General features: G+C 66.4%; 43 protein-coding genes and 4 pseudogenes (1 of these 47 running past the window's edge). 33 read left to right on the top strand and 14 right to left on the bottom strand.

Annotation, left to right across the window (positions count from 1 at the left end):
• Positions 1–149: 149 nt before the first annotated feature.
• The 17 genes and pseudogenes from IPP91_00005 to IPP91_00085 all read left to right on the top strand — a co-directional run bounded on the left by IPP91_00005 (position 150) and on the right by IPP91_00085 (position 17,207).
• The gene (locus tag IPP91_00005; GenBank protein MBL0140486.1) at positions 150–470 is read left to right on the top strand and encodes a hypothetical protein; all 321 of its coding nucleotides are present in this window, start codon (positions 150–152) and stop codon (positions 468–470) included.
• Positions 449–670, top strand: coding sequence for a GNAT family N-acetyltransferase (locus IPP91_00010; GenBank protein ID MBL0140487.1), 222 nt, complete (start codon positions 449–451; stop codon positions 668–670). Before IPP91_00005 ends, IPP91_00010 begins: the two co-directional genes overlap by 22 nt.
• Positions 667–1,236: pseudogene (locus tag IPP91_00015) on the top strand (CinA family protein). Before IPP91_00010 ends, IPP91_00015 begins: the two are co-directional and overlap by 4 nt.
• 87 nt (positions 1,237–1,323) lie before the next feature.
• Positions 1,324–2,265 carry an IS1595 family transposase gene (locus IPP91_00020; protein ID MBL0140488.1) on the top strand — a complete coding sequence of 314 codons (942 nt, stop codon included), beginning with the start codon at positions 1,324–1,326 and terminating at the stop codon, positions 2,263–2,265.
• A gap of 24 nt (positions 2,266–2,289) precedes the next feature.
• Positions 2,290–4,585: pseudogene (locus IPP91_00025) on the top strand (restriction endonuclease).
• 274 nt (positions 4,586–4,859) lie between these two features.
• Entirely contained in the window at positions 4,860–5,456 is a 597-nt protein-coding gene (locus IPP91_00030; GenBank protein MBL0140489.1) for a LexA family transcriptional regulator, read from the top strand.
• Between the two features lie 84 nt (positions 5,457–5,540).
• The gene (gene recA / locus IPP91_00035) at positions 5,541–6,581 is read left to right on the top strand and encodes a recombinase RecA (protein ID MBL0140490.1); all 1,041 of its coding nucleotides are present in this window, start codon (positions 5,541–5,543) and stop codon (positions 6,579–6,581) included.
• Positions 6,582–6,646: 65 nt separating this feature from the next.
• Positions 6,647–7,087: a recombination regulator RecX gene (gene recX / locus IPP91_00040; GenBank protein ID MBL0140491.1), complete on the top strand. Its 441-nt coding sequence runs from the start codon at positions 6,647–6,649 to the stop codon at positions 7,085–7,087.
• 96 nt (positions 7,088–7,183) lie between these two features.
• The gene (locus IPP91_00045) at positions 7,184–7,537 is read left to right on the top strand and encodes a type II toxin-antitoxin system RelE/ParE family toxin (GenBank protein MBL0140492.1); all 354 of its coding nucleotides are present in this window, start codon (positions 7,184–7,186) and stop codon (positions 7,535–7,537) included.
• Positions 7,538–7,541: 4 nt separating this feature from the next.
• Entirely contained in the window at positions 7,542–7,856 is a 315-nt protein-coding gene (locus tag IPP91_00050) for an XRE family transcriptional regulator (protein MBL0140493.1), read from the top strand.
• Between the two features lie 609 nt (positions 7,857–8,465).
• Positions 8,466–8,831 (top strand): VOC family protein, encoded by a 366-nt coding sequence (locus IPP91_00055; GenBank protein ID MBL0140494.1) that lies wholly within the window; start codon positions 8,466–8,468, stop codon positions 8,829–8,831.
• A gap of 126 nt (positions 8,832–8,957) precedes the next feature.
• On the top strand, positions 8,958–11,582 hold the full coding sequence (gene alaS / locus IPP91_00060) for an alanine--tRNA ligase (protein ID MBL0140495.1): 2,625 nt from the start codon (positions 8,958–8,960) through the stop codon (positions 11,580–11,582).
• A 39-nt stretch (positions 11,583–11,621) separates the two neighbouring features.
• Entirely contained in the window at positions 11,622–12,398 is a 777-nt protein-coding gene (locus IPP91_00065; GenBank protein ID MBL0140496.1) for a hypothetical protein, read from the top strand.
• Positions 12,398–14,644 (top strand): glycosyltransferase, encoded by a 2,247-nt coding sequence (locus IPP91_00070; GenBank protein MBL0140497.1) that lies wholly within the window; start codon positions 12,398–12,400, stop codon positions 14,642–14,644. The genes IPP91_00065 and IPP91_00070 overlap by 1 nt, the downstream gene beginning before the upstream one ends.
• Positions 14,616–15,914: a DUF3422 domain-containing protein gene (locus tag IPP91_00075; GenBank protein MBL0140498.1), complete on the top strand. Its 1,299-nt coding sequence runs from the start codon at positions 14,616–14,618 to the stop codon at positions 15,912–15,914. The genes IPP91_00070 and IPP91_00075 overlap by 29 nt, the downstream gene beginning before the upstream one ends.
• Entirely contained in the window at positions 15,911–16,465 is a 555-nt protein-coding gene (locus IPP91_00080) for an NUDIX domain-containing protein (protein MBL0140499.1), read from the top strand. The genes IPP91_00075 and IPP91_00080 overlap by 4 nt, the downstream gene beginning before the upstream one ends.
• Before the next feature lie 46 nt (positions 16,466–16,511).
• Positions 16,512–17,207, top strand: a complete 696-nt coding sequence (locus tag IPP91_00085; protein ID MBL0140500.1) for a GAF domain-containing protein — start codon at positions 16,512–16,514, stop codon at positions 17,205–17,207.
• Positions 17,208–17,214: 7 nt separating this feature from the next.
• On the opposite strand, the gene lpdA is transcribed toward IPP91_00085, so the two are convergent.
• The 3 genes from lpdA to aceE are packed head-to-tail and all read right to left on the bottom strand — an operon-like array spanning position 17,215 to position 23,040.
• The gene (gene lpdA / locus IPP91_00090; protein ID MBL0140501.1) at positions 17,215–19,014 is read right to left on the bottom strand and encodes a dihydrolipoyl dehydrogenase; all 1,800 of its coding nucleotides are present in this window, start codon (positions 19,012–19,014) and stop codon (positions 17,215–17,217) included.
• Positions 19,015–19,027: 13 nt separating this feature from the next.
• A complete protein-coding gene (gene aceF / locus IPP91_00095; protein ID MBL0140502.1) occupies positions 19,028–20,392 on the bottom strand; it encodes a dihydrolipoyllysine-residue acetyltransferase in 1,365 nt (454 codons plus the stop codon).
• Positions 20,380–23,040: a pyruvate dehydrogenase (acetyl-transferring), homodimeric type gene (gene aceE, locus IPP91_00100; GenBank protein MBL0140503.1), complete on the bottom strand. Its 2,661-nt coding sequence runs from the start codon at positions 23,038–23,040 to the stop codon at positions 20,380–20,382. The genes aceF and aceE overlap by 13 nt, the downstream gene beginning before the upstream one ends.
• A 465-nt stretch (positions 23,041–23,505) precedes the next feature.
• Between aceE and IPP91_00105 the strand changes: the two genes are divergently transcribed.
• From IPP91_00105 to IPP91_00140, 8 genes are all read left to right on the top strand, one after another.
• Positions 23,506–24,330, top strand: coding sequence for a Stp1/IreP family PP2C-type Ser/Thr phosphatase (locus IPP91_00105; protein ID MBL0140504.1), 825 nt, complete (start codon positions 23,506–23,508; stop codon positions 24,328–24,330).
• Positions 24,331–24,348: 18 nt separating this feature from the next.
• Positions 24,349–25,143, top strand: a complete 795-nt coding sequence (locus IPP91_00110; protein MBL0140505.1) for an FHA domain-containing protein — start codon at positions 24,349–24,351, stop codon at positions 25,141–25,143.
• Positions 25,144–25,323: 180 nt separating this feature from the next.
• Entirely contained in the window at positions 25,324–26,088 is a 765-nt protein-coding gene (locus IPP91_00115) for a 3',5'-cyclic-nucleotide phosphodiesterase (protein MBL0140506.1), read from the top strand.
• Between the two features lie 58 nt (positions 26,089–26,146).
• Positions 26,147–28,537 (top strand): GspE/PulE family protein, encoded by a 2,391-nt coding sequence (locus tag IPP91_00120; GenBank protein ID MBL0140507.1) that lies wholly within the window; start codon positions 26,147–26,149, stop codon positions 28,535–28,537.
• Complete coding sequence (locus tag IPP91_00125) at positions 28,534–30,219, top strand: GAF domain-containing protein (protein ID MBL0140508.1); 1,686 nt, start codon at positions 28,534–28,536, stop codon at positions 30,217–30,219. The genes IPP91_00120 and IPP91_00125 overlap by 4 nt, the downstream gene beginning before the upstream one ends.
• A gap of 56 nt (positions 30,220–30,275) precedes the next feature.
• Positions 30,276–33,293 (top strand): hypothetical protein, encoded by a 3,018-nt coding sequence (locus tag IPP91_00130; GenBank protein MBL0140509.1) that lies wholly within the window; start codon positions 30,276–30,278, stop codon positions 33,291–33,293.
• Between the two features lie 253 nt (positions 33,294–33,546).
• A complete protein-coding gene (locus IPP91_00135) occupies positions 33,547–34,002 on the top strand; it encodes a pilin (protein ID MBL0140510.1) in 456 nt (151 codons plus the stop codon).
• A gap of 129 nt (positions 34,003–34,131) precedes the next feature.
• Entirely contained in the window at positions 34,132–34,881 is a 750-nt protein-coding gene (locus IPP91_00140; protein ID MBL0140511.1) for a hypothetical protein, read from the top strand.
• 13 nt (positions 34,882–34,894) lie between these two features.
• Here IPP91_00140 and IPP91_00145 read toward each other — a convergent pair whose 3' ends face one another.
• The 6 genes from IPP91_00145 to IPP91_00170 form a co-directional block, all read right to left on the bottom strand.
• A complete protein-coding gene (locus tag IPP91_00145; GenBank protein ID MBL0140512.1) occupies positions 34,895–36,118 on the bottom strand; it encodes an ABC transporter permease in 1,224 nt (407 codons plus the stop codon).
• The gene (locus IPP91_00150) at positions 36,118–36,828 is read right to left on the bottom strand and encodes an ABC transporter ATP-binding protein (GenBank protein ID MBL0140513.1); all 711 of its coding nucleotides are present in this window, start codon (positions 36,826–36,828) and stop codon (positions 36,118–36,120) included. Before IPP91_00150 ends, IPP91_00145 begins: the two co-directional genes overlap by 1 nt.
• Positions 36,829–36,833: 5 nt before the next feature.
• Positions 36,834–38,075 (bottom strand): efflux RND transporter periplasmic adaptor subunit, encoded by a 1,242-nt coding sequence (locus tag IPP91_00155; protein MBL0140514.1) that lies wholly within the window; start codon positions 38,073–38,075, stop codon positions 36,834–36,836.
• A gap of 90 nt (positions 38,076–38,165) precedes the next feature.
• Positions 38,166–39,008 (bottom strand): sulfur oxidation c-type cytochrome SoxA, encoded by an 843-nt coding sequence (gene soxA, locus IPP91_00160; protein ID MBL0140515.1) that lies wholly within the window; start codon positions 39,006–39,008, stop codon positions 38,166–38,168.
• Positions 38,995–39,339, bottom strand: a complete 345-nt coding sequence (locus tag IPP91_00165) for a c-type cytochrome (protein ID MBL0140516.1) — start codon at positions 39,337–39,339, stop codon at positions 38,995–38,997. The genes soxA and IPP91_00165 overlap by 14 nt, the downstream gene beginning before the upstream one ends.
• Positions 39,339–40,802, bottom strand: a complete 1,464-nt coding sequence (locus IPP91_00170; protein MBL0140517.1) for a M48 family metallopeptidase — start codon at positions 40,800–40,802, stop codon at positions 39,339–39,341. Before IPP91_00170 ends, IPP91_00165 begins: the two co-directional genes overlap by 1 nt.
• Before the next feature lie 99 nt (positions 40,803–40,901).
• Here IPP91_00170 and moaC point away from each other — a divergent pair, with 99 nt between their 5' ends.
• The 4 genes and pseudogenes from moaC to IPP91_00190 all read left to right on the top strand — a co-directional run bounded on the left by moaC (position 40,902) and on the right by IPP91_00190 (position 43,886).
• Positions 40,902–41,384: a cyclic pyranopterin monophosphate synthase MoaC gene (gene moaC / locus IPP91_00175; GenBank protein ID MBL0140518.1), complete on the top strand. Its 483-nt coding sequence runs from the start codon at positions 40,902–40,904 to the stop codon at positions 41,382–41,384.
• A gap of 57 nt (positions 41,385–41,441) precedes the next feature.
• Entirely contained in the window at positions 41,442–42,347 is a 906-nt protein-coding gene (locus IPP91_00180) for an efflux RND transporter periplasmic adaptor subunit (GenBank protein ID MBL0140519.1), read from the top strand.
• Positions 42,340–43,566 carry an ABC transporter permease gene (locus IPP91_00185; protein MBL0140520.1) on the top strand — a complete coding sequence of 409 codons (1,227 nt, stop codon included), beginning with the start codon at positions 42,340–42,342 and terminating at the stop codon, positions 43,564–43,566. Before IPP91_00180 ends, IPP91_00185 begins: the two co-directional genes overlap by 8 nt.
• A gap of 21 nt (positions 43,567–43,587) precedes the next feature.
• A pseudogene (locus IPP91_00190) lies at positions 43,588–43,886 on the top strand (ABC transporter ATP-binding protein).
• Positions 43,887–44,458: 572 nt separating this feature from the next.
• Here IPP91_00190 and IPP91_00195 read toward each other — a convergent pair.
• A pseudogene (locus IPP91_00195) lies at positions 44,459–45,112 on the bottom strand (DUF3300 domain-containing protein).
• A gap of 67 nt (positions 45,113–45,179) precedes the next feature.
• Entirely contained in the window at positions 45,180–45,545 is a 366-nt protein-coding gene (locus tag IPP91_00200; GenBank protein ID MBL0140521.1) for a hypothetical protein, read from the bottom strand.
• A gap of 201 nt (positions 45,546–45,746) precedes the next feature.
• Between IPP91_00200 and IPP91_00205 the strand changes: the two genes are divergently transcribed.
• Genes IPP91_00205 through IPP91_00220 form a run of 4 tightly spaced genes read left to right on the top strand, consistent with a single transcriptional unit; the run spans position 45,747 to position 54,745 of the window.
• Complete coding sequence (locus tag IPP91_00205) at positions 45,747–47,117, top strand: MdtA/MuxA family multidrug efflux RND transporter periplasmic adaptor subunit (protein MBL0140522.1); 1,371 nt, start codon at positions 45,747–45,749, stop codon at positions 47,115–47,117.
• Positions 47,114–50,215 (top strand): MdtB/MuxB family multidrug efflux RND transporter permease subunit, encoded by a 3,102-nt coding sequence (locus IPP91_00210; GenBank protein MBL0140523.1) that lies wholly within the window; start codon positions 47,114–47,116, stop codon positions 50,213–50,215. The genes IPP91_00205 and IPP91_00210 overlap by 4 nt, the downstream gene beginning before the upstream one ends.
• Position 50,216: 1 nt before the next feature.
• Positions 50,217–53,321 (top strand): multidrug efflux RND transporter permease subunit, encoded by a 3,105-nt coding sequence (locus tag IPP91_00215; GenBank protein MBL0140524.1) that lies wholly within the window; start codon positions 50,217–50,219, stop codon positions 53,319–53,321.
• The gene (locus tag IPP91_00220; protein MBL0140525.1) at positions 53,321–54,745 is read left to right on the top strand and encodes an efflux transporter outer membrane subunit; all 1,425 of its coding nucleotides are present in this window, start codon (positions 53,321–53,323) and stop codon (positions 54,743–54,745) included. Before IPP91_00215 ends, IPP91_00220 begins: the two co-directional genes overlap by 1 nt.
• 37 nt (positions 54,746–54,782) lie before the next feature.
• Here IPP91_00220 and chrA read toward each other — a convergent pair whose 3' ends face one another.
• The 3 genes in view from chrA to IPP91_00235 are tightly spaced (at most 6 nt apart) and all read right to left on the bottom strand, a layout consistent with a single transcriptional unit that may run on beyond the window.
• On the bottom strand, positions 54,783–56,120 hold the full coding sequence (gene chrA / locus IPP91_00225; protein ID MBL0140526.1) for a chromate efflux transporter: 1,338 nt from the start codon (positions 56,118–56,120) through the stop codon (positions 54,783–54,785).
• Positions 56,117–56,938, bottom strand: a complete 822-nt coding sequence (locus tag IPP91_00230) for an NAD(P)-dependent oxidoreductase (protein ID MBL0140527.1) — start codon at positions 56,936–56,938, stop codon at positions 56,117–56,119. Before IPP91_00230 ends, chrA begins: the two co-directional genes overlap by 4 nt.
• Positions 56,939–56,944: 6 nt before the next feature.
• Positions 56,945–57,671 carry the 3' portion of an enoyl-CoA hydratase/isomerase family protein gene (locus IPP91_00235; protein MBL0140528.1) on the bottom strand. It continues 59 nt past the right edge of the window, so 727 of the gene's 786 nt are visible here — the last part of the coding sequence; the start codon falls outside the window, past its right edge — the gene reads right to left on this strand; its stop codon occupies positions 56,945–56,947.

A 57,671-nucleotide genomic window follows, 5' to 3' on the forward strand; every position in this document is an offset into this window, starting at 1 on the left:
CTGGCTGCTGCGCCTCCCCAGGCAAGGCCAAGCGCGCCCGATCGATCAACGCCATCTATCCTCGCGGCTGCCGCTCTCGCAGAAAGGGTGGCCCACTGCGAACGCGCGGCTATGTCGAGCGCGGCCTGCCCGCCATTTACAGGGTTTCGATGCACACCGATCCGCCGGAACTCGAGGGGATGCTCGCCGCGCTGGGGTACGAGTCCTTCAGCCCGACCGAGGTGCGCGCGGCGGCCATCGATTCCGCGACTCTCGCCGGCCCGGATGTGGACTGTCCGCGCATTGAGGAATGGTTCGACATGGTGGGCGACCTGCGCGGCTCGCCCATCGCGCACCGCAGCGCCCCGTCGCGCGACTGGCCGCGCTGCCGCTCCGAGATGCGGCCCGTAGCCCTGCTCGAGGCAGGCGTGCCAATAGCGACGGGACCGCCATCCTCGAGGACGGGCACGTGGGGCTCTTCGACGTGGTGACGCGCGAAAGCGGGCGGCGGCGGGGATTTGCGCGCACCATCGTGGCGGCGCTGCTGCGCTGGGGGTGGGAGCGGGGCGCCAGGCGCTCGTACCTGCAGGTGGAGGAAGGCAACGCCCCCGCCGTCGCACTCTACGACGCGTTCGGGTTTTCGATGGCCTATCGGTACTGGTACCGCGCACGCCCGGGGGAGACCGCATGAACGAGATCGATGAGCTGTCCCGGCAACTCGGCGAGGCGTGCGTTCGCGCGCACCTCGTCGTCGCGACCGGCCGAATCGCACCGGCGGCGGCGTGGGTGAGGCCGTCCACGCGGACGGCGGAAGGCCGCGTGGTTCGACCGCGGCTTCGTCACCCACTCTCGAACGAAGCCAAGGTCGACCTCCTCGGCGTCAAGCAGGAAACGATCGGGTCCCACGGCGCCGTGTCGGAGGCGGTGGCGCGCGAGATGGCCGTGGGTGCCCTGCACCAGAGCAGCGCGGACCTGGTCGTTGCCGTGACCGGCGTTGCCGGCCCTGGCGGCGCAACCGCGGCGAAACCGGTGGGCCTCGTCTGGTTCGCCTGGGCCTCGCTCGACGGCGCCGTGGAGACGAAGTTCGAGATCTTCGGCGGCGACCGGGCCGCCATCCGGCAGCAGGCGGTGCTCGAGGCGCTCGAGGATTGTTGGCGCTCGTCGCCCGGGAAGGCCAGGGAGCGCAAGAGTAAAAAAGGGGACAGACCCCTTTCTCTCCGAGAACAACGGAATAAGTGGTCTGTCCCCTTTTTTTGAGGGTCCGGTTCTCAAGCTGCTTGACGGAATTATATACTTGACACACGCAGCTTGAAGGGCGAGAATTGGGCCATCTGTTGGAGGCCCATGTCACAAGCCCTGTTTTCCCTGCCCCGGTTCACCGACGACGACGCGGCCCGCGAGCATCTTGAAGCGCTTCGCTGGCCCAATGGCGCGGTCTGCCCACATTGCGGCGGCACGGAGCGCAATTCTCGGCTTGCGGGAGAATCCCACCGCGCCGGTCTGTGGTTCTGTGGCGACTGCCGCAGCCAGTTCACGGTGACGGTCGGGACGGTTTTCGAGCGTTCCAAGGTTCCGCTGCACAAGTGGGTTCTGGCGACGCACCTTATTTGCTCGTCCAAGAAGGGAATGAGCGCGCACCAACTGCACCGCACCCTTGGCGTGACCTACAAGACGGCGTGGTTCATGGCGCACCGCATCCGCGAGGCGATGGGCGACGATGCGCCCGCGCCCCTTTGCGGCTCTGGTGCGCCTGTCGAAGTGGACGAGACCTATTGGGGCAACAAGAAGCGCAAAGGCGCCTTCAAGGCTACCGGCTCGCGCGGCGCTGGCCCGCACCACCAGATGAAGGTTGTTTCTCTGATCGAGCGTGGTGGCAAAGCACGCTCCTTCCAGTTTCAGACGATTCACGGCGGCGTGCTGCGCGAGACCCTCCGCAAGCACATCACTGCATCTGCAACCGTCCACACTGACGAGAGCAGCTTCTACAAGCCGCTTCATCGCATCTTCGCCAAGCATGAAACTGTGAGCCATCGCAGGGGCGAATACTCGCGCGATGGCGTCACGACGAACTCTGTCGAGGGCTTCTTCTCGATTCTCAAGCGCGGGCTGGTCGGAACGTTCCACCATGTTGGCGAGCAACACCTGTTCCGCTACATGAAGGAATTTGATTTCCGCTACAACACGCGCACCGCGCTTGGCGTGACGGACGACCATCGCACCGACGAAGCGCTCAAGGGCATCAGCGGAAAGCGTCTGACATATCGGCGGGCTAACGCGCAAGCGTAAGCCGTGACAAAGGCCGTGAACAATATGGCGAATCAACTCTATTTTGGCGATTGCCTTGATGTGCTGCGCGAGTCGATCAAGGACGAGTCCGTTGATCTAATTTACCTAGATCCACCGTTCAATTCGAATGCGACGTACAACGTCCTATTCAAGACCCCAAAGGGCCACCAGTCGGACGCGCAGATTGAGGCTTTCGACGATACCTGGCACTGGGGCGAGCACGCCGAGGCGGCATTCGCGGATTTGATGCAGCAAGAGAATACCGATGTCTCCGAAATTGTTCGTTCGCTTCGACAATTTCTTGGTGAAAACGACATGATGGCGTACCTCGCCATGATGGCGAATCGCTTGCTTGAATTACATCGAGCCCTCAAGTCCACCGGCAGCCTGTTTCTCCACTGCGACCCTACGGCGAGCCACTACCTAAAGATTGTGCTTGATGGGGTTTTCGGCAAGGAACATTACGCCAACGAGATAATCTGGAAGCGCACCTCCGCGCACAGTTCGGCAAAGCGATTCGGTCCCGTGCACGACACCATTCTCTTCTACCGAAAGAGTGACGCGTTCGTTTGGAACGATGTCCGCCTCGACTATGCAGAGGAGTATCTGGACAAGTATTACAAATACGACGACGGCGACGGCCGTCTCTACTGGCGCAACAGCCTAACGGCGGCAGGTACACGACACGGATCGTCGGGCAGTGTATGGCGAGGATACGATCCCACAAGCCAAGGATCGCACTGGAAATTCACGGTGGAAAATTTGGAGCGACTTGACGAAGAGGGAAAGATTTATTGGCCGCCGAAGAAGGGATTCCCGCAGATCAAGCGTTACAAGGACGAATTAAAAGGGCTTGCCGTCAGCGATATCTGGGATGACATCGACAAGATCAACCCCGCTGGTAATGAGCGTCTTGGATACCCAACCCAGAAGCCACAGGCGCTACTTGAGCGAATCATCGCCGCGGCGTCGAACGAAGGCGACGTGGTTCTCGATCCGTTTTGCGGGTGCGGCACAGCCGTGCACGCCGCGGAGAAGTTGAAGCGCCAATGGATCGGCATCGACATTACCCATCTCGCCGTGTCGCTCATTGAGAAGCGCATGCGCGACGCCTTTCCCGGCATCACCTTCGAAGTCCACGGCACGCCGAAGGACATCGACGGGGCGCGCAACCTCGCGGCGCGCGACAAGTACCAATTCCAGTGGTGGGCGTGTTCACTCGTCAACGCCCAACCATTCCAAGGAAAGAAGAAGGGCGCGGACAGTGGGATTGACGGCCTGATCTACTTCCAAGATGACGACAAGATGCCGAAGAAAATCGTTGTCAGCGTGAAGGGCGGCGAGAACGTCCAGTGTGGCGATGGTGCGCGACTTCGCGCATGTCATCGACCGAGAACGGGCGGCGATAGGCTTCTTCGTGACACTGGTTGACCCAACGAAGAACATGGTGAGCGAGAGCGTTGGGACCGGTTATTACACATCACCACTCACCGGTGCGAAGTTTCCGAAACTGCAAGTTCTGACGATTGAGGGCTTGCTATCCGGAAATGAACAGGCTCGCTATCCGCGCATGGATGCAGGCGGCCTGACGTTCAAAAAAGCCAAGAAGGAAGAAAAGCAGCCGGATCAGAAAAAAGCTGCTGTAGAGGGCCGGATAGCGATACCCGCGAAAGTGAAGAAGCCGCCAAAGCAACGGGGCATCCCGCAAGTGCCCATTCACGGAAAGGCGGCTCACAACGCCGCCTTTCTGATCTCGATTGGAAACCTGGTAGTCAACTGGGCGAACAACGAGTGTCTTTTAGCGATGCTGCAGGTACTGATTGAGGGCGGCCCCATGTCGGCCGCGATTGTTTGGCATTCGCATAGGACTACTCAGGCCCGCCTGGAACTCATTAGCCGCTTATGTCGAGAGCAGATTAATGACGAAAAACTGGTCTCTGATGTCAACAACGCCATAAAAACGTTCAAAGGCTTTAGCCGCGCTCGCAATTTCTATTGCCACTCCGTCTATCGATACGACAAGGAACTCAATCTAGCATCGGCTTCCAGCACAACGAATGCACAGGATGGAGAACCGATTCGCTTTGAAGAAAAGCAAATGGACCATGCGGCGCTAAATGAGATGGCCGACATTACGCTGCGAATGACGCAATTCAATCAAGATGTTTGGGCTCTTGTCGTGCGCCTAGAATCAGCACTTGGAGTGCAGCGCGTAAGGCATCCCCAACAGCAAACGGGGCCGATACGGAATCGAGATGCCCGTCTTCTTCAAGATGAGGATGTATCGCGCGAAGCGCGACCCGAATCAACTCAGGAGTGACTAATGCCTCAACAAAGGAAGCCTGCGCGTCCAGCCCTTGAAGATCAGGTCCTGTCGCGGATGTTGGCGATGCCGCCAGATCCGAAGGTGGCGAAGGAAAAGAAGAAGGCAGCGAAGCCTCGGAAGAAGTAGCCGGGGGTTCGGTTGGAGCCCCTTGGGGGTCTGGGTTGGTGTCATCGCTTGCGGTTGTCATGTATATAACTCCGCTGCTTGACACCAGAACGTTCGTTCGGTAGCTTACCGAACAATCGTTCTGTCCACCGTTTCCCGCCCCATGGCGTTGAAGCAGCAGCAGCCCCTCGACCCGGCGTACCTGGAGAAGCTCCAGGACTACTACGCCGAGCACAAGGTCATCCCCTCCTACTCGGTGCTCGCCACCCTGTGGGGGATCTCCGCCAAGTCGTGGGTGTCGGAGTGCGTGCGCCGTTTCGAGGAAGCGGGCTACCTGGACTGGACTCCTGACCGGCAGTTGAAGCCCGGGGCCCGGTTCTTCGAGCGGCGGCTCGCGCACGATACCGTGCAGGCGGGGCTGCCCAATCCGGCCTTGGCCGATGGCTGCGACCTCGTCACGATCGACGACTACCTGATCCGCGTGCCGTCGAAGACGAGCCTTGTGCGCGTGAAGGGCGAATCGATGATCGACGCCGGCATCCACGACGGCGACCTGATCGTGGTCGAACAGCAACCCAACGCCAACGTCGGCGAGATCGTCGTGGCGATCGTGGACAACGAATTCACCGTGAAGTACCTGGATCGAGAAAAAGGCGCGTTCGTCCTGAAGCCCGCGAACAAAGCCTTCCCGGTCATTCGCCCCAGGGGGCGCCTGGAAATTTTCGGTGTGATGGCGGGTTTGGTGCGCAGAACGCGCTGAGCCTGGGCGGAAATTCAACTTTACCGATATGGGATAATTCCAATGCTCAAAGTCATCTCCACCCGTGCCTCCGAAGCCCCCGCAATGGACGAAAACAAGACGAAAGCCCTGCAGGCCGCGCTCACCCAGATCGAACGCCAGTTCGGCAAGGGGGCGATCATGCGTATGGGCGACAAGGATGTCGAAAAAGGCATCGAGGTGGTTTCCACCGGCTCGCTGGGCCTGGATCTCGCCCTCGGCGTCGGCGGCCTGCCGCGCGGCCGCGTCGTTGAAATCTACGGGCCGGAATCGTCGGGCAAGACCACGCTCACGCTGCAGGTCATCGCCAACATCCAGAAGCTGGGCGGCACCGCCGCCTTCATCGACGCGGAGCACGCGCTCGACCCGCAGTATGCGCAGAGGCTCGGCGTCGATACCTCCGAGTTGCTCCTCTCGCAGCCGGACAACGGCGAGCAGGCGCTGGAAATCACGGACATGCTGGTTCGTTCCGCTTCCGTGGATTGCGTCGTGATCGACTCCGTTGCGGCACTTACCCCCAAGGCCGAGATCGAGGGCGAGATGGGCGAGCCGCAGATGGGCCTGCAGGCGCGCCTCATGAGCCAGGCGCTGCGCAAGCTCACCGCCAACATCAAGCGCTCGAACACGCTCGTCATCTTCATCAACCAGATCCGCATGAAGATCGGCGTGATGTTCGGCAACCCCGAGACCACCACGGGCGGCAACGCGCTCAAGTTCTACGCCTCCGTGCGGCTGGACATCCGCCGCATCGGCTCCATCAAGCGAGGCGAGGAGGTCATCGGCAACGAGACGCGCGTGAAGGTGGTGAAGAACAAGGTGGCGCCCCCCTTCAAGGTCGCGGACTTCGACATCCTCTACAACGAGGGCATCTCCCGCCACGGCGAGATCATCGAGCTGGGCGTGCAGCACCGCATCGTCGACAAGAGCGGCGCGTGGTACGCCTACAAGGGCGAGAAGATCGGCCAGGGCAAGGACAACACGCGGGAATTCCTCAGGGACAACCCGCAGATGTCCGACGAAATCGAGACGCGGATCCGCGAGGCCGTGGGCATCGCGGGCGGGATGCCGCTCGACCACGGTGCTGCCGACGCAGCCGAAGCCGACTGAAGCCGCCGGGCCCTGCGTTCGCCCGCATTTGCGGCGGCCGGGGCCTTGCCTTTTTCGCGACGGAAATGGATCTCCGCACACGCGCGCTCGGGCTGCTGGCCCGGCGCGAACACTCCCGGGCCGAGCTTCGCCGCAAGCTTGCGCCGCACAACGAGGAGGGCGTCGATGTCGAGGCCCTCCTCGACGATTTCACGGTGCGCGGCTGGCTTTCCGAGGCGCGATTCATCGAACAGACGGTGCGCGCCAAGTCACGCAAGTTCGGGCCGCTGAAGATCGCGCATCACCTGCGCGGGAAGGGAATCGGGGAAGAAGGCATCGCGGCGGCCCTGGCCCATTCGAAGGCGGCGCAGGAAGAGGCGCTCGCGGCGGTCTGGCGATCACGCTTCGGGCAGCCGCCGGTGGACGCGGCCGCAAAGGCCCGCCAGATCCGCTTCCTCCATGGCCGGGGTTTCCCGATGGAATCGATCATGAGGCTGTTGCGCGGCTTTGGCGCGTACAAGCAGTAGTTTTTTTGCGCCTGGAAATGCCGTGTCCCGGTCGTGCCCGATTCCAGCTCTTGATAATTCCATTGACGGCATATGCCATAGAGGCTATATTCATCCATGCGATGGGAAGTCGAATTCACAGACGAATTCGAAAGCTGGTGGAATGAACTCACCGAAGCCGAGCAGGAATCAGTCGATGCGTCCGTTCGATTGCTGGAAGAACGTGGCCCGAGTCTGGGATTCCCGCACAGCAGCGGGATCAGCGGCTCGAGGCACGGCCGGATGCGAGAGCTTCGCACGCAGCACGATGGCAGGCCGCTGCGCACGCTCTACGCTTTCGATCCCCGGCGCAGCGCGATCCTGCTGATCGGGGGCGACAAGACGGGTGAAGACCGCTGGTACGAAGTCAATGTTCCAATTGCCGACAGGCTTTACGAAGAACACCTCGAGCAATTGCGGAAGGAGGGATGAATCCATGGCCAGGAAGTTTTCCGAACTGCGAGCGCGCATGACGCCGCAGTCGCGAGCGCGGGCAGAGGCAAAGGCTCGATCCCTGATGGCGGAGATGCCACTCAGTGAACTTCGCCAGGCTCGTGGACTGTCGCAAAAGGCGCTGGCCGAAGTTCTGCATGTACAGCAACCCTCCATCGCCAAGCTCGAAAAACGGGCCGATATGTACGTTTCCACCTTGCGCAGTCACATCGAAGCCATGGGTGGCGAACTCGAGGTGATCGCACGGTTTCCGGATGGAGCGGTCAGGATCAGCAAGTTTTCGGACCTTGGCAAGTAAGGCAAAGGCATGTTGAGGACATACCGGAAAGTGCGCCGACTTGCATTGCGACAGGTCCCCTGGATGCGTGTTCCCCGCGCGCGGGGATGAACCGCGGATGCGATTGGCCAGTAATGTCACCAAGAGGGCGTTCCCGACACGCTGCGCCGTCCCTGCGACGGTGAACGCGAAGTCGGGCCCGAAAGATGGAGCGGCTTGGACTTGCGCATGCCGCGCCCCAGTTCGCGGTCGTCAGCATCCATCCGCTCGGCGTATGTGGCGCGTGGGCGGTTCGCCCAAGCGAGCGCTCGGGCAAGATCGGCGCTCGTCATGCCGGGCCTGATCGCCCGGAGTTCCTGCTCAGTCCACTCCCGTCTCAACGTTGAATCCGAATCCCGCCGGGCCTGCTGCATCGCGCAGCTGAACGTACAGAATACCCCCTTCCTCGCTTGCCGGAATGTGCGAAAAGTTTACCGGGGGAGCGCGGGTCGAACCGGTTTCGCCACGCTTGACCTCACGCCTGCAGAGGTGTTCTCCTCGAGTGGGGCAAGAGGCCAGGTAATGCCTTGTGTTCCGCGTCAAACTGCGTTCCGCGCGTGCCCAGAGACGAACCCAACCAAGGCAAATGCGATGATTCTCGGACTGCGTACGGTCATCTATCCCGGCCCGGACCTTCCCCGTGCGAAGGAGTGGTACGAAAAGGTCCTCGAGCGCAGGCCCTATTTCGACGAGCCCTTCTATGTCGGCTTTTCGATTGGCGGGTTCGAGCTGGGCCTGCTTCCCGACGGGAAGCCCGGCGTTGAGGGTGCGCAGGCGTTGTGGGGCGTCGACGATGCGCAGAAGGAGCTGGCGCGCTTGGTCGGCCTCGGCGCGACGGTCATCGATCCGGTGACCGACGTTGGAGAAGGCATCCGGGTGGCGGCCGTGAAGGATCCGTTCGGCAATCGCTTCGGGATCATCGAGAACCCGAAGTTCAAGGCCTCGGAAGTTCGCTGAGGGGCGAGCGCGCGACGCCGCGCGGTCAATCTGCCGCCAGCGCCGCGCTCCGGGGGTCAGGAGCCGGTCGGGCGGGGTTCGCATTTGGTATCCTTGGCGTTTTCGCCCGCAGCCCCGGCGCACCCCATGAAAACCAGCGAAATCCGCAAGAAATTCATCGATTTCTTCGTCTCCCAGGGCCACCAGCCCGTGGCGTCCAGTCCGCTGGTCCCGGGAAATGATCCCACGCTCCTTTTCACCAACGCCGGCATGGTCCAGTTCAAGGACGTCTTCCTCGGCACCGAGAAGCGCGCCTACAACCGCGCTGTCACCTCGCAGCGCTGTGTGCGCGCCGGTGGCAAGCACAACGACCTGGAGAACGTGGGCTACACCGCGCGCCACCACACGTTCTTCGAGATGCTGGGCAACTTCAGCTTCGGGGACTACTTCAAGAAGGACGCCATCCGCTTCGCCTGGGAGCTGGTCACGCAGGTGTACGGGATCCCGAAGGAAAAGCTCTGGACCACCGTGTACGTGACGGACGACGAGGCCTACGACATCTGGACGAAGGACATCGGCGTCGCGCCGGATCGCTGCATCCGGATCGGCGACAAGCCCGGCGGCAGGAAGTTCGAGAGCGACAACTTCTGGCAGATGGCCGATACGGGGCCCTGCGGTCCGTGCTCGGAGATCTTCTTCGACCATGGCCCGGGAATCGAAGGCGGCCCGCCGGGCTCGCCCGATGCCGAGGGCGACCGCTACATCGAGATCTGGAACCTCGTCTTCATGCAGTTCAATCGCAACGAGGCGGGCACGATGCATCCGCTGCCCAAGCCTTCGGTCGATACGGGCATGGGCCTCGAGCGGCTGACCGCTGTGCTGCAGCACGTCCATTCGAATTACGAAATCGACCTCTTCGAGGCGCTGGTCAAGGCCGCGGCGCGTGAGACGGGTTGCGCGGACCTCAAATCGCCCTCGCTTCGCGTCATCGCGGACCATATCCGCGCCTGCGCATTCCTGATCTGCGACGGCGTCATTCCGGGCAACGAGGGCAGGGGATACGTCCTGCGCCGGATCGCCCGCCGCGCCATGCGCCACGGCTACAAGCTGGGGCAGAAGCACCCGTTCTTCTACAAGCTCGTGGCCGACCTCTCGGCGCAGATGGGAGACGCCTATCCGGAGCTTCGCGAGACCGAGGGGCGGGTGACCGCCACGCTGCGGCAGGAAGAAGAGCGCTTCGGCGAGACGCTGGAAAACGGCATGGCGATTCTCGATGCCGCGCTGGCCGGCGGGCGCAAGGAGCTCGACGGCGATACTGCCTTCAAGCTCTACGACACCTACGGCTTCCCCGTCGATCTCACCGCCGACATCGGCCGCGAGCGCGGTTTTTCCGTGGACATGTTGGCCTTCGATGCGGCCATGACTGCGCAGCAGGGACGCTCGCGCGCCGCCAGCAAGTTCAAGGCCGGCGTGCAGCTCGAGTACAGCGGCGCGAAGACGCGCTTCGACGGCTACGACACGCTTTCGGAGGAAGGCCGGGTGGTGGCGCTCTACTGCGAAGGCAGCCCCGTGAAGAGCCTCTCGGCGGGCGAATCCGGCGTGGTCGTCCTCGACCGCACGCCCTTCTACGCGGAGTCCGGGGGCCAGGTGGGCGATCGTGGGGAACTCACCAAGGGCGGCGTATGCCTCACGCTCTTCGCGGTGGAGGACACCCAGAAGATCCAGCCCGAGGTCTTCGGCCACTACGGCACCGTGAAGACGGGCGAGCTGGCGGTGGGCGACACGGTTGCGGCGCAGGTCGACCTGGACAAGCGGGTGCGCACGATGCGCCACCACTCGGCCACGCACCTCATGCACAAGGCGCTGCGCGCAGTGCTCGGCCCTCACGTCGCGCAGAAAGGCTCGCTGGTCGATGAGGACAAGACCCGATTCGACTTCAGCCACAATGCGCCGATGACGGCCGCCGAAATGCGCCGCGTCGAGGAATTCGTGAACGCGGAGATACTGGCCAACGCTGCCACGCTGGCGCGCGTCATGCCCATCGACGAGGCGCAGAAGATCGGCGCGACGATGCTCTTCGGCGAAAAGTACGGCGACGTGGTGCGGGTGCTCGACATAGGGACCTCGCGCGAATTCTGCGGCGGCACGCACGTTGCGCGTACCGGGGACATCGGCTACTTCCGCGTCGTGTCCGAGGGGGGCGTTGCGGCGGGAATCCGCCGCGTGGAAGCGATCGCCGGAAGCGTGGCCCTGGCGCAGGCGCAGGCCGACCGGGATAGACTCGCCCGCGCGGCCGACGCCCTCAAGGCCCAGCCGCAGGAGATCGACGCGAAGATCGCGCAGGTCGTCGAGAACGTGAAGGCGCTCGAAAAGGAAGTGGCGAAACTGAAGGGCCAGCTCGCGGCCGGCAAGCTCGATGACGTGCTCGCGGCCGGGATGCGGAACATCAAGGGAGTCAAGACCATTGCCATGGTGCTGGATGGCGCCGATGCCGGAATGCTTCGCGACTCCCTCGACAAGGTGAAGGAGCGCTTGGGCAGCGGCGTGGCCCTGCTGGCCTCGGTGGCCGATGGCAAGGTGTCGCTCATCGCGGGCGTCACGAAGGACCTCACGGGCAAGGTCAAGGCGGGCGAAATGGTGAACTTCGTCGCCCAGCAGGTGGGCGGCAAGGGCGGGGGGCGGCCCGACATGGCGCAGGCGGGGGGCACCAATCCCGCGGGGCTCAAGGATGCACTGTTGTCCCTGGAGGCTTGGCTCACCGACAGGCTCTGATTGATTCTGCCCGCACGAGGGCGCGCAAGGGGAGGCGGCATGGACGATAACCTGGGATTCTGGATTTTTGCCGCGGTCCTCTTCATCCTCGGCGTCGTATTGCCGATACGCTCCATGTTCGCGGGGCGCCGCGCGATACTGGACGCGCAGAAGCAGCGGGATAAGAACGAGGCGCTCTTCCTCTCGATGTTTCCGGAATTGCAACCCTATTACCATCCCGCGAAGCTGGTCGAGTACGTCGCAGCCCGGGCCGCGCGCAAGGCAACGAAAGGCGCCTGGCGCTGGGCGACCCCTCCCGGATTCGAGGCGGCGGCGCAAGCGGATATCGCGCCCGACCCGAAAGGCGAGCGTGTCCGGCTGCTGGACGTCGCGGGCAAGCCGATCAGCGAGTTTGTTTACGGCACGAGCCCGGAGGGCGGCGTCCTGCGAGTGGGCAAGGGCAAGCTCACCGTGGACGTCCGCAAGCCCAAGCAGCCGCGCGTGCGCTACTGGCATCCTGAGCGCGAGTTCAAATGGTCGCTGGCCGGCTGGGAGTTCAAGACGCCCGTGGCGGACGAGCCGTTCGAATCATCGTCGAGCCGCTCGAGTTTCTCGTCGGAAGGGTCGGACTCCTCGCGCTCCATCGCAACGGCGGCCGCCTTCGCGGGACTCGGGGGTACGTTCGACGGGGGCGGAGCATCGGCAGGGTGGGACGGTGCCGAGGCAAGCGCGTCGTCGGCGAGTGCGGGGGGCACAGGCGACGGCGCGGCCACGGATTCCTCCAGCGACTCGGGCGACTCCAGCAACTCCAGCGACTCCGGCGGCACCTCGTACTGATGCTCCCGGCTCCCGACTTCCTTGTTGCCCTGCCGTTGCCGGATGCGGTTGCCGATCACGCGGCAAGGCAGCCGCTGCGCGTCATCATGCCGTCGCTCGCGAGGGGCGGAGCCGAGCGGATCGTGATCGAATGGCTGTCCGCGGAGGCCGGCCGCGGTCGCGCCATCGAGCTGGCTGTCATCCACCGGCGACGGCAGGAATATTCGCTGCCTGCGGGCATCGTCGCGCTTCGGCGGGGTTCCGAAAGCGCCGAGAGTTTCGTCGATGCGATGGGGGCGCGATGGCGCGCCGCGGATGCTCCTGTCTCGGCCCACCTGGTGACCGATGCGCTGCTCGCGCGCCTGTGGGCCTGTGGTGTCCGGACGGTGCCCGTGCTCCACAACACGCGCGAGGGGTGGCGCAACGATCCCTCGTCGTGGCCGGCGGCAAGCGTACCCTTCGCGGTCGCATGTGCCGATTCGGTCCGGGCGCAGGTGGAGCAGTCCGGGTGCCTCATTCCTGTCGTCGTCATCCGCCATCGCCCCCGCGTGGGGGAGAAGGCCATTGACGAGTCTGAGCGCCGCCGCATCCGCGAAGAGTGGGGCATCGGCCCGGGCACGTTCGTTGTCGGCGTGGTCGGCGCCTTCAAGGCCCAGAAAGACCACAGCCGTGCCGTTGAGGTGCTGGCGGCCTTGCGCGCAAGGAGAAATGCCTGCCTCGTCATTCTCGGCGGGACGCTCGATCGGTCCGGTCTGGCTGAACTCGATCGGGCGGTATCGCGTGCGGTTTCGCTCGGCGTGGCAGATGCGCTTCGCCTCCCGGGGTTCGTCGATCCGATCGAGCCGTGGTACGCGGCGTTCGACGCGCTGCTCAACGTGAGCCGGCACGAGGGGCTGTCGATCGCCACCCAGGAGGCGCTGGCGGCTGGCTTGCCCGTCATCGCAACGGATGTCGGTGGCCAGGGCGAAATCGATCACTCGCGTCTGCAACTCCTTCCCGTCGATGCGCCGGCGACGGCGTTTGCGCAAAGGCTTGCGGGCCTTCCGGTTCGCGAATCCCTCTGCGCCGAACACGCTCCCCGGTTTCCGCGCGCCTGGACGCTCGCGACATCCTGGCGCAGGCAGGGCCGCGCCCGTCTCGATACGGTATTCGCCACCGCCAACCTGAATGCGGGTGGCGCGCAGCGCTCGCTCGTGAATCTTGCGACTGCGATCGCGCGAAGACATCGCTTCGCCATCGCAGTGTGCGGGGAAAGCACGCACCCCGCGTTCCCCGAGCGGCTCGCCCGGGCCGGCGTCGATTGCTTCCGGCCGGCGCCGACGGCCGATCCGTTCGACGTCGCGGAAGGAATCATCGCGCGCACCACCGCGAGCGGCGCGCGAAACATATGCTTCTGGAATGCCGACCCGGCCGTGAAGCTGCTGGTGGCGCGCTTCGCCCCACGGGGAATGAGGCTTGTCGATGCCTGTCCCGGGGCGTACGCGTACGAGGAACTCGAATCCGCGGCGACGCTTGGGGAGGTGCTCGCGTTCGGGGCGGCGGACTACTACCGGCGCCTCGATGCGCTGGTCACCAAGTTCGACGATCTCGAGCATCCCTGGTGCCGGCGGGTGGAGGTGATTCCCAATGGGGTCGCGCTTCGGGACGCCGCGGGCTCCTGCCCGGGGATGCCGAGGTTCCTGGTGAGCGGGCGCATCGCCCCGAGCAAGCGCCTCGGGACGATCCTCGAGGCTTTCTGCATTGTCGCAGCGCGCTTTCCCGGCGCGCGACTCGATATCGTGGGCCAGGCGGAGCCGCGGCACCGGGAATACCTCGACTCGCTGCATGCAACGGCTCGGGGCCTTGCGGTGACCTTCCGCGGCGCGCTTCCGGGGCTGGAATTCCTCGACGAGTCCTTCACCGCGGCGATCGTGCTGGGGACGCACCAGGGTTGTCCCAACGCCGTGCTCGAGGCGATGGCCGCCGGCATCGCCGTGATCGCGAACGCGAGCGGCGGCACGGGCGAGCTGGTGCTCCCCGGCGAGACCGGATGGCTGCTCTCCGAGGCGTGCACGCCCGCGGAACTGGCCTGCGCGCTCGGCGAGGCGGCCGACGATGCAGGGCGCTCGCATCGGCTCGGCCTGGCGGCTCGGGACAGGGCTTCGCGCCGCCACTCGCTTGAAGCCATGGCGGTGCGCTATCTTTGCCTCTTCGACCCGGTTGCGGAACGCGCGCCGGAAAACCAGGACACTGCCACGCATGCTTTCCCCCAGCTTCGCCCTGCCTGAGCACGAGCTTCGACGCACCCTCAACGACGAGGTGCACGCGCGGCCGCCTGTGCGGCTCGAAGGCGCACAGCACGTGGTCTACCTGGCCGTGCAGCACCGCCAGGAGGATCGCGCCGCGCACCGTCAGGTCCTTGCGCGGATGGCGCAGGAGGCCGGGGCATCGATCGCGCCGACAGGGGATCATGCGGTGGTGACTCTCGCCGAGGGCCTGCGCTTCAAGTGGGAGGGACACGCGGAATTTTCCAGCTACACGTTCTTCGCCGCGGGCGCGGGAGGCTTGCCGCCCGCCGCGGTGCTCGAGCGAGTCGGCTGGCCTGCGGTGGCCGAGACGATGCCCGGCCAGATCCTGGTGGCTGCCTCGATCAACCTCGTCCCCTTCAGCGGGGACACGCCGCCGGCGCAAGCGTTTCGCACCGAGGCCGATACCGTCGTGGGCGGCGCGGTGGCCGAGGGGCGAGGGTGGGCCTATACGGATTTCCGCGTTCGCGAGGACGGCTTCACTCGCTTCCTGGTGCTGAACCGGGAGATGGGGCTCGGGCAAGCGGGGCGGATGGTTCAGCGGCTCCTGGAGATCGAGACCTACCGCATGATGGCGCTGCTGGCCTTCCCCGTTGCGCGAAAGGCCGCGCCCGAGCTGGGCGCCACGGAAGCGGGGCTTGCGGCCATCGTCGAGCGCATTGCTGGCGCGGCACCGGAGGACGAAGCGCGGCTGCTCGACGACCTGACGCAGCTCGCTGCGCGCGTGGAGCACCTGCAGAGCGTCTCGCGCTTTCGCTTCGAGGCCGCCGAGGCGTACGACGCGCTCGTCATTCGCCGCCTTTCGGAACTTCGCGAGGTGCGCATTCCGGGCCTTTCCACGATCGAGGAATTCCTGCACCGGCGCCTCGCGCCCGCCATCGCCACCTGCCGCAGCACCTCGCGCCGCATCGGCAATCTCGCCGAGAGGGTGGCTCGTGCCAGTGCCCTGCTGCGCACGCGGGTGGACATAGCCCGGGAGCTTCAGAACCAGCAGCTGCTCGAGGCGATGAATCGCCGCGGCCGTATCCAGTTGCGGCTGCAGCAGGCGGTGGAGGGCCTTTCGGTCGTGGTCATCACCTATTACGGGGCCTCGCTGGTGGGCGTGCTCGCGAAGGCCGCGAAGGCCGGCGGCGTCAACTGGAATCCCGAGGTGGTGATGGGCATCGCCGTGCCCTTCATCGCGGCTGCGGTCTTCGGCGGCGTTCGCCGCCTGCGCCGGGCGCTCGAAGGCAGCGAGCGGGGAAGCGCATGAGCGCCGAGGCATTCACCTTCTGTCCTCGCTGCGCCAGGCCGCTTTCCGAGCGCGCCATCGCGGACGAGGACGGCGGGAGCCTCATGCGTCGCGCGTGCTCCGACGATGCCTGCGGATACGTCCAGTGGGGGAACCCGGTGCCCGCCGTCGGAGCGTTGGTCGAGCACGAGGGCGAGATCATCCTGGCGCGCAATCGCGCGTGGCCGCAGGGGTGGTTCGCGCTCGTGACCGGCTACCTCGAGGCGTGCGAGGACCCGAAGGCAGCCGTGGTGCGGGAGGTGAAGGAGGAGCTCGGCCTCGACGTGGTCGCGACGCACCTCATCGGGAACTACATCTTCGAGCGCAAGAACGAGGTCATGCTCTGCTACCACGCGGTGGCTACCGGCACGGTGACGCTGGGCGCAGAGCTGGTCGAATACCGCCGCCACGCGCCGGCGAATTTGAAGCCGTGGCCGCGCGCCACCGGCTTCGCGGTGGCCGACTGGATGCGCGCCCGCGACCTGCCCTTCGAATTCGTCGACTTCAAGGCGGCCAACCCGCCCCGGAAATGAATCCATGAGCACGACTTGCCGATGAATCGCCGCGATCCCATCCCGCGTGAAGGCGCGGCACGAATCGCGGGCTACCTGCACTTCGGGGCTGGCCCAGGTCGAGGGCCACGAGGAGGAGGTGGCCCTGGCGGTCGCCGACTTGCTCGAGGCCATGGGGGAGGCGGTGGCGATCGACGACCCCGGGTCGCTCTACACCTATCCGGTGCCGATGCTGGCCGAGGACGGCGCATGCTCGATGCTTGACGAACTGGCGCCGGTGCCCTACGACCTCACGGGCATCCTGGGAGGCCGTGGCGAGCAGGCCACGCGCCGCCTGGCGCTCCTCGAGCGCCTGGTGGAGCGCGCCCAGGAGACGACGGGATCCGACTGGGTCGGCATCTACCAGCGCCGCGCGAATGCGGCGGGCGAGCCGGTCCTCGTGAAGCTGTCCTATGTCGGACGGCCGAGCCGCGCCGAGTTTCCGCTCACGCCGGAGTTCGCCGCGGGCAGCACCAACAGCTCGGTCGGGCTCACCGGGCGCGCCCTGGTGATCGACGACGTGAAGGAGCACCTGAAAGCAGGCGGCGGCTTCTACGTGTGCGACGACCAGGTCCAATCGGAGGCGTGCCTGCCGCTCCTGGACGAGGCGCGCAACGTGGTCGGCATCGTCGATGCCGAAGCGAAGCCGCGCTCGTTCTACGGCCCGGTCCGGCTGGCCACGCTCGCGGCGCTGGCCATCGTTGCTTCTGCCGCGCTCCCCTGAACGGCGGCTATTTCTTCGCCGGCATCATGTCGGTGATCGAACCTTCCGCGATCTCGGCGCCGAAGAAAATGGTCTCCGACAGCGTCGGGTGCGGATGGATGGTGAGGCCGATGTCCTCGGCGTCCGCGCCCATCTCGAGGGCCAGGACGGTCTCCGCGATGAGTTCGCCCGCGTTGATGCCGACGATTCCCGCGCCCAGGATGCGCTTCGAGCCCTTCTCGAACAGTATCTTCGTGATGCCTTCCTCGCGGCCCATGCCGATTGCGCGGCCGCTCGCGGCCCACGGGAACACGGCCTTCTCGTATTCCACGCCCTTCGCCTTTGCCTCGGGCTCCGAGAGCCCCATCCAGGCGATCTCCGGATCGGTGTAGGCCACGCTCGGGATCGTGCGCGCCTCCCACACGTGATGCGCCATGCCGGCGATCACCTCCGCCGCGAGCTTGCCCTCGTGCGTCGCCTTGTGCGCGAGCATGGGCTCGCCCACGATGTCGCCGATGGCGTAGATGTGCGGCACGTTGGTGCGCATCTGGTTGTCGACGGGAATCCATCCGCGGTCGTTCACGGCGACGCCCGCCTTTTCCGCGGCGATGTTCTTCCCGTTGGGCCGGCGGCCGACGGCCAGCAGGATGCGGTCGTAGGTTTCCGGCGCCGGGGCCGGAGATGCACCGTCGGCGCTTTCGAATGTGGCGCGCAGTCCTTCCTTCGCCGCCTCGACCTTCGCGACCTTGGTCTTCAGCAGGATCTTCTCGTAGCGCTTCTCGATGCGCTTCGCGAGCGGTTTCACGATGTCGGGATCCGCGCCGGGAATGAGCCGGTCCATGAACTCGACCACGGTCACCTTCGAACCGAGCGCGTCGTACACCGTCGCCATTTCCAGGCCGATGATGCCGCCGCCGATGATGAGAAGGCGCTTCGGGACGTCCTTCAGCTCCAGCGCGCCCGTGGAATCCATCAGGCGCGGGTCGTCGTAGGGCAGGCCGGGAATCTTCGCCGACTGCGAGCCGGCCGCGATGATGCAGTGGTCGAAGGAGACCACCTTGCGCCCGTCCTTCGTCTCGACCTCGAGCGTATGCGGCGAGGCGAACTGCGCGCGGCCCTCCACGACCGTCACCTTGCGCGCCTTGGCCAGCCCCGAAAGACCCTTGGTGAGCTTGGCCACCACCCCGTCCTTGAACTTGCGCACGCCGTCGAGATCGATCTTCGGCTCGCCGAAGGACACGCCGTGGTGCGCCATGTCCTGGGCATCGGCGATGACCTTGGCCGCATGCAGCAGCGCCTTCGACGGGATGCACCCGACGTTCAGGCACACGCCGCCCAGCGTGGCATAGCGCTCGACCAGGACGACCTTCCTGCCGAGGTCGGCCGCGCGGAATGCCGCGGTGTAGCCGCCGGGGCCGGCGCCCAGGACGAGGACCTCCGCGTGCAGGTCCGCGTCCAGGCTCGCCAGTGTCGAGGTCAGGGCTTCGCGCAGCGAGGCCTGTCCACCCGGCGGCGGCTTCCGCGAGGCTGCCGGGGCGGGCGCCGCGGCAGCGGGGGCCGCGGCGGAAGCCGCCGGCGCCTGGGCCGCCTCCGCGCTCTCGAGCAGCAGGATCACCGAGCCTTCGGAGAGACGGTCGCCCACCTTGACCTTGAGTTCCTTCACCGTGCCCGAATGCGTCGAGGGCACCTCCATCGTCGCCTTGTCGGATTCGAGCGTGACGAGGGACGCCTCCTTCTTCACCTCATCGCCCGGCTTCACGAGGATTTCGATCACCGGGACGTCCTTGAAGTCGCCGATGTCGGGGACCTTGATCTCGAGGGTGGCCATGGCGCCGGTCCTCCTAGAGCATGCCGCGCCGCAGGTCGGCGATGACCTGGGCGAGGTAGGTGGTGAAGCGCGCGGCCGCAGCGCCGTCGATCACGCGGTGGTCGTAGGAAAGCGAGAGCGGCATCATGAGGCGTGGCGTGAATTCCTTTCCGTTCCACACCGGCTTCATCGCGGCCTTCGAGACCCCGAGGATCGCCAGCTCCGGCGCGTTGATGATCGGCGTAAACGCCGTGCCGCCTATGCCGCCGAGCGACGAGATGGTGAAGGTGCCGCCCTGCATGTCCGCGGGGCCGATCTTGCCCTCGCGCGCCCTGGCGGCGAGCTCGCCCGTTTCCTTCGCGATCTCGATCACACCCTTCTTGTCGGCATCCTTGAGCACCGGCACGACGAGGCCGTTGGGCGTGTCGGCGGCGAATCCGATGTGCCAGTAATGCTTGAGGACGAGGTTGTCGCCGTCGAGGGAGGCATTGAACTGGGGGTATTTCTTCAGGGCCGCCACGCAGGCCTTGATGAGGAAGGCGAGCGGCGTCACCTTGGTGCCCGACTTCGCGCCCTCCTCGTTCACGCGTGCGCGAAATTGCTCCAGGTCGGTGATGTCGGCCTCGTCGAACTGCGTGACGTGCGGAATCATCACCCAGTTGCGCGCGAGAACAGGCCCAGAGATCTTCTTGATGCGCGAAAGCGGCTGCGCTTCCACGGGACCGAACTTCGCGAAATCGACCTTGGGCCAGGCGGGCAGTCCGAGATCCGCGAATCCGGCTCCCGCCGCGCTTGTCTTTCCGGAAAGCGCTGCCTTCACGAACGCCTGGACGTCTTCCTTGAGGATGCGCTCCTTCGGGCCCTGGCCTTTCACTTGCGCGAGGTCCACGCCCAGTTCGCGCGCGAAGCGACGCACGCCCGGGCTGGCATGCGACGGCACGCCCGCGCCGATGTCCGGCTCGGTGGGCACGGGCGCAGGCCGGGTCGCCGGAGGCGGCAATGGAGCCGGAGCGGATGCCGAGGCAGCCGGGGCCGGAGCAACTGGGACCGGAGCAGCAGGGGTGGGCGAGGGCGCCGCTGCCGCCGGAAGCTTCGCAGGCGCTGCATCGGAGGATTCCATGATGAGCACGAGGCTGCCTTCGCTCAGCTTGTCCCCGATCTTCACCCGGAGTTCCTTCACCACGCCGGCGGCGGGCGCGGGAACCTCCATGGTGGCCTTGTCGCTCTCGAGCGTGACGAGCGAATCCTCCTTCTTCACCGTGTCGCCGGTTTTCACCAGCACTTCGATCACAGGCACGTCCTTGAAATCCCCGATGTCGGGGACCTTGACCTCGATGGCCGCCAAGGCTCTCTCCTCAGTTGTCGTTCGTATTCGGGCGCTGGCGGTCAGACTGTCCAGGGCGCGGGTTTCTCGGTGTCGATGCCGTACTTCGCGATCGCCTCGGCTACCTTCGCGACCGGGATCTCGCCGTCCTCGGCCAGGGCCTTGAGGGCGGTCACCACGACATAGTGACGGTCCACTTCGAAGAAGCGGCGCAGGTTCTCGCGTGAATCGCTGCGGCCGAAGCCGTCGGTCCCGAGCGCCTTGTAGCGGCGCGGAACGAATTCGCGGATCTGGTCGGCGAACGCGCGCACGTAGTCGGTGGAGGCGACTACCGGGCCCTTCGTTCCGGCGAGGCACTCTTCCACGTGGGACAGGCGCGGCTTTTCCGTCGGGTGCAGGAGGTTCCAGCGGGCCGTGGCGATGCCGTCGCGGCGAAGTTCGGTGAAGCTGGGGCAGCTCCAGAGGTCGGACGCCACGCCCCAGTCGGCCGCCAGCAGGTCCGCAGCCGCGATCACTTCGCGAAGGATGGTGCCGCTGCCGAGCAGCTGCACGCGCGGCCCCTTTGCGCCGCCGCCGCCGGGCAGCTTGTACATCCCCTTGAGGATGCCCTCGCGTGCGCCCTCCGGGAGCGCAGGATGCTCGTAGTTCTCGTTCATCACGGTGACGTAGTAGAAGACGTCCTCCTGGTCCTCGATCATGCGGCGAAGGCCGTCCTGGATGATCACGACGACCTCGTAGGCGAAGGTGGGATCCCACGAGCGGCAGTTGGGGATCATCGAGGAGAGGATGTGGCTGTGTCCGTCCTCGTGCTGCAGGCCTTCGCCGTTGAGCGTGGTCCGCCCGGCGGTGGCGCCGAGCAGGAACCCGCGCGCGCGCATGTCGCCCGCGGCCCACACCAGGTCGCCTGTGCGCTGCAGGCCGAACATCGAGTAGAAGATGAAGAAGGGAATCATCGGCACATTGTTCGTCGAGTACGACGTGGCCGCCGAAATCCAGGAGCACATGGCGCCGGCCTCGTTGATGCCTTCCTGGAGGATCTGGCCGTTCTTGTCCTCCTTGTAGAACATGAGCTGGTCGCTGTCCTCGGGCTCGTAAAGCTGGCCCACGGAGGAATAGATCCCGAGCTGGCGGAAGAGCCCTTCCATGCCGAACGTGCGCGATTCGTCCGGCACGATCGGCACGATGTTGCGGCCGATGTTCTTGTCCCTCACGAGCGTCGTGAGCATGCGCACGAAGGCCATCGTGGTGGAGTTCTCGCGCCCCTCGGCCGTGGCCTCGAGCAGCGGCTTGAAGCTTTCCAGCTTCGGCGCGTCCATGCTGAAGGTGCGGCGGCGGCGCTGCGGGATGGAGCCGCCGAGCCGCGTGCGCGTCTCGTGCAGGTACTTCATTTCCGGCGAATCGTCGGCCGGCTTGAAGTAGGGCAGGTCGCCGAGCCGGTCATCGCCGATCGGAATGGCGAACCGGTCGCGGAACTGGCGCAGCACTTCCAACGGCATCTTCTTGGCCTGGTGGGCGACGTTCTTGCCTTCGCCGACAGCTCCCATGCCGTAGCCTTTCACCGTCTTGGCCAGGATGACCGTGGGCTGGCCGCGGTGGTTCACCGCCGAGTGATAGGCAGCGTAGATCTTGTGCGGGTCGTGGCCGCCCCGATTCAGGCGCCAGATGTCTTCGTCGGACATGTTGGCGACCATCGCCTTCAGCTGCGGATACTTGCCGAAGAAGTGCTCGCGCACGTACGCGCCGTCCCGGCTCTTGAACTTCTGGTACTCGCCATCGACCGCTTCCTCCATGCGGTCGAGGAGGATGCCCTTCTTGTCCTTGGCCAGGAGCGGGTCCCAGTAGGAGCCCCAGATGATCTTGAGCACGTTCCAGCCCGCGCCCCGGAAGTGGGTCTCCAGCTCCTGGATGATCTTGCCGTTGCCTCGCACCGGCCCGTCCAGGCGCTGCAGGTTGCAGTTCACCACGAACACCAGGTTGTCGAGTCCCTCTCGCGCCGCCATCCCGATCGCACCCATCGACTCCGGCTCGTCCATCTCGCCGTCGCCCATGAAGGCCCAGACCTTGCGCCCCGTCGTCTTGGCGAGGCCGCGATCCTCGAGGTAGCGCAGGAACCGGGCCTGATAGATCGCCTGGATGGGCCCCAGGCCCATCGAAACGGTCGGGAACTGCCAGAAGTCCGGCATCAACCAGGGGTGCGGGTAGGAGGAAATTCCCTTTCCGCCGACTTCCTGGCGGAACATGTCGAGCTGCGCCTCGCTGAGCCTTCCCTCGAGGTAGGCGCGCGCGTACACGCCCGGCGAGGAGTGCCCCTGGATGTAGATGAGGTCGCCCCCGTGGCTCTCGGTGGGTGCATGCCAGAAGTGGCTGAAGCCCACGTCGTAGAGGGTCGCGGCGGAGGCAAAGCTCGCGATGTGTCCGCCCAGCTCGAGGTCCTTGCGGCCGGCGCGCAGTACCATCGCCACGGCATTCCAGCGCACGATGTTGCGCAGGCGATTCTCGATTTCCATGTCGCCCGGCAGCGGTGCTTCGAGGTGCGGCGGAATGGTGTTGATATAGGCGGTGTTCGCGCTGTAGGGCAGGTTCACGCCCGAGCGGCGCGCCTTGTCGATGAGGTGTTCGAGAAGGAAGTGCGCGCGATCCGGGCCTTCAACGGCGAGAACGGCTTCCAGCGCGTCCACCCACTCCTGGGTTTCCGACGGGTCGATGTCTTGCGGGCGGTCCATGATGGCCTCGGGAGGGGGCGTTCGTGTAGGCGAAATTGCGCGAAAGGGGTCCATTAGACCGAATCGCATAATCGCTGGCAACCTGCGCCGTTCCGGGCAAACTGGCCGTTTTCCCGGGGGAGCGGCGGGGACCCGGCCCAGGGGCTGGAAGCGCCCTTCGCGCGAGAAGTCCCTAGACAAATCAGGGACATCGGGCCGACAATCGGGATTGTTTCTCAAAAAAGCTTTTTAAGTTATTATAAAAACGGGTTTTTGCACTTTTCGTCAGGGAGGCCGGACGGGCCTTCACCCGGCTGCAGCCGCAGAAAGGGCGGGTGCGTCTGGGCGCCCGTGACCGGTAACCACAAGAATCGAGAACGCAATGGACCATCGGGCGCACCGGAAAGGGGAGAGCGGAGCGCGAAGCGCGAGCCAGGAGGCCGCGCGGGTGCTCACGCTGCCCAGTGCCTGTCGGAGTGACGGGACGTGAATCTCTCGCAGGCGCTGCAGAGCGCAAGCCTCACCGACCCCGGGCGGGTCCGCGACCACAACGAGGATTGTGTCGAGCTGCGGCCGGAGATCGGCCTGTACGTCCTTGCGGACGGGATGGGTGGATACAATGCCGGCGAGGTCGCCAGCGGCATGGCGACCTCGTTGATCGCGGACGGGATGGCGGAAGCGTGGGTCCCCAGGGACGTGGACCGGCTGTCGCGCGAGGAGGCGATGGCGCTCGCCGACCGCCTCGTCAGGGAACAGATCGCGCGCGCCAACACCGCCATCTTCACCACCTCTCAGAACAACCCGGAATGCGCGGGGATGGGCACCACCCTCGTCGTCTGCCTGTTCTACGACGGCTTCCTCAGCGTGGCCCACATCGGCGATTCGCGGCTCTACCGGCTTCGCGGCGAGGCGATGGAACAGGTGACGCGCGACCATTCCCTGCTCCAGGAGCAGCTGGACTCGGGGCTCATCACGCCGGAGGAAGCAAAGCTTTCCCAGAACAAGAACCTCGTCACCAAGGCGCTCGGCATCGATCCCGCCGTGGAGCCCGAGTTGCACGTCTACGAGACCGAGGCGGACGACGTCTACCTGCTGTGCTCGGACGGGTTGAGCGACATGGTGGAAGACGAGGAGATCAGGCTCACGCTCATCACGCTGCGGTCCAACCCGAGCCTGACCGTCCAGCAGCTGGTACAGGCGGCCAACGACAACGGCGGCCGTGACAACATCTCGGCGATGCTCGTTCGCGTCGCCGAACCCTACGCCGTGGCGCGCGGCTGGCTCGCGCGATTCAAGGCATTATTCAGGTAATTCGCAAGGAAACCGACCATGGCCAAGCTGATATTGAGTGTCGATGGGCAGGTGCTGAAGGAGCACACGCTCTCCAAGGAGCGCACCTTGATCGGGAGGAAGCCCCATAACGACATCCAGATCGACAACCTCGCGGTCAGTGGCGAGCACGCGGCGATCATCACGATCCTGAACGACTCGTTCATCGAGGACCTGGGCAGCACCAATGGCACCATGGTGAACGGGAAGCCCGTCAAGAAGCACTTCCTCCAGGCGAACGACGTCATCGAGATCGGCAAGCACAAGCTCAAGTACTTCAACGACGCCCCGTCGCAGACGGGCCCGGCCGACTTCGAGAAGACGATGATCATCCGCAGCCCGTCGAAGCCGGCTGCCCCGGCCCCGGCTCCCGCTCCGACTCCTGCCGCGGCGCAGACCTCGCCTCCCGCGCCGGCCCCGGAAAGGGTGTCGAGCGACACGGTGACGAACATGAAGGCGATGGCGCCCGAGGTGGTCAGGCCGGCGGCGGCGCCTGTCGCCCCCACGGCGCATGCCGACCATGCCCCCCTGCCCGACGCCGCGATCCAGGTGCTTTCCGGCGCCGCCGCCGGTCGCACGCTCGACCTGACCAAGAACCTCACCACGATCGGCAAGCCCGGGTTGCAGGTCGCCGTCATCACCAAGCGGCCCAACGGCTACTTCATCACCCACGTCGAGGGGGCGAGCTACCCGAACCTCAACGGGACGTCGCTGGGTGCCCAGGCGCACCTCCTGGGCGACCACGACATGATCGAGATCGCCGGGGTGAAGATGGAGTTCTTTTTCAAGCCGTAGGCGCCCTGGCGGGGGTTTCGGCGGGCGGCAGCCGGCCCGGCACCGCGAACTGTGCAATGCCGCATACCCGGCGCGGCCTTTTTCGCCAATAATGGCCCGTGAATCCCGGGCCTGGGGCCCGGCCGGCGCCGTGGCTCGCGGGCCGGAAACAATCCCGTGAGCAAGGGCCGAGGTCAGGAGATGCGGATCAGGGTTCTGGGGTGCAGCGGCGGCATCGGCGGGAGCCTGCGGACCACCGCATTCCTCGTCGATGACGACATCCTCGTCGACGCCGGGACAGGCGTGGGCGACCTGCCCCTCGAGAGCCTTGCGAAGATCGACCACATATTCGTGAGCCATTCGCACCTCGACCACGTGACCAGCATCCCGTTCCTCGTGGATACCGTGTGCTGGATGCGCGGCAGCCCGATTGTCGTCTACGGGATCAAGGAAACGCTGGATATCCTTCGCGCCCACGTCTTCAACTGGAAGGTCTGGCCGGACTTCACGCAGATACCCGATGGCGACAATCCGTTCATGAAGTACCGGGAGATCCAGGTCGGCGAGACGATGCAGATGGGTGAGCGGCGGATCACCGCGATCCCGGCCAACCACACGGTGCCCGCAGTGGGGTATCTTCTCGACAGCGGGCGGGCAAGCCTCGCCTATTCCGGCGACACGACGATGAACGACGGCCTCTGGAAGGCGGTGAACGCGGCCGCGAACCTGCGTTACCTCATCATCGAGACGGCGTTCTCGAACAAGGAACGCGACATCGCGGTTGCCTCGAAGCACCTGTGCCCGGACATGCTGGCGCGGGAACTGGAGAAGATGCATGCCCGGCCGGAGGTGTTCATCTCCCACCTCAAGCCCGGGGAAGGGGCGCTCACGATGAAGGAGGTCTCCGAGACCGCAGGACGCTGGCGGCCCCGGATGCTGGAAAACAATCAGGAGTTCACGCTCTAGCGCGAGCGGCGCGGGAACATTCGGGAATGGCAGTCACCACAGATCGGCAGGTGCACACATGAGCGCAGTCCTCGAACCCAAGGTGCCGCAGGCTTCGGCCGGCGCGGCGGACGTTGCCGTCAAGCTGGCCTTCTCCAAGAAGATCCAGGCGGTCACGAACCGGATCCACTCCACGAACAACGTCGACGAGATCATTCTCGAGGTCTCGCGCGACATCTGCCAGCTGTTCGAGGCGGACCGGATGACGATCTACACGATGAGCGAGGACCTCCAGTCCATCGTGTCGAAAGTGAAGACCGGACTCAATTCCTTCAAGGACATCAAGCTGCCGATCTCGGAATCGTCGCTCGCCGGCTTCTGCGCGCTGCACAAGCGCCACATGAACATCAAGGACGTGTATGACGACGCGGAGCTCAGGCAGTTCTCGCCCAACCTGGCGTTCCTGAAGGCCGTGGACCAGCGCACGGGATACCGCTCCAAGCAAATGCTCATCGCGCCCATCCTCGGCGGCGACTCGGGCACGGAACTCATGGGGGTGCTGCAGCTCATCAACAGCCTGTCGGGGCAGCCGTTCAGCTCGCTGCACGACGAAGGCGTGATGGAACTCGCCAAGACGCTCGCCATCGCGTTCCGCGTCCGCCAGCAGATGCCGGGGCAGATCGCCTCCAAGTTCGAGTACCTCGTCATCGACAGCATCATCCAGGCCGGCGAGCTCGATCTCGCCACCAAGGCCGCGCGGCGCAAGAACAAGAACGTCGAGGACATCCTCATCGACGAGTTCCAGGTGAAGTCGGCCGCGATCGGTGCCGCGCTTTCAAAGTTCTTCAGTGTCGAGTACGAGGCGCACAAGGCCGACCGCATCAAGCCTCTCGACCTGCTGAAGAACCTGAAGCGCGAGTACTGCGAGGCCAACCAGTGGATCCCGCTGGAGGACTCGAAGGCGGGAATCATCGTCGTGGCCACGGACCCCGAGCGCGTGCGCAACTCGCGCATGGTCGAGAACGTGTTCCCGCGGGCGAAGATCGTCTTCAAGGTCACCACGCAGCGCGATTTCGCGCAGCTCCTCACCCACTACTTCGGCGGCGCCGCCGACAGCGGCATGAGCAGCGAATCGATCGGCGACCTGCTCTCCAACCTCGACGACGAGGAGGATCCCGGCTCGATCGGCGCGGACGACGTTTCCGCGGCCGCCGACAACGAGCTGGTGAAGCTCGTGAACAAGATCATCGTGGACGCCTACAACCAGGGGGCGTCCGACATCCACATCGAGCCCCTGCCCGGCAAGGGCAAGACCGGCGTCCGGTTCCGGAAGGACGGCTCGCTCAATAACTACATCGAGGTCCCGGCTTCCTACCGTCAGGCGCTGGTCACCCGCCTGAAGATCATGTGCGACCTCGACATCTCGGAGAAGAGGAAGCCGCAGGACGGAAAGATAAAGTTCAAGAAATTTGGACCCCTCGACATCGAGCTTCGCGTCGCGACCATTCCCACGGCCGGGGGCGTCGAGGACATCGTGATGCGCATCCTCGCAGCCGGCGAGCCGATCCCGCTGGAAAAGCTCGGCGTGCTGCCGGCGAACATGGATCGCCTGAAGGCCTGCGTCTCGAAGCCCTATGGCCTGTTCTTCGTCTGCGGCCCGACGGGTTCCGGCAAGACCACGACGCTGCACTCCGTGCTCGGCTTCCTCAATACCGTCGACACGAAGATCTGGACCGCCGAAGACCCGGTTGAAATTACGCAGAAGGGGCTGCGCCAGTGCCAGGTGAACCCCAAGGCGGGTTTCACCTTCGCCACGGCCATGAAGGCGTTCCTGCGCGCGGACCCGGACATCATCATGGTGGGTGAGATGCGTGACAAGGACACCACCGCGATCGGCATCGAGGCTTCCCTCACGGGCCACCTGGTGTTCGCGACCCTGCACACGAACTCCGCTCCGGAATCGATCATCCGCCTGCTCGACATGGGCATGGATCCCTTCAACTTCGCCGACGCGCTCCTGGGCATCCTCGCCCAGCGCCTTGCCAAGCGCTTGTGCAAGTGCAAGGAGGCATACACGCCCGGCCAGGACGAGATCAAGCATTTCATCACCGAGTACTGCGAGGAGCTGCGCAACACCGAGGAGTTCAAGAACGACCCCAATGCGGGCTACAAGAAGGTCTTCGACCGTTTCCAGAAGGACTACGGCTTCGGCAAGCCCGACTTTGTGCTGTCCAAGCCCAAGGGGTGCGACATCTGCGGCGGCTCCGGCTACAAGGGCCGGGTCGGCCTGCACGAACTCATGGTCGGCAGCGACCCGGTGAAGAAGATGATCCAGGAACACGCCCGCGTGGCCCAGCTCTTCGCGCAGGCGCTCTCCGACGGCATGCTCACCCTCAAGATGGACGGGATGGAAAAGGTGCTACAGGGCATCACGGACATGAAGCAGGTGAGGGCGGTCTGCATCAAATGACGCCGCAGGCGGGGCAGGCGAGGCTCGATGTTCCGGCCCCCACGCTGGAGGACCTGAAGCATTCCCTCGAGACGCATTTCCTCACCAAGCTCGAGTACCTCAACGCGATCGGGATTGCGCTCTCCCAGGAGCGCGACATCAACCGGCTGCTGGAGACCATCCTGGTCGCGGCCAAGAACCTCACGCGCGCGGACGGCGGCACCCTCTACCGGCTGGTCGACGACAAGCTGCAGTTCGAGATCCTGAGGAACGACAGCCTTTCCATCTCGATGGGCGGCACCTCCGGCAATGCCGTCCCGTTCTACCCCATCCCCCTGCACGACAAGGATGGAAACCCGAACCGGACGATGATCGCCGCCTACGCGGCCCTGAACGACCGTACGGTGAACATCGCCGACGCCTATACGGCCGAGGGTTTCGACTTTTCCGGCACGCGCAACTTCGACAAGCGCACCGGCTACCGCTCGACCTCCTTCCTCACGGTGCCGATGAAGAACCACGAGGGCGAGATCATCGGGGTGCTCCAGCTGCTCAATGCCATCGACGCCGAGACGGGAAAGGTCACGGTGTTCAGCGACGAGGACCGGCGGCTGGCGGAGTCGCTCGCCTCCCAGGCCGCGATCGCGCTGACCAACCGCCTCCTCATCCAGCAGCTCGAGGTGCTGTTCGAATCCCTCATCGAGCTCATCAACACCGCGATCGACGACAAGAGCCCCTATACGGGCGGGCACTGCAAGCGCGTGCCCACGCTCACCATGATGCTTGCGGAAGCCGCGAACACGGCGTCCCAGGGACCGCTCGCCTCGTTCCGCATGACTGACAAGGACCGCTACGAGCTGAAGATCGCCGGGTTGCTGCACGACTGCGGCAAGATCACGACGCCGGTGCACGTCGTGGACAAGGCCACGAAGCTGCAGACCATCTACGACCGCATCGACCTCCTCGACACGCGCTTCGAGGCGCTCAAGCGGGAAGCCGAGGTCGCGATGCTGCGGGCCACGCTCGCCGCGCGGGGTGCGCTCGACGCCTCCTCGGAGCAGCGCGCGCGCGAGGACTTCGAGGTGAAGATCCGGCAATACGACGACGACCGGGAGTTCCTGCGGCGCACCAACGTCGGCGGCGAGCGCATGAGCGCCGAGGACCAGGCGCGCGTCTCGCGCATCGCGCAATACACCTGGACAGGGCCGCGCGGCGTGCCGGAGCGTTTCCTTTCCCGGGACGAGGAGGCGAACCTGAACATTCCCTACGGAACGCTCAACGCGCAGGAGCGCGAGATCATCAACCACCATATCGTGGCCACGATCAAGATGCTGGAGGCCCTGCCGTGGCCCCGCCACCTCATGAACGTCCCGGAGTACGCCGGCGGGCACCACGAGCGCATGGACGGGAAGGGTTACCCGAAAGGGCTCACGCGGCCGCAGATGAGCGTGCAGGCCCGCATCATGGGCATTGCCGACATCTTCGAGGCCCTCACCGCCAAGGACCGCCCCTACAAGCCCGGCAAGACGCTCTCCGAATCGCTCTCGATCCTGGGCAAGTTCAAGGAAAACGGCCACATCGACCCGGACCTCTTCGACATCTTCCTGAAGGAGCGGGTCTATCTTCGCTACGCGCAGGAGTTTCTCGATCCCGAGCAGATCGACGAAGTCGATCCCGCCAGGATCCCGGGCAACCCCGGCTAGCGGCACGAATCTTGCCTCTTCCGGGGGCGTTCCACCACCTACCTGTCCCACATCCCATGACGAAACGCATTCCCGTCGGCGTCTTCTTCGCGCTGTTCACCATTTCCGGATTCGCCGGCCTCATCTACGAATCGATCTGGAGCCACTACCTCAAGCTCTTCCTCGGGCACGCCGCCTACGCGCAGACGCTCGTGCTCGCGATATTCATGGGCGGGATGGCGCTCGGCTCCTGGCTGGTCAGCCGCTATACCGGGCGGATCAGGAACCTCCTGCTGGGCTATGCCATCGCCGAGCTATTCATCGGCATCCTCGCGATTGCCTTCCACCGCGTCTTCGTCTCGGTCACCGGATGGGCGTTCGATTCGGTGCTTCCGGCGCTCGGCGGAACCGGGGCGGTAGACCTCTTCAAATGGACGCTCGCCTCGGCGCTCATCCTGCCGGCCTCGGTACTGCTGGGCACGACGTTCCCGCTCATGAGCGCGGGCATCATGCGCGTCTATCCGCAGGAGGGCGGGCGGGCGCTCTCGATGCTCTACTTCACCAACAGCTTCGGCGCGGCGGTCGGGGTGCTCGCGAGCGGCTTCTACCTGATCGAGAAAGTGGGCCTGCCCGGGGCGATGCTCACCGCGGGGCTCCTCAACGTGACGCTCGCCTTTGCCGTCTGGCTCATCACGAAGCGGATCGAGGTCGCCGGGGAATCCGTCGCCGCGCCGGCGAGCGGTGGCGGGGAAGGCGGCAAGCGCATTTTCCGGCTGATGATCGTGCTCGCTTTCGCGACGGGCGGTGCCTCGTTCGCCTACGAGATCGCGTGGATCCGCATGCTGAGCCTGGGGCTGGGAGCCTCCTCGCACGCCTTCGAGGTGATGCTGTCCGCCTTCATCCTCGGGATGTCGATGGGAGGGCTCGTTCTGCGGCTCATCCCGAATGCCTTTCGCGACGACCTGAAGTGGCTGGCGGGGATCCTCGTGGCCAAGGGCGTCTTCGCGGTCGGGGCGCTGGGCGTCTATGGCGCAGTGATGGATTTCGTGGCCTGGACGATGCGCGCGGTTGCGCCAACCGCCGAGGGCTACGTGATGATGAACGTGTCCGGCCTCGTCGCCTCGATGATGGTGATGTTCCCCGCCGCCTTCTGCGCCGGGATGACGCTTCCGCTCGCCACGAACGCGCTTCTCGTTCGTCGGCACGGCGAAGCGTCCATTGGCCGGATCTACGGCGCCAACACGGCGGGGTGCATCGTGGGTGCGGCCTTCGCGACCCATGTGGGCATGGAAGCATTCGGCGTGAAGGGTCTGACCGGCCTGGGTGCGATCGCGGACCTCGCGATGGCGGCGGCCGTTTTCGCCATCGGAATGCGCATCAACATCCGCACGGCGTTCGCGGCTGCTGCCGCCGTTGCCGCCGCGGCCGTGGCGATGTACGCCGCAAGCGACCTGGACGAACTCAAGATGGCCTCCGGCGTGTTCCGCTACGGCACGTTCCTGTCGCCTGAGAACGCTCGCGTCGTGTTCTACCGCGATGGCAAGACCGCGACCATTTCCGTGATCGACATCCGCAACTCGCGAAGCATCCGCACCAACGGCAAGCCCGACGCTTCCATTGAATTCCACAACCGCACGCGCCCTTCGAGCGACGAGCCGACGATGGTCCTGGCCGGGACCCTCCCGTTCGCCTTCAAGCCCGATGCGAAGCGCGTGGCGAACATCGGATTCGGTTCCGGGCTCACGACGCACGCCGTGCTCGGCAGCCCCGCGGTCGCGGTCGTCGACTCCATCGAGATCGAGCGCATGATGATCGAGGGCGCGCGCCTCTACGACCCCTTCAATCGCCGCGCCTACCACGACCCGCGAAACCGGTTCCAGATCGACGACGCGAAGACCTTCTTCGCATCGCACGGAACGAAGTACGACGTGATCATCTCGGAGCCGTCCAACCCGTGGGTGAGCGGTGTGTCGTCGCTCTTTTCCGAGGAGTTCTATGCGCACGTCGGCCGGCACCTCGTGGACGACGGCCTGCTTGTCCAGTGGGTGCAGATCTACGAGATCAATTTCGACCTCATGGCGTCCATCGTGAAGGCGCTCGGAAACCACTTCGGAGACTACGAGCTGTTCACCTCCGGCACGGGGGATATCCTGATCGTGGCCACGAAGGCGCGCAAGCTCCCGGCGATGGTCGATGCGCCGTTCCGCTTCCCGGACATGTCGCGCGACCTGGCGAGCCTCGGTTATCGCTCCCTTGCGGACTTCGAGATGTCGCGCGTCGGTTCACGGCGTGCCCTCGAGCCGCTGTTCCGCTCGGGCATCTACCCGGCGAACTCCGACTACTTCCCGATGATCGACACCCGCGCCGCAAAGGCCCGTTTCATGCATCAGAGCGCGACCGAGCTGGGAGCGCTGTCGCAGGGTTACGTTGCCTTCGCGGCGTTGTTTTCGCGCGACGCGCGGTACGACCCCCGCACCCTCGACCCCTCGTGGAAGGTGGTCAACCGGACGGCGATGAGCGCCCTCACGGCGAAGCTGTCCTGGCAAGCCTTCCTCTCGCCCGCCGATGCGGGCGTCGTCGGAATCGAGCCGCGTTACGCGATGCAGTTGAAGTTGATGCGTGACGGGTTGGCCGACTGCTCGGCGCAGCCTGAAATGTGGGTGGACATGGCCGAGGACCTTTACCGGACCACGATTCCCTATCTCGACGCGCCCGCGCACAAGGAGCTCTACGCGCGCATCTCCGGTTCGCGGTGCTACCACCAGTTGCCGGCCATCGATCGCGACCGCGTCGATCTCCAGAACGCGATGGCGATGCGCGACTCGGGGCACGCTGTGGCCCTGGCCGAGAAGCTCCTGGGATCGGGACGCGAGTGGACGAAGGCGGACCGGGCGCAGCTCCTGTTCATCGCGGCGTCAGGGCGGCTGGCCGCGGGCGACATCGCCGGCGCGAAAGCGCTGTGGGTCCGGCATGGTGACGCCGTCGAACCGCGGCAACTCGATCACCTTGCCATCCGGTTGCTGCTCTCCTGGATGGATCCGGAATATCTCGGTCGACCGGCGACGGCGGGCGACGACAAGGCCTCCAAAAACTGACGATCCTGGGCACATTGTGCCCCGCGGGTTTCGGTCTTGCCTGCGCCCCCCGCCCATCGTGCCGCGAGAAGCGGGGGGGCAGATGCAAGATCAACAGCCCCAGTTACCGGATATCAATGAAAACAACAGGTTACCATGTTACAGCTGACGCAAATCCGTAGGCGGATCGTGGCATACGGATTGCTCACATAACTTCGCACACCCAGGTGTGGTTCCAACGGCCCAACCTTCCAATTCAATCCGGAGTCTCCTCATGAAGAAAATCCAGCAAGGTTTCACGCTTATCGAACTGATGATCGTCGTTGCGATTATCGGCATCCTCGCGGCGGTCGCCATTCCCGCCTACCAGGATTACCTGAAGCGTTCGAAGATCACTGAAGTCGCGGCCACCGCCGGCGCATGCAAGACTTCCGTGGGCGAGTTCATCGCCTCCAAGAACCTCCTCCCGGCGAACGTCCTGGAAGCCGGCTGCTCGCAGACCAAGACCACCTACGTGAACGGCGTGACGGTTGTCGGCGCGAAGATCGGTGTCGAGATCAAAGCAGTGGACTCGACGGTCGATGGCAAGAACCTGTTCCTCCAGGCTGAAAAGTCCCCCGGCGTGCTGAACGACGGCACGACGTCGGTCACTGGCTGGTATTGCAGCACGGATTCCGCCAACACCGAGTGGAAGTTCTTCCCGGCCAACTGCCGCCAGGCCTCGCTGTAATCGCCTGAGCAGTACCTGCAGTACGGAAGGGCGGGGTTTCCCCGCCCTTCTTCTTTTTGGCGAGGCGCTTTGTTCCCTGCGCCTCGATGCGGGATAATTGCGGTCCCTTCCGCGCCGCACGCGAAATCCATGAATCGCTGGAAAGCATTCGCCATCCACCTGGGCATCAGCGCGACGATCGGAACGATCGTGGTCGCCACGATGCTCCTCGTCTGGTACCCCGGCCCTTTCTTCACGGCGATGGGCGGGAACGAACTCGTCATGATCCTGCTGGGCGTGGACGTGGTGCTGGGCCCGCTCATCACGCTGGTGGTGTTCAATCCGCGCAAGGGGCTGCGGCTGCTGCGCATGGACCTCGCCTTCATCGGCGTCATCCAGACTGCGGCGCTGGCCTACGGCGGGTATGTCATCGCCGAGGTGCGGCCCGTGTACATGGTGTTCACGATCGATCGCTTCGATCTCGTGGCGGCCACCGACCTCAAGGAAGCGGAACTTGCCCGCGTGGCCGACCCGGAGTTCAAGGGCGTTCCGTGGGGCAGGCCGCGAACAGTCGCAGTCAATAGCCCCAGGGACCCGAAGGAGCAGATGCGCATCATCCAGTCGGCGCTCGCCGGCGCGGACCTGCAGACCTTTCCGCAGTACTACGCGAAGTACGAGACGCTCGCGGCTCGTGCGCTGAAAGTCTCGAAACCGGTGACTGTGCTGCGCAAGCGCCATCCCGATGAATCGGCGCTCATCGACCGGACGCTGGCGGAACTCGGGCGCAGGGAAGAGGAATTGCGCTTCCTGCCCCTCAAGGCGAGAAGCCGGGACTACTGCGTGCTGCTCGATGCGAAGACCGGCGCGGTCGCGGGCTTCCTCGAGATCGTGCCCTGGTAGGACGGTACCGCCCCTACTCGTAGCGAAGCGCCTCGACCGGCCGCAGGCTCGCCGCGCGGCGAGCGGGCCAGAACCCGAAGAAGATTCCGGTCGCCGCCGAGACGGCAAAGGCCACCACGGCCACCCATGCGGAGAAGGCCACCTCGATCTGCATCGCCTTGCCGACCGCGAAAGCGCCGGCCACGCCGATCGCGATGCCGATGAGGCCGCCCACGATGCAGATCATCAGTGCCTCGAGCAGGAACTGCATCAGCACGTCGCGCTGGCGCGCGCCGATGGCCATGCGGATGCCGATCTCGCGCGTGCGCTCGGTGACCGACACCAGCATGATGTTCATGATCCCGATGCCGCCCACGACGAGCGAGATGGACCCGATGGCGCCCAGCATGAGCGAGAGGATGCGCGCCGTGGCCGATGCCGCCTCGGCCACTTGCGTGAGGTTGCGCACCGTGAAGTCGTCGTCGGCGTCGGGCTGGATGCGATGGCGCTGGCGCAGCAGCAGGGTGATGTCGTTTTCCGCGGCGCGAGTGGCTTCCTGGCTCACCGCCTGCACGAACATGAAGCGCACGGTGCCGGGGAAGCGGTTGCCGAACAGCTTGCTCTGGGCCGTCGTGATGGGGACGAGGATCGAATCGTCCTGGTCGCGGCCGTCCAGGCTCTGGCCCTTTTTCTTGAGCACGCCCAGCACCTGGAAGGGCTGGCCGCGGATGCGGATGGTCCTGCCGACGGGGTCTTCGGTATCGAAGAGCTTCTCGACCACGGTCGAGCCCAGCAGGGCCACCCTCGTGGAACTGCGGATGTCGGTTTCGCTGATGGCTTCCCCGGCCTCGACGGGCCAGTCGCGCACCATCGTGTACTCGGGCGTGACTCCCAGCACCTGGGTGCCCCAGTTGTTGATGCCGTAGGCCACCTGCGCGCCGCCGGGGAAGGTGGGGGCGACCGCCTGCACATCGGGCAGCCGCGCGATGGCCTCGGCATCCCCGGTTGTCAGCGTGGGGGCGTTGCCGGACCCGAAGCGCAGCGTGCCTGAACTCGTGCTGCCGGAGAGGATCACCAGCAGGTTGCTGCCCATCGAGGACACCGCGCGATTCACCTGGTTCTGCGCTCCCGTTCCGACCGCCAGCATCAGCACCACGGCGGATACGCCGATCACCATGCCGAGCATCGTGAGGCCGGTGCGCAGCTTGTTGGCGCCGAGCGAACGCGCCGCTTCGCGGATGATCGAGAGGAAGTTCATCAGGCTGCGCTCTCGTGCAGCACCGGCCCGTCGTGGACGACGTGGCCATCCTTGAAGCGGATGAGCCGGTTGGCGAACTGCGAGATGTCATGCTCGTGCGTGACGAGCAGGATCGTGACGCCCGTCTCGCGGTTGAGCGCGGTGAAGAGGTTCATGATCTCGATGCTCGATTGCGTGTCGAGGTTGCCCGTGGGCTCGTCGGCCAGGATCAGCTTCGGGTGGTTGGCCAGCGCGCGGGCGATGGCGACCCGCTGCTGCTGGCCGCCGGAGAGACGATTGGGCATCGCGTTCGCATAGGGAGCCAGGCCGACCTTCGCCAGCAACTCCTCGGAGCGACGGCGCCGCTCGGCGCCCGGCGTCCCGGAATAGACCATCGGAAGTGCCACGTTGTCGGAAGCCGAGATGCGCTTGAGCAGGTTGTAGCCCTGGAAGACGAATCCGAAGATGCGATTGCGCACGTGCGCCAGCTCATCGGTGGAGAGCCCCGCAACATCCTTGCCGTCGAGTCGGTACGTGCCGCTCGTGGGGGAGTCGAGGAGCCCGATGATGTTCATGAAGGTCGATTTGCCCGAGCCCGAGGGCCCCATCACCGCGACGAACTCGCCCTGCCCGATGCCGAGCGACACCGATTGCAGCGCCGGGGGCGTCCCCGGCGCAGCCGACTCGTAGAGCTTGCCGAGGTTCTCGACCTCGATGAACCGGTCGGCCATGGCAGCTAGAACATGCGCAGGCGCAGTTGCGATTGCGCCCCGCCCGTGCCGGCAAGGTCGCGTGTGACGAGCTTGTCGCCCTCCGCCACCGCGCCGCCCACGATTTCCGTGAAGGCGGTATCGGAGATGCCGATCTGCACGGTCACGGGCGTGAGCTTGCCGTCAACGAGCTTGTAAACCCGGGAGGCGGCATCGCGCCGGTTCGCGCCTCCTCCACCCGCCCCGCCTGCGCCACCTGCGCCCATTCCCGGGCTTCCTCCTGTTCCCGGGCCGCCACCGGACTTCGTTGACGCTCCCGACTTGTCGGGCTGCGCAGGATCGGCCGGTGGCCGGAAGCGAAGCGCCGCATTGGGCACGCGCAGCACGCCCTCGCGGCGATTGGCGGTGATCTGCACGAAGGCGGTCATGCCCGGCTTGAGCTTGCCCTCGGCGTTGTCGGCGCTCACGAGCACGGTGTAGCTCACCACGTTGGACTGGATCGTGGGGTTCAACCGGACCTGGTTCACCACCCCGCGGAAAAACATTCCGGGGAAGGCATCGACCCGGAAGCGGGCGGGAAGCCCCTGGCTGATACCACCGATGTCGGCCTCGGCGATGCTCGTCTCGATCTGCATCTGCGCGAGATCCTTGGCGATCAGGAAAAGGGTGGGCGTGTTGAAACTCGCCGCCACCGTCTGGCCGAGTTCGACGTTTCGGGCGACCACGACCCCTGAGATCGGGGAACGAATCACGGTGTAGCGCAGGTTGGTCCTGTCGCGGTCCATCTGGGCCTTCACGAGTTCCACCTGCGCGCGCGCGGCATCGAGTTCCTTCACGGCGATGTCGAGTTCCGCCTGCGAGATGAACCCCTTGCCCACGAGCGAGCGTGTCCGGACTTCCTTGGTCTCGGCGAGGCGAAGGCCCGCCAGGGCGCTGTTCATGTTGGCCTCGCTCTGGGCGAGCGCCGCGTTGAAGAGCGCCGGATCGAGCTCGGCAAGCAACTGGCCTTCCTTCACGATGCTGTTGTAGTCGGCGTACAGCTTGATGAGCGTTCCGGAGACCTGCGTGCCCACGCTGACCGAGGTGACCGGGTTCACGTTGCCGTTGGCGGAGATGACCTGCACGACGTCGCCCTTTTCGGCAGCCTCGAGACGCCAGCGCTCGGCCGGAGACAGGGTCGTTGTATCCCGCCACAAGTACCAGCCGGCGCCGGCTGCGGCCACGAGGACCAGGGGTATCAGGACGCGCGGACGAAGAAGTTCTCTGATCATGGGGAGAGTGTCGTTTGCCACAGGCTAAATTCCAGAGAGCGGGGCGCTCGGACGAGCCCTCGCCTTACCGTTCGTTGCAAGCAGCCTTCAGGGCCGGGCGGGACGCCACGCATTTGGCCGGAGAACCATTCCATTGGAAAGGTAGGTGAGGAAATATTCCAGGTGCGCCAGTTCGTCGGAGCCGGCCGGGAAAGGGGCTGCGCCCATGAGATCCAGGCATTCGCGCACGCGCATCTGCAGCGTGACCGGGCGGCCATCCCGAAGGTACGGCCACTGCGCCGCGGCGCCGACCGGCGCGGGGATGGCCACGTCACCGAAGAACTTGCCGGCGTGGGTCAGGTGGCACGAAGCACACGCGTAGTTCTGCTGCCCCATGCGCGTGAAGTAGAGGCGCCGGCCCTCCTCGAAGCGCGCTTCGGCCTGCACCGAGGCGACCTTGACCGACACCTTCTGGCCGTCGGACAACGAACGCAGGTAGGCGAGCACGACACCCATCGAGTTCGCATCGCCTGCGTCGAGTAGCGGTTGGCCGTGCGACTTCAGGCACTGGTTGACCGCCGTTTCGAGCGTGACGAGTCGCTTCACGCGCCGGTCGTACTGCGGGTAGGCGGCGGCGACGCGGCGGCCTCCGTTGGGAAAGCACCCGGCGAGGGAGCGGCCGTTGGCGAACTTGCGGATCCAGATCCGCCGGCCGGCCTCGATGGCCTCCGCGGCGCCCGGAGCAGGCCTGTTGCGCTCCAGTTCGGCCAGGCGGGAAGGATCGAACGCGGCCGACCCGGAGGCCAGCTGCGCGGGCGTGACGGAGGGATGCCGTTCGCGAATGCGCGACAGGATGTCGTTCCTCACGCTGTCTGCGCCCGCCATGGCTTCCAGCGGCACGGCGACGAGGAACGCCAGCGCGGCGAATGCGAGGCGATCAGGGAAGCGCATGGAGATAGTCGATGAGGCTCTCGATCTCGGGCGCATCGAGCAGGCGATGGCGCCCGTAGGGAGGCATCACGGTGTCGGGATTGGCCGGCATCGGGTCTTCGAGGAACGCTTGCAACCGGGCGCGATCCCATCCCTTCAGACGCGCGGCGTCCAGTCGCGGGCCCACATCCGAGCGAATCGCGGGGCCCGATCCTTCAGGAACCTGGTGGCATGCGATGCAGTTGCCCTTGTCCGCGCGTGTGAAGATCTCGCGCCCCACGGTCGCCTGGCCCCACGCCACCGTGGCGGCCAATGTCACCGCGGCGGCGAGGAATCGGGCGTGATGCGGCATCAGCCGAGCTTGAGGGCCTTTTCGGCCTCGCGTTCGATCTGGAGCTGGGACCGCAGATCGCGCAGCCGCGCATCCGTGATCGAAAGCTCGTAGAAATCCGAGCCGCCGCGCACCTTGGTCGCGATTTCAAGCTGGTCCACCGCCGCGGCAAGGTTGCCCCGGCGATAGTAGGCCTCAGCCTGCGCCCGATGCTGGGCCAGCCGGTTGCCCACGGCTGCGTAGGCGCGCGATTGCAGCTCGTAGAGCTTCGCGTCCTCCGGCGAGGCCCGGACGTGCTCGTCGAGGAATGCGATGGCCTCGGTCGTGCGGCCGGTATCCATCAGGAGTTGCGCGTACCCGTAGTAGAGCCCGCGGTAATCGGGATAGGTCTTCAGGGCCGCCTGGTAGGACGCGAGGGCGGCGTCCATCCGCCCCTGGTCCACCAGCAACTGGGCGGCGAGAAGTTCGAAGGCGGGATGGGTGCTTTCGGCGTTGCGGACCGTGGCCAATTCCTTTTCCGCGGCGGTGAATTCGCGGGTTCGGCGCAGGGCGAGGGCCAGTCCGAAGACGTACTCGCGCGGACGCAGGACCGTGCGATCGGCGAGCAACTCGCGGAAATGGGTGATCGCGTCGTTGGCCGACCCGGAAGCGGAGCGCAGCTTGGCGTGCGCGAGGCCGTACTCGAAACTGTCCGGGACGAGACGCGGGGGCAGGGCATCGGCCCGGGCCTGCATGTCGGCGATGCGTTCGACGGTGAGCGGGTGGGTCCGAAGGTAGGACGGCGCGCTCTTGAATTCGCTCAACCGGTTGGAACGCTGCATGCGTTCGAAGAAACTGACCATGCCGCGCGGGTCGTAGCCGGCGCGGTCCAGGATCGTGATGCCGATGCGGTCCGCTTCGCGCTCGTGCTCGCGCGTGTAGTCGAGCTGGCCCTGGATCATGAGGGCCTGCGCGCCGACCAGCCCCGCTTGCACCATCTGGCCGCTGTTCGAGGCGCTGCCGCGGGAGGCGAGTATCGCGAGCGCAAGTGCGGCGAGGGAGGCGAGCTGGTACTTGCCCTGGCTTTGGTACAGGCGCGCCTGGTGGCGCTGCAGGATGTGCGCGATTTCGTGCCCGACGACACCCGCAAGTTCGGATTCGTTGCGCGTGAGCAGGATGAGCCCGGTGTGGATCCCGATGTGGCCGCCGATCATCGCGAAGGCATTGATGGAGTCGTCCTGCACCACGAAGAACTCGATCGGGCGGCGCGGGGGATCCGCCGCGCCCAGCAGGCGATTGCCCAGGGACTTCACGTAATCGGAAATCTCGGGGTCGTCCACGAATGCCGGGTCGGTGCGCACCTCGCGCATGACGCGGTTGCCGATCGTGCGCTCCTGCTTGTCCGACAGTACGGAATCGGAGGCATCTCCGAGATCAGGCAGGCCCTGGGCGTGCGCGGGGAGCAGGGCGGCGCAGACGGCGAGGGCGACGAGTCGGCGCATCATGGATCGGGGGCGGGGGACGGGAGCGTGTGAATGTGAAATCGTGGATACTTTGGGACATACGGCGACGGCATTGGTTCGCCGCATCCGGAGCCCCTGATTATGAACGAAAAACTCACCCATTTCGACGAAGGCGGCCGGGCGTGGATGGTCGATGTCGGCGCCAAGGACGAAACGGCGCGCCGGGCCGTCGCGGCGGGCATGATCCGCATGCGCCCGGAGACCGTGGCGCTCGTCCGTTCCGGCACGTCGAAAAAGGGCGATGTCCTGGGGGTTGCGCGGATCGCCGCGATCCAGGCGGCCAAGCGCACCTGGGAACTCATCCCGCTGTGCCACCCCATCGCGCTCACCGCGCTCGAAGTGGACTTCCAGGTGAACGAGGCCGGATCGTTCGTCGCGTGCAGGGCGGTTGCCGAGTGCCGCGGCCGCACCGGCGTCGAGATGGAGGCCCTGACCGCCGTGAGCGCCGGCCTCCTCACCATCTACGACATGTGCAAGGCCGTCGATCGCGGCATGACGATGGGCGACATCCGCCTCCTCGAGAAGGAGGGTGGGAAGTCGGGGCGCTGGGTCGCAGAACGCTAGGCGCTGGCGGGACTCGTCAGCATCCCTGACCCGCGTCAACCGGGGCACCACTGACTTATGTCAACCGCCGCCTGCGGTTGGGCGGGAGAATGGTGTTGTCTCTGCGCGGACCCATCCCTCGTGACTCCCATTTGGCGGGGGGGGCGGGGGGCGGCGAGTTCCCATCGCTTCTGCTCCGTCGTGCGGGCGGCGTTCGGAATCATGCGCGCATGGTTGGGGCGGGTCGCGCGCAAGGTTGTCGAGCAGTCGTCGCCAGCGGCCGGGTCGGGCCCTTCGGTGCATCGGGGCCAGATCGGGCACGCAGGGCAGTGCCCCCGGCCAAACGGGAGGGGGTCGACCGGGGGGGCGGCGGCGGGGGGGGGCGCGCGTGTGGGGGCGCGGCTGGGCTACTCGGTGATCAGGGCCCCCTCCGATGGCACCTTGATCGCCCGCAGCGTCGAGCGCGGCGACGTCGTCCAGCCCGGCAAGGACCTGATGGTGCTTTCACCGGCGGGCGAAACGCAGCTCGTGCTGCAGATCGACGAGAGAAACCTCTCGAAGTTGAGGCTCGGGCAGTCCGCGCTCGCCTCGGCCGACGCATTCGCGAAGCAGAAGTTTCCCGCCGAGCTGGTCTACATCAATCCCGGCATCGATGCGCAGCGCGGCACCCTCGAGGTGAAGCTGCGGGTGCCGAGTCCGCCGGATTACCTTCGGCAGGACATGACGGTCTCCGTCGATATCGAGATCGCCCGTCATGCCGATGCCATCGTGGTCCCGACGCAAGCGCTGCACAACGGGCTCCAGCCCGCGCCCTGGGTCCTCAAGGTCGTCGAGGGAAAGGCGCGCCGGCAGCCGGTGCGCACCGGGCTGCGCGGCGACCGCTTCACGCAGGTGCTGGAAGGACTGCGGGCCGGCGACGTCGTTCTCGAGGGAAGCGCTGCGTTGCGCGATGGCCAGCACGTGAGGCCTGTCATGAATGAATGACTGGCTGCCGTTCGAGTGGACCGCGGCAACGCGTTTCCTTCGGGAAGGGCGGTTGCAGACGTCCTTCATCGCGATCGGGGTCTCCATCGGCGTCGCCGTGATCGTGTTCATGTCGGCCATGCTGGACGGGATGCAGGCCAATTTCATCCGCCGCGTTCTCACCTCGCAGGCGCACATTGTCCTGCTGCCGCCGCAGGAAGTCGCGCGGCCGCTCATGGCCTCCCCGCAGGTTGCGGAAGCCGCCGTGGTGCAGAAGCCCTACCAGCGCCTGCGCTCCATCGACCAATGGCAGAAGATCATCGAGGAACTGAAGGCCATGAATTCGATCGTGACCGTTTCGCCGATGGTCTCCGGGCCGGTGCTCGCCTCGCGCGGCGAAGCGAGCCGGGCCGTGACCGCCATGGGGGTGGAGCCCGACCGGTACTTCCGGATCGTGCACCTTCCGGACCTGATCGTGGCCGGTGCCCCGCGGCTCATGTCGACCGACATCATCGTCGGCATGGAACTCGCCAACGACCTCGGCGTCACCGTCGGCGACAAGCTGCGCATCGCGGCCGCCAGCGGCGGCAGCATCACGCTCACGATTTCCGGCATCGTCGACCTGGGGAGCAAGGGCGCGAACCAGCGCAACACCTACGTGGCGCTGCACACGGGCCAGAGCCTGCTCGGGCTCGTGGGCGGCGTCTCCAGCATCGATCTCACTGTCGACGACATCTACCAAGCGGAGAACATCGCGAAGCGCATCGAGGCGGCGACCGGCATCGAGGCCGACAGCTGGATCAAGACCAATGCCCAGTTCTTCTCGGCGGTCAGCGCGCAGACCACCGCCAATACGGCCATCCGGTTCTTCGTGGCGCTCTCCGTGGCCTTCGGCATCGCCAGCGTTCTCTTCGTGTCGGTGGTGCAGAAATCGAAGGAAATCGGGATCCTGCGGGCGATGGGCGCTTCCCAGGGCCAGATCATGCGCGTGTTCCTGCTCCAGGGCGGCCTGCTCGGCCTGGCCGGATCGCTCGTCGGGTCTGCGATCGGCGCGGGGGCGCTGATCCTGTGGCAGTCCTATGCCCGGAACCCGGACGGCACGCCGCTCTTCTTCCTGATCCTGGACCCGAGGCTGTTCGTCGTCTCGACCATCCTCGCGACGATCACGGGACTCGCGGCTGCGCTCGCGCCGGCATTGCGCGGCGCGCGACTGGATCCGGTGGTGGCCATCCGTGGCTGAACCCGTCCTTCGCATCGAGCCTTGCGCAAGGCCTACAACGTTGGCACGCCGATAGAGGTCGAGGTCCTGCACGGAATCGATTTCTGATCCCGCCCGGGGAGTTCTGCGCTTATGGGGCCGTGGGATCGGGCAGAGCAGCCCTGAACATCATCGGGCTGCTGGATCGCGCCACGGGTGGACGGCTCTTCATCGATGGCGCCGAGACCGGCAGCCTGGACGACAAGGCCATCACCCGGCTGCGCGGACGAAGCCTGGGCTTCGTCTTCCAGTACCACTACCTGATCCCCGCGTTCACGGCGCTGGAAAACGTGATGATGCCATGCTCGGGGGCGGTCCGATGGTGGGGGGGGAGGACTCTCGCGGTGGGACTGACGCGTGGGGGAAATCTAGTCGGCAGGGGGGGGGTGGCGGCGCGGGGGCGGTCAGGACGGCGCCCGCTGGCCTTCGAGCGCTGAAGGTGGGGGGGGGGCGCGGGGGGGTTGCGGCGCCGCGGGGGGGGGGGGGCGGGCCGCCGGGGGGGGGGCGGGGGGGGGGGGGGGGGGGGGGGGGGCGGGGGGGGGGGGGGGGGGGGGGGGGGGGGGGGGGGGGGGCTTGCGTGTGCGGGGGGGGCGGCGCGTTCCCGGGGGAAGGGGGGGGGGCGGGGGGGGGGGGGGGGGGGGGGGGGGGGGGGGGGCTTGTTGGGGGGGGGGGGGGGGGGGGGGGGGGGGGGGGGGTGCCAGGCTGCCGGCGCGGGGGTCGGGCGGTTCCAGAAGCGATTGTGGCCGACATCGAGGTTGATGTGGCGGCCGTGCCAATCCGGATGCGCCCAGCCCCAATGATCGTGGGAGACCCTCCACGCCGGACCAAAGTAGATGCCGGTGATGACCACTCCGGCCGGGTACCCGTAGATCGTCGGGGGATACCAGAACCAGGGCGTGTAGTCGGGAGCCCACCACGGGCCGTAGATGGCGAGCGGATCGTAGACCGGCACGTAGATCTCGTCGGGCTGCGCGGGCTGGATGACGATCGCCTCACCCTGGGACGCGACCGTCTGTTGCGGCGTGGATTGCAGGTTGCCCGCGGCCTGCGCCCTCTGGCGCAGCGACTGCACGGTGTCCATCACGCGCCGCTCATCGGTGAGGAAAGCGTCTCCCAGGCGCTGCATCCACTCCAGGTGATCGTTCATCATCGCGAGAACCTGGGGAAAGGCGGCGAGCGACTGCACGCTGGGATCCCACCGGTGCCCGGACAACGCCTGGTCCAGCGCCTCGCCGGCGAGCCCCGGATTCTGCTGGATGAAACGCGCGGCCTGCACGACTTCCAGCGGATACGTGGCCGCCATCAGGACCTGCGACAACAACTGGTCCGGATAGAGCGCGATGGGCGCAAGCAACTGGTCGAGCTCGTCCTGGCTGTACGCCTGGGGTTCCTGGGTCTGCGCATGGGTCGGCACAGTCGCAACCAGGATCGCCGCCAGCAGGCCGATCAGGATGCGTCGCAGGGAGCCGGGGAGGGTCAGTCCGAATGTTCGGCCTGGCCTTGCCGGTGGGCTGGCAAGGTACGTCATGAAGGCATTATCCCCCCGGCGCTGCGCCTGGAAGAACATGAAATGTTACCAATCGTCGCGCCGGCACTCATCGGCGATGCTCCGTGTCGAAGGTCTTCTCGGCATCCGCGAGATGGCCGATGAGCACGTGGGAGATGAGGTTTACCCCGATTCCGGCGAAGACGGCCGGAAGCAGATAAAGAGCCAGGGCCATCTCCGAGTTGAACAGCCGGTCGTCGTAGGTGGAAGGCGTTGCCCTGGCCATGGTTGCCAGGACCTGGAGCAGGAGCACGTCGACTCCGGACAATGCGATCAGCGTCGAGGCAAAGAACAGAACCGTCCAGCGGGCAATGGCCCTCTTCCTGTACAGGTATCCGTAGATTGCCGCGGGCACCAGGACCGAACAGGCGACGAGAAGCAGGAACTCCATTTCGAAGAACACGGTGTCGGTCATGGCCTCTGGTTTCGCTCCGTAGTGAGTGATTCTGATCGGGACTCGGCAATTCCGGGTCATCGTGTTGCGTTTGTCGCGCGATTCGGGCGTAGGTTCCGGCGGCGTTACACTTCGACACATAATCCGCAGGAACATGGCTGCCACTCCGGGGAAAATGGTGGTCTTGCCGCGCGTCCGCACCGGAAAACCCGAGGAAATCCCATGAGTGACGTCCTGCCCCCGCCTCCCGGCGCCCGCGCGCCGCGCCGGAGGATTGCGCGCATTGTCTATGCCGTGACCGTCCTGGCGGCCGCCGCGGCGGCCGCCTGGTGGTACTGGGGGCGCTCCGCGGATGTCCCGGCCACGGCCTCGCCGGGCTATGCGGCCAAGGCGTCAGCAGGCGGCCCGGGCACGGCCGCTCCCGGTGGCGCGCCCGGCAAGGGGGGCCGCTTCGGCGATCCCAATCGCGTGCAACCGGTCGCCGCCGTCGCGGCGCGCAAGGGCAACGTGCGCGTCATCCAGAACGCGCTCGGGACCGTGACCGCATTGCGCACCGTCACCGTCAAACCGCGCGTCGATGGGCCGCTGCTGTCGCTCAATTTCGTCGAGGGCCGGGATGCGAAGGCGGGCGACGTGCTCGCGGTCATCGATCCCGCGCCCTACCAGGTGGCTCTCTCGCAATCCGAAGGCCAGCTTGCGCGCGACCAGGCGTTGCTCCAGAACGCACGCCTGGATTACGAGCGTTACAAGACACTGCTTGCGCAGGACTCCATCGCCAAGCAGCTGGTCGACGGCCAGGAAGCGCTCGTGCGCCAGTACGAGGGCACGGTCAAGGTCGACCAGGCGCAGGTGGACAACGCGAAGCTGCTGCTCTCGTGGACCCGGGTCACCGCGCCGGTCTCGGGTCGCCTCGGGCTGCGCGTCGTCGATGCGGGCAACATCGTGCGCGCATCCGACGCGAACGGCCTCGTCGTCATCACCCAGGTCGATCCGATCACCGTTCTCTTCTCGATTCCCCAGGACAACCTGCCGCGCGTGCTCGCCCGGCTTGCCACCGGAGAGAGGCTCGCTGTCGAGGCGTGGGACCGCGACCAGAAGCAGAAGCTCGCCACGGGCACGCTACTGACTTCCGACAACCAGGTCGACGTCACCACGGGCACGGTGAGGATGCGCGCGCAGTTCGCGAATGCCGACCGGCGGCTCTTCCCCAACCAGTTCGTCAACGTGCGCATGGTCGTCGACACGCGCGAGGGTGCGATCGTCGTTCCCTCCGCGGCGATCCAGCGCAACAGCCAGGGCACGATCGTCTATGTCGTGAAGGACGACAGCACGGTTGCCGTGCGACCTGTGAAGACCGGCCCTGCCGAGGGCGACCTGACGGCGATCGACAGCGGCCTGGCGCTCGGGGAGCGCGTGATCACCGACGGCGTCGATCGCCTGCGCGAAGGCGCGAAGGTGGAAGTGACAGCCGGCGCCGGTGCCGGCGTCGGCGCGGGGGCCGGGGGGCGCGGCCCGCGCGGCGAAGGAAGGCCGGCGGACGGCTCCAGGCGCGAATCGAGGAAGGCCGAGGGCGCCAAGCCCGCGGGCCAATGAACCCCTCCCGTCTCTTCATCCTTCGTCCCGTCGCGACCTCGCTCGCGATGCTGGCGATCCTGCTCGCGGGATTCCTCGCCTATCGGCAGCTCCCGCTTTCGGCGCTTCCGGAGGTCGACTACCCGACGATCCAGGTCGTCACCCTCTATCCCGGCGCGAGCCCGGACGTCGTGACCTCTTCGATAACCGCTCCCCTCGAGCGCCAGTTCGGGCAGATGCCGGGCCTGAAGCAGATGTCGTCGACCAGCTCCGGCGGCGCCTCGGTCATCACGATGCAGTTCGACCTTGCCGTGAACCTGGATGTCGCCGAGCAGGAAGTGCAGGCCGCGATCAACGCGGGGTCGAACCTCCTGCCGTCGGACCTGCCGTCGCCTCCCATCTACAGCAAGGTGAACCCGGCCGATGCCCCGATCCTCACCCTGGGCATCACGTCGGCGACGATGAAGATGCCGCAGGTGCAGAACCTCGTGGACACGCGGGTGGCGCAGAAGATCTCGCAGCTGCCCGGCGTGGGGCTGGTGACGCTCTCCGGCGGGCAGCGGCCGGCGGTCCGCGTGCAGGTGAACCCGAAGGCGCTCGCCGCCCAGGGCATGTCGCTCGACGACGTGCGCTCCGCGATCGGCTCGGCAAACGTGAACCTCGCGAAGGGCAGTTTCGACGGCCCGGCGCGAGCCTACACGATCGACGCGAACGACCAGCTGAAGGGCGCCGATGAGTACCGCGGCATCATCATCGCCTATCGCAATGGCGCTCCCATCACCCTCGCGGACGTGGCCGACGTGATCGACGACGCGGAGAACGCGAAGCTCGCCGCGTGGATGAACGATACGCCCGCCATCATCGTGAACGTGCAGCGCCAGCCGGGCGCGAACGTGATCGAGGTCGTGGACCGGGTGAAGAAGCTCCTGCCCACGCTCACCTCGAGCCTGCCCGGCTCGGTGCGGGTGCAGCTCCTCATCGACCGCACGGTGACCATCCGCGCTTCCGTGCGCGACGTGCAGTTCGAGCTGCTACTGGCGGTGGCGCTGGTCGTCATGGTGATCTTCCTCTTCCTGCGCAGCGTCTCCGCGACGCTCATCCCGAGCGTGGCGGTGCCGCTTTCGCTGGTGGGCACGTTCGGCGTCATGTACCTCGCCGGGTTCAGCATCAACAACCTGACCCTCATGGCGCTCACGATCGCCACCGGATTCGTGGTGGACGACGCCATCGTGGTGATCGAGAACATCGCGCGCTACGTGGAGGAGGGAGACCCGCCCCTGGAGGCGGCGCTCAAGGGCTCCAAGCAGATCGCCTTCACCATCATCTCGCTCACGTTCTCGCTGGTGGCGGTGCTGATCCCCCTGCTCTTCATGGGCGAGGTCGTGGGGCGCCTCTTCCGCGAATTCGCCATCACACTCGCGGTCGCGATCCTCATTTCCGCGGTGGTGTCGCTCACGCTCACGCCGATGATGTGCGCGCGCCTGCTCAGGCACGAGCCGCCCGGGAGCCAGAGCCGGTTCTCGCGCGCGGCGGGGGAGTTCCTAGACGCCGTGATTCACCGCTACGGAGTGATGCTCACCTGGGTCCTCGAGCGCCAGCTGGCCACGCTCTGGGTCGCCGTGGGGACCCTCGCGCTCACGGTGCTCCTCTACGTGTTCATCCCGAAGGGCTTCTTCCCGATCCAGGACACGGGCGTCATCCAGGGAATCTCGGAGGCGCCGCAGTCGGTGTCCTTCGGCTCGATGGCCGCACGCAGCCGGATCCTGGCCCGCGCGATCCTGGAGGACCCGGCGGTAGAGAGCGTGTCCTCGTTCATCGGCGTCGACGGCCAGAACACGACGCTCAACAGCGGGCGGCTCTTCATCAACCTGAAGCCCCATGACGTGCGCGACGCGAGCGCCTCCGGGGTGATCGAGCGGTTGAAGCCCCGGCTCGCAAGCCTGGAGGGCATCAAGCTCTACATGCAGCCCGTGCAGGACCTCACGATCGAGGATCGCGTGAGCCGCACCCAGTTCCAGTTCACGCTCGAAAGCGCGAACGGCGAGGAGCTCGCGGACTGGACCCGCCAGCTGGTGGAGAAGCTCTCCACGCTGCCGCAACTCGCCGACGTGGCCTCCGACCTCCAGGACCAGGGGTTGCAGGCCTACGTCACCATCGACCGCGACACGGCGGGGCGCCTGGGCGTGACGCCGGCCGGCGTCTCGAACGCGCTGTACAACGCCTATGGACAGCGCCTCGTCTCCACCATCTTCACGCAGGCGAACCAGTACCGCGTGGTGCTCGAGGTGAAGCCGGAATTCCGGCGCGGGCCGGGATCGCTCAACGACCTCTACGTTCCCGGCGCGGCAGGCGTGCAGGTGCCGCTCTCCTCGGTGGCGACCTTCTCCGAGCGGCCCGGGTCCCTCGCGGTCAACCACCTGGGCCAGTTCCCGGCGACCACGGTGTCGTTCAATCTCGGCCCCGGCGCGTCCCTCGGCGACGCGGTGCAGGCGATCGAATCGGCGGAGAAGGAACTGGGCCTGCCCGTGAGCGTGCGAACGGGATTCCAGGGCGCCGCGCTCGCGTTTCGCGCCTCGCTCTCGAACACGCTGTTCCTCATCCTCGCCGCCATCGTCACGATGTACATCGTGCTGGGCGTGCTGTACGAGAGCTACGTGCACCCGGTCACCATCCTCTCGACGCTGCCCTCGGCGGGCGTGGGCGCGCTGCTGGCCCTCATCGTCGCGCGCCAGGACCTGGGCATCATCGCGATCATCGGCATCGTGCTTCTGATCGGCATCGTGAAGAAGAACGCGATCCTGATGATCGACTTCGCGCTCGAGGCGGAGCGCCACCAGGGCCTGCCCGCGCGCGAGGCGATCTACCAGGCCTGCCTGCTGCGCTTCCGGCCGATCCTCATGACGACGCTCGCGGCGATGCTGGGCGCGCTTCCGCTCATGATCGGCACCGGCGTGGGCTCGGAGCTGCGCCATCCGCTCGGTATCGCGATGGTGGGCGGGCTCCTCGTCTCGCAGGTGCTCACGCTCTTCACGACGCCTGTCATCTATCTCTACTTCGACCGCCTGGCGCAGCGCTTCGGCAAGGGCGGCCCGATCGAGGGCGAAGCGCCCGGCGACTGACGTGAACCTCACCGAGCCCTTCGTCCGCAGGCCGGTCGCGACCACGCTCCTCACGCTGGGCGTGGCGCTCGCCGGCGCGGTCGCCTTCACGCTGCTGCCGGTCTCGCCCCTGCCGCAGGTGGATTTCCCGACGATCTCGGTTTCCGCCTCGCTTCCCGGCGCGAGCCCCGAGGTGATGGCGGCGACCGTGGCCACGCCGCTCGAGCGCGCGCTCGGGCGCATCGCGGGCGTGAGCGAGATGACCTCGCAGAGCACGCTAGGCAGCGCACGCGTGACGCTGCAGTTCGACATCTCGAAGGACATCAATGGCGCGGCCCGCGAGGTGCAGGCGGCGATCCAGGCGGCGCGCAGCGACCTGCCGACGAGCCTGCCGAACAACCCCGTGTACCGGAAGGTGAATCCCGCGGACGCGCCGGTGATGATCCTCGCGCTCACTTCGGAACGCTATTCGCGCGGGCAGATGTACGACATCGCCTCCACGGTGCTCGCCCAGCGCCTTTCGCAGGTGAAGGGCGTGGGGCAGGTCACGGTGGGCGGCGGCTCGCTGCCCGCGGTGCGCGTCGAGCTCAACACGAACAATCTCCTGAAGCTCGGCATCGGCCTCGACGCCGTGCGCACCGCCATCGCCACGACCAATGCGAACCGTCCCAAGGGCTTTCTCGAGGACGGCGAGCGCTACTGGCAGGTGCAGGCCAACGACCAGGCGAAGACCGCCCGCGAGTACATGCCCATCGTCGTCGCCTGGCGCAACGGCGCCCCGGTGCGCCTGGCGGAGCTGGGCGAGGTGGTGGACTCGGTCCAGGATCTGCGCAACGATGGCTCGGCCAACGGCAAGCCCGCCGTGGTGCTCATCATCAACCGCCAGCCGAACGCCAACATCATCGAGGTGGTGGACAGCGTGCAGGCGATCATGCCGGAACTGCGGGGAATCGTTCCCTCGGAGATCCAGCTGCAGATGGTGATGGAGCGCACGAGCACGATCCGCGCCTCGCTTCGCGAGGTGGAGCGCACGCTCGTGGTTGCCGTGCTGCTCGTCACGCTCGTCGTGTTCCTCTTCCTGCGCGATGCCCGCGCGACCCTCATCCCGGGCCTCGCGGTGCCGGTTTCCCTCATCGGGACCTTCGCGGCGATGTACCTGCTGGGTTACAGCCTCAACAACCTCTCGCTGATGGCGCTCACCATCGCCGTCGGCTTCGTGGTCGACGACGCCATCGTCGTGGTGGAAAACGTCTCGCGCTACCTCGACCGGGGCTACTCGCCGCTGCGCGCGGCGCTGGAGGGCGCGCGCGAGGTGAGCTTCACCGTCGTCTCCATGAGCCTTTCGCTCATCGCGGTGTTCATCCCGATCCTGTTCATGGGCGGCATCATCGGGCGGCTGTTCCGCGAGTTCGCGGTGACGCTGTCGGTCGCGATCCTGGTCTCGCTGGTGGTCTCGCTCACGACAACGCCCATGATGTGCGCCGCGCTCCTGCGCCGCCGGAAGGAAGGGGAGGCGGGGCGCTTCGCGAAGCTCGGCGAACGCGCGTACGCCGCGGTGCTCGCGGGCTATGGCAGATCGCTCGGGTGGGTCCTGCGGCACCCGCTGCCGGTCGTCATCGCGCTTGTCGCCACCATCGGCCTGAACGTCTACCTCTACGCGATCGTGCCCAAGGGGTTCTTCCCGCAGGTCGACACCGGTCGCATGATGGGTTTCATCCAGGCCGACCAGTCGATTTCCTTCCAGGCGATGCGCGGCAAGCTCGCCCAGTTCGTCGAGATCGTGAGGGCCGACCCTGCCGTGGAGTCCGTTACGGCGTTCACGGGCGGTGGCCAACGCAACCGCGGCCAGATGTTCATCGCGCTCAAGCCCCTCAAGGAGCGAACGGACAGCGTCGACAGGGTGATGTCGAGGCTGCGCGTGAATCTCGGGAAGGTCGCGGGCGCGAACCTCTTCCTCTTTCCCATCCAGGACCTGCGCGCCGGGGGGCGCCAGTCGGACGCGGCATTCCAGTTCACGCTGAAGGGCGACGACCTCAACGAACTGAGGACTTGGGCGACGAAGCTCGAGCAGGGGCTGCGCGAAGTGCCGCAGCTGGTGGACGTGAACTCCGACCAGCAGAATCGCGGGCTGCAGATGACACTCGCCATCGACCGTGCCACGGCCTCGCGCCTCGGGATCACGATGCTGGCCATCGACACCGCCCTCTACCTTGCTTTCGGCCAGGCGCAGGTCTCCACCATCTACCAGGACCGCAACCAGTACCGCGTCGTGATGGAGGCCGCGCCCGAGTACTGGCAGAGCCCCGCGACCCTCGATTCCGTGTACGTGCTCTCGCCCACGCGCGGCCAGGTGCCTCTCTCCGCGTTCGCGCGCTACGAACCCACGCTCACGCCGCTGGCGGTGAACCACCAGGGGCAGTTCGCTGCCAGCACGATCTCGTTCAACCTGCCCGAAGGCACGGCGCTTTCCGAGGCGTCCGACGCGGTGCGCGAAACCATGGCCCGCATCGGCGTGCCCTCGACGATCTACGCCTCCTTCGAGGGAACGGCGAAGGCATTCCAGGCGGGACTCGAAAGCCAGCCGTGGCTCATCCTCGCGGCGCTGGTCACGGTCTACATCGTGCTCGGCATGCTTTACGAGAGCATCGTGCATCCGGTGACGATCCTCTCGACCCTGCCCTCGGCGGGCGTGGGCGCGCTCCTCGCGCTCCTGGCCTTCCGGACGGAGTTCTCGCTGATCGCCCTGATCGGGGTGATCCTGCTCATCGGGATCGTGAAGAAGAACGCGATCCTCATGATCGATTTCGCACTCGATGCCGAGCGCACGCGGGGGCTCTCTGCGCACGATGCGATCTTCGAGGCGTGCCAATTGCGCTTCCGCCCCATCATGATGACGACCCTCGCGGCGATGTTCGGGGCGATCCCGCTCGCGCTGGGCGCAGGCGACGGGGCGGAGCTGCGCCGCCCGCTCGGCATCTCGATCGTGGGCGGGCTCGCCGTGAGCCAGCTCCTCACGCTATACACGACGCCCGTGGTCTATCTCTACCTCGACCGCTTCCGCCTCTGGGCGAAGGCGAAGTTCTCGCGGCGCGACCCGCCGCGCCCTGCGCTGGAGGCCGCGCCATGATGTTTCCGAAGCTTCCCCTCGCCGCCGCCGCGGCGATCCTCCTCGCCGGCTGCGCGGTCGGACCGGACTACGTGCGTCCCGCCGTCGACTCTCCGGCCGTCTACAAGGAGGCAGGAGAGTGGAAGTTGGCCCGGCCTGCCGACGCCTCGCCCCGCGGCGACTGGTGGAAGGCTTTCGGCGATCCCGCCCTCGACGGACTCATGGCGCAGGTGCAGGTGGGCAACCAGGACCTGCGTGCCGCCGAGGCGCGCTATCGGCAGGCCCGCACGGCCCTCGACGCTTCGCAATCCGCGTTCTTCCCGACGTTCACCGGAAGTGCTGCGGCCACGAAGAGCAGCCAGTCCGCGGGCAGCCAGGGGCTGGACACCGGCGCCGTGCGCAGCTACCGCGCCGAGGCCGACATGCGCTGGGAGATCGACTTGTGGGGCCGGCTGCGGCGTTCCTACGAATCGAGCCGCGCGTCGGCCGAGGCGAGCGCGGGAGACCTCGAGGCCGCGCGCCTGTCGCTGCAGGCGAGCCTCGCGCAGGCCTACTTCCAGTTGCGAGTGACCGATGTGCAGCGCCAGCTTCTCGACGACGCCGTGGCCGCGTATGCGAAATCGCTCGAGCTCACGCAGAACCGCTATTCGGCTGGTGTCGCCGCGAAGGTCGAAGTCGTGCAGGCGCAATCGCAGCTCCTCGCCACGCGGGCGCAGGCGATCGACCTGGGCGCCACGCGCGCCCAGCTCGAGCATGCGATCGCCGTGCTCATCGGCAAGGCGCCGGCGCAGTTCGCGCTCCCGCCGGCGAGGTTCGCCTCGACGCTGCCCGGGATTCCTCCGGGATTGCCCTCGGCCCTGCTGGAGCGCCGCCCCGACATCGCCGCGGCCGAGCGGCGCGCGATGGCCGCCAACGCCCAGATCGGCGTCGCGACGGCGGCCTACTTTCCGGCGCTCACGTTCCCCGCGGCTGCCGGGTATGCGTCCTCGTCGTTCGCGAACTGGGTGGCGGCGCCGAGCAGCTACTGGCTGCTGGGCCCGGCGCTCGGGCTCACGCTCCTCGATTTCGGTGCGCGCGCGGCCGCCGTCGATTCCGCGACCGCGGCGTGGGAGCAGAGCGTCGCCAGCTATCGCCAGACGGTGCTGGACGCCTTCCAGGAAGTCGAGGACAACCTCGCCATCCTGCGCATCCTCGAGGAAGAGGCCACGGTGCAGGAGGCCGCGGTGCGCGCGGCGCGCGAAACCGTGACGCTCACAACCAACCAATACAAGGCGGGCACCGCGAACTACCTGGCCGTGGTCGTGTTCCAGGCGAACCAGCTCAGCAATGAGCGGGCCGAGGTATCGTTGCTGGGCCGCAGGCTCACGGCCAGCGTGGGCCTCATCAAGGCCCTGGGAGGCGGCTGGGATGGCTCGCTCGCACCCCGCGAAGCCTCGCCTCCGTGAGCGGGACCCGGGAAGGTGGCGCCGGGTCGTTTCCGTTTCAGGTGAGCGTGTTCAACGCGATGCCGGCGGCCGCCGACCAGGCGATCACCGGGATGATTCCGATGCGGTACCTCACCAGCGCGACGAGCGAGAGCACCGTGATCGCCACCGCGGGCCAGACGATCGGGACGGGGAATGGATTCGCCTGGCTCGCGCCGGGCCAGAATACGTGCCAGGCGAAGAAGAGGGCGAGGCTCGCGATCACGCCTACGACAGCCGCCGTGATCGCCGAGAGCGGTCCTTCGAGGTGAACGTCGTCGCGCGTGCGCTCGACCCAGGGAGCACCGGCGAGGATGAAAACGAACGAGGGCAGGAACGTGAACCAGGTCGCCACGGCCGCGCCCAGGATCGCCGCGGCAATCAGGCTTTCCGGCCCGAGCGTTGCCTTGGTCCACGCGCCCACGAAACCCACGAACGCCACGATCATGATCAGCGGGCCCGGCGTCGTCTCGCCGAGGGCGAGACCGTCGATCATCTGCCCCATGGTGGCCCAGCCGAAGTGGTTCACCGCGCTGTCGACGACATAGGGGAGCACCGCGTACGCGCCTCCGAACGTGACCAGTGCGGCCTGCGTGAAGAACCGCGCCATGTTCGCGTAGTCGCCGTTGGGGCCGAAGGCGGCGACCAGGGCTGCGAAGGGAATTGCCCACAGTACGAGTCCCACCAACGCGACCCTGGCCAGCTTCCCGATCGAGGTGGCCGCGTGCGCGGGGGGCGGCGTGTCGTCGTCGATCACGGCCGCATCGTGCGCAGTTCCCGGCGCCGGGGCGGCGTGCGCGGGGGGCGGCGCGTAGCGACGTCCGGCGACGCCGACGAGCGCGGCGCCGGCAATCACGAGCGGGAAAGGCGCGGAGAACAGGGCGAGCGCGACGAAGGATGCCACGGCGATCGCGACGTGGAACGGCCGCTTGACGGCGCGGGAGCCAATGCGAACCGTGGCGGCGATCACGATCGCCACGACGGCGGGCTTCACCCCCGCCAGGATCGCCGCCACGAGGGGAGCCTGGCTGAACGCGAGGTAGGCCCAGGACAGCCCGATGAGGATCGCGAGCGACGGAAGCACGAACAGCGCCCCGGCAGCGATGCCGCCCCACGTGCCGTGCAGCAGCCAGCCGATATAGGTGGCGAGTTGCTGCGCCTCGGGACCGGGCAGCACCATGCAGTAGTTGAGCGCGTGCAGGAAGCGCCGCTCCGAGATCCACCGCCGTGTCTCGACCAGCTCGCGGTGCATGATGGCGATTTGCCCCGCGGGGCCACCGAAGCTCACGAAACCGAGCTTGAGCCAGAAGCGCAGCGCCGCCCCGAAGGACACGCGGGCCGGCTTCGCGCCGCTCATTCGACGAAGAGGTCCCGGAAGAGCGGCGTGCCTGGCGTGACGGCGTAGCGGCCGAAGTCTGTCACGCCCGCGGCGCGCAGCACGTCCTCGTCGAGGAAGAAGTTCCCCGTTGTCTCCCGGCTGTTGCTCGTGAGGATGGCGTGCGCCGCATCGGCCATGATGGCCGGGTGGCGGCTCGCCGCGAGGATCTCCGGCGGGAAATTGAACTCCACGGCGGCGGTGGCGATGGTGGTCGCCGGCCACAGCGAGTTCACGGCGATCCCGTCGGGTTTCAGTTCCTCGGCCATGCCGAGCGTGCACAGGCTCATGCCGTATTTCGAGATCGTGTACGCGGTGTGCGGAGCGAACCATTTCGCCTTCATCGCGAGGGGCGGGGCGAGGTTGAGGATGTGCGGGTTCGCCGCCTTGCCGAGGTGCGGGATGCAGGCCTGCGAGCACAGGAAGGTCCCGCGCAGGTTCACTCCCATCATCAGGTCGAAGCGTCGCGCCGGGGTCTGCAGCGTCGGCGTGAGGCTGATGGCGCTCGCGTTGTTCACGAGGATGTCGAGTGCGCCGAACGCCTGGATCGTGGCGGCGACCGCCGCCGCGATGGCGGAGTCGTCGCGCACGTCGAGGGCGATGGCGAGCGCCTTGCCGCCCGCCGCCTCGACTTCGGCGGCGACGGTGTGGATGGTGCCCCTGAGCTTCGGATGCGGCTCGGCGGACTTGGCGGCGATCGCCACGTTGGCGCCGTCGCGTGCGGCGCGCAGCGCGATCTCGCGGCCGATGCCGCGCGAGGCGCCGGTGATGAAAACCGTCTTGCCGGCCAGCGTCGTCATCGTCGGCTACTCCCCGGTGAACTCGGGACGCCGCTTCGCCACGAAGGCGCCCGTGCCTTCCGCAAAATCGCGCGTCGGCACGCAGCGGGCGAACGCGACGAGCTCCGCATCGAGCTGCGCAGCCATCGGGCGCTCCCACGTCTCGTTGAACAGGGCTTTCGTGCGCGCGAAGGCGAAGGTCGGCCCGGCCGCGAGGCGCTCGAGCAGGGAGAGGGCGCGCGCTTCGAGTTCCGCGGGATCCACGACCCAGTTCACCAGACCCAGGGTGCAGGCCGTTTCGGCGTCGATGCGCTCGCCCAGGAACGCGAGTTCCAGCGCCTTTCGCATTCCCACGATCCGAGGCAGCGTGAAGGAGCTTCCGCCGTCCGGCGAGGTCCCGATGTTCGCGTAGGCGAGCGAAAACAGTGCGTCGTTCGAGGCGATGGCGAGGTCGCAGGCGAGCATGACGGACAGGCCTCCGCCGGCCACGGCGCCGTGCACGCAGGCGAGCACGGGCTTGTCCATCGTGCGCAGGCGCGTGATGGACGCATGGAAGACCTTGCCCATCTCGGGAAAGCGCGCTTCCAGCGTGTCGAGATTCGAGTGGAACCCGGAGACATCGCCTCCCGACATGAAGGCGCGGCCGGCCCCGCGGAGCATCACCGCGCGAATGACCTTGTCCCCGGCCACCTCGCGCGTGATGCGGTCGAGTTCGCCCGCCAGCGCGCCGTCCAGGGCATTGAGCTTCTCGGGG

This window comes from Betaproteobacteria bacterium, from assembly GCA_016720855.1.
GTDB lineage: Bacteria > Pseudomonadota > Gammaproteobacteria > Burkholderiales > Usitatibacteraceae > FEB-7.

What these genes read in the sequence shown, in the direction of transcription:
- soxA (MBL0140515.1), bottom strand. Translation starts at nt 39,008, where the DNA reads ATGCGCTTCCCTGATCGCCTCGCATTCGCCGCGCTGGCGTTCCTCGTC.
- IPP91_00150 (MBL0140513.1), bottom strand. Translation starts at nt 36,828, where the DNA reads ATGGCCGACCGGTTCATCGAGGTCGAGAACCTCGGCAAGCTCTACGAG.
- IPP91_00205 (MBL0140522.1), top strand. Translation starts at nt 45,747, where the DNA reads ATGAGTGACGTCCTGCCCCCGCCTCCCGGCGCCCGCGCGCCGCGCCGG.
- IPP91_00185 (MBL0140520.1), top strand. Translation starts at nt 42,340, where the DNA reads ATGAATGACTGGCTGCCGTTCGAGTGGACCGCGGCAACGCGTTTCCTT.
- IPP91_00020 (MBL0140488.1), top strand. Translation starts at nt 1,324, where the DNA reads ATGTCACAAGCCCTGTTTTCCCTGCCCCGGTTCACCGACGACGACGCG.
- aceE (MBL0140503.1), bottom strand. Translation starts at nt 23,040, where the DNA reads ATGGACCGCCCGCAAGACATCGACCCGTCGGAAACCCAGGAGTGGGTG.
- IPP91_00170 (MBL0140517.1), bottom strand. Translation starts at nt 40,802, where the DNA reads ATGATGCGCCGACTCGTCGCCCTCGCCGTCTGCGCCGCCCTGCTCCCC.
- IPP91_00165 (MBL0140516.1), bottom strand. Translation starts at nt 39,339, where the DNA reads ATGCCGCATCACGCCCGATTCCTCGCCGCCGCGGTGACATTGGCCGCC.
- IPP91_00200 (MBL0140521.1), bottom strand. Translation starts at nt 45,545, where the DNA reads ATGACCGACACCGTGTTCTTCGAAATGGAGTTCCTGCTTCTCGTCGCC.
- IPP91_00140 (MBL0140511.1), top strand. Translation starts at nt 34,132, where the DNA reads ATGAATCGCTGGAAAGCATTCGCCATCCACCTGGGCATCAGCGCGACG.
- moaC (MBL0140518.1), top strand. Translation starts at nt 40,902, where the DNA reads ATGAACGAAAAACTCACCCATTTCGACGAAGGCGGCCGGGCGTGGATG.
- IPP91_00080 (MBL0140499.1), top strand. Translation starts at nt 15,911, where the DNA reads ATGAGCGCCGAGGCATTCACCTTCTGTCCTCGCTGCGCCAGGCCGCTT.
- IPP91_00230 (MBL0140527.1), bottom strand. Translation starts at nt 56,938, where the DNA reads ATGACGACGCTGGCCGGCAAGACGGTTTTCATCACCGGCGCCTCGCGC.
- recX (MBL0140491.1), top strand. Translation starts at nt 6,647, where the DNA reads ATGGATCTCCGCACACGCGCGCTCGGGCTGCTGGCCCGGCGCGAACAC.
- IPP91_00120 (MBL0140507.1), top strand. Translation starts at nt 26,147, where the DNA reads ATGAGCGCAGTCCTCGAACCCAAGGTGCCGCAGGCTTCGGCCGGCGCG.
- chrA (MBL0140526.1), bottom strand. Translation starts at nt 56,120, where the DNA reads ATGAGCGGCGCGAAGCCGGCCCGCGTGTCCTTCGGGGCGGCGCTGCGC.
- IPP91_00130 (MBL0140509.1), top strand. Translation starts at nt 30,276, where the DNA reads ATGACGAAACGCATTCCCGTCGGCGTCTTCTTCGCGCTGTTCACCATT.
- alaS (MBL0140495.1), top strand. Translation starts at nt 8,958, where the DNA reads ATGAAAACCAGCGAAATCCGCAAGAAATTCATCGATTTCTTCGTCTCC.
- IPP91_00115 (MBL0140506.1), top strand. Translation starts at nt 25,324, where the DNA reads ATGCGGATCAGGGTTCTGGGGTGCAGCGGCGGCATCGGCGGGAGCCTG.
- recA (MBL0140490.1), top strand. Translation starts at nt 5,541, where the DNA reads ATGGACGAAAACAAGACGAAAGCCCTGCAGGCCGCGCTCACCCAGATC.
- IPP91_00210 (MBL0140523.1), top strand. Translation starts at nt 47,114, where the DNA reads ATGAACCCCTCCCGTCTCTTCATCCTTCGTCCCGTCGCGACCTCGCTC.
- IPP91_00220 (MBL0140525.1), top strand. Translation starts at nt 53,321, where the DNA reads ATGTTTCCGAAGCTTCCCCTCGCCGCCGCCGCGGCGATCCTCCTCGCC.
- IPP91_00110 (MBL0140505.1), top strand. Translation starts at nt 24,349, where the DNA reads ATGGCCAAGCTGATATTGAGTGTCGATGGGCAGGTGCTGAAGGAGCAC.
- IPP91_00075 (MBL0140498.1), top strand. Translation starts at nt 14,616, where the DNA reads ATGCTTTCCCCCAGCTTCGCCCTGCCTGAGCACGAGCTTCGACGCACC.
- IPP91_00070 (MBL0140497.1), top strand. Translation starts at nt 12,398, where the DNA reads ATGCTCCCGGCTCCCGACTTCCTTGTTGCCCTGCCGTTGCCGGATGCG.
- lpdA (MBL0140501.1), bottom strand. Translation starts at nt 19,014, where the DNA reads ATGGCCACCCTCGAGATCAAGGTCCCCGACATCGGCGACTTCAAGGAC.
- IPP91_00005 (MBL0140486.1), top strand. Translation starts at nt 150, where the DNA reads ATGCACACCGATCCGCCGGAACTCGAGGGGATGCTCGCCGCGCTGGGG.
- IPP91_00135 (MBL0140510.1), top strand. Translation starts at nt 33,547, where the DNA reads ATGAAGAAAATCCAGCAAGGTTTCACGCTTATCGAACTGATGATCGTC.
- IPP91_00030 (MBL0140489.1), top strand. Translation starts at nt 4,860, where the DNA reads ATGGCGTTGAAGCAGCAGCAGCCCCTCGACCCGGCGTACCTGGAGAAG.
- IPP91_00050 (MBL0140493.1), top strand. Translation starts at nt 7,542, where the DNA reads ATGGCCAGGAAGTTTTCCGAACTGCGAGCGCGCATGACGCCGCAGTCG.
- IPP91_00125 (MBL0140508.1), top strand. Translation starts at nt 28,534, where the DNA reads ATGACGCCGCAGGCGGGGCAGGCGAGGCTCGATGTTCCGGCCCCCACG.
- IPP91_00045 (MBL0140492.1), top strand. Translation starts at nt 7,184, where the DNA reads ATGCGATGGGAAGTCGAATTCACAGACGAATTCGAAAGCTGGTGGAAT.
- IPP91_00055 (MBL0140494.1), top strand. Translation starts at nt 8,466, where the DNA reads ATGATTCTCGGACTGCGTACGGTCATCTATCCCGGCCCGGACCTTCCC.
- IPP91_00145 (MBL0140512.1), bottom strand. Translation starts at nt 36,118, where the DNA reads ATGAACTTCCTCTCGATCATCCGCGAAGCGGCGCGTTCGCTCGGCGCC.
- IPP91_00065 (MBL0140496.1), top strand. Translation starts at nt 11,622, where the DNA reads ATGGACGATAACCTGGGATTCTGGATTTTTGCCGCGGTCCTCTTCATC.
- IPP91_00180 (MBL0140519.1), top strand. Translation starts at nt 41,442, where the DNA reads ATGTCAACCGCCGCCTGCGGTTGGGCGGGAGAATGGTGTTGTCTCTGC.